The organism is Sphingopyxis terrae subsp. terrae NBRC 15098 (assembly GCF_001598815.1).
In the GTDB taxonomy this organism is placed as follows: domain Bacteria; phylum Pseudomonadota; class Alphaproteobacteria; order Sphingomonadales; family Sphingomonadaceae; genus Sphingopyxis; species Sphingopyxis terrae.
Genome location: NZ_BCZQ01000034.1, coordinates 1 through 54,770, shown reverse-complemented (window position 1 = coordinate 54,770; position 54,770 = coordinate 1). Strand labels below are relative to the sequence as shown.

48 protein-coding genes and 1 tRNA gene are annotated in these 54,770 nt (G+C 64.5%); 35 read left to right on the top strand and 14 right to left on the bottom strand.

From position 1 onward, the window contains the following. Positions 1 to 6: 6 nt before the first annotated feature. The 5 genes from STE01S_RS17345 (at position 7) to STE01S_RS17325 (ending at position 4,257) form a co-directional block, all read left to right on the top strand. Positions 7 to 438, top strand: coding sequence for a Ros/MucR family transcriptional regulator (locus tag STE01S_RS17345; RefSeq protein WP_003039884.1), 432 nt, complete (start codon positions 7 to 9; stop codon positions 436 to 438). A gap of 124 nt (positions 439 to 562) precedes the next feature. Continuing rightward, a complete protein-coding gene (locus STE01S_RS17340) occupies positions 563 to 988 on the top strand; it encodes a Fur family transcriptional regulator (protein WP_003039883.1) in 426 nt (141 codons plus the stop codon). Further along, positions 960 to 1,754 (top strand): lysophospholipid acyltransferase family protein, encoded by a 795-nt coding sequence (locus STE01S_RS17335; protein WP_003039881.1) that lies wholly within the window; start codon positions 960 to 962, stop codon positions 1,752 to 1,754. Before STE01S_RS17340 ends, STE01S_RS17335 begins: the two co-directional genes overlap by 29 nt. 7 nt (positions 1,755 to 1,761) lie before the next feature. Next, positions 1,762 to 3,114, top strand: coding sequence for a tRNA (N6-isopentenyl adenosine(37)-C2)-methylthiotransferase MiaB (miaB, locus tag STE01S_RS17330; protein WP_062770030.1), 1,353 nt, complete (start codon positions 1,762 to 1,764; stop codon positions 3,112 to 3,114). Between the two features lie 135 nt (positions 3,115 to 3,249). After that, positions 3,250 to 4,257, top strand: a complete 1,008-nt coding sequence (locus tag STE01S_RS17325; RefSeq protein WP_003039878.1) for a PhoH family protein — start codon at positions 3,250 to 3,252, stop codon at positions 4,255 to 4,257. Between the two features lie 29 nt (positions 4,258 to 4,286). On the opposite strand, the gene STE01S_RS17320 is transcribed toward STE01S_RS17325, so the two are convergent. Further along, on the bottom strand, positions 4,287 to 4,670 hold the full coding sequence (locus tag STE01S_RS17320) for a DoxX family protein (RefSeq protein ID WP_058813372.1): 384 nt from the start codon (positions 4,668 to 4,670) through the stop codon (positions 4,287 to 4,289). Between the two features lie 138 nt (positions 4,671 to 4,808). Here STE01S_RS17320 and STE01S_RS17315 point away from each other — a divergent pair, with 138 nt between their 5' ends. The 9 genes from STE01S_RS17315 to STE01S_RS17275 all read left to right on the top strand — a co-directional run bounded on the left by STE01S_RS17315 (position 4,809) and on the right by STE01S_RS17275 (position 14,130). Further along, a complete protein-coding gene (locus STE01S_RS17315; RefSeq protein ID WP_003039873.1) occupies positions 4,809 to 5,261 on the top strand; it encodes a carboxymuconolactone decarboxylase family protein in 453 nt (150 codons plus the stop codon). Next, positions 5,258 to 6,130, top strand: coding sequence for a sigma-70 family RNA polymerase sigma factor (locus STE01S_RS17310; protein ID WP_062770027.1), 873 nt, complete (start codon positions 5,258 to 5,260; stop codon positions 6,128 to 6,130). Before STE01S_RS17315 ends, STE01S_RS17310 begins: the two co-directional genes overlap by 4 nt. Positions 6,131 to 6,203: 73 nt before the next feature. Beyond that, the gene (locus STE01S_RS17305) at positions 6,204 to 8,288 is read left to right on the top strand and encodes a transglycosylase domain-containing protein (protein ID WP_062770024.1); all 2,085 of its coding nucleotides are present in this window, start codon (positions 6,204 to 6,206) and stop codon (positions 8,286 to 8,288) included. A gap of 118 nt (positions 8,289 to 8,406) precedes the next feature. Next, positions 8,407 to 8,913 carry an rRNA maturation RNase YbeY gene (gene ybeY, locus STE01S_RS17300; RefSeq protein WP_062770021.1) on the top strand — a complete coding sequence of 169 codons (507 nt, stop codon included), beginning with the start codon at positions 8,407 to 8,409 and terminating at the stop codon, positions 8,911 to 8,913. A gap of 17 nt (positions 8,914 to 8,930) precedes the next feature. Then, a complete protein-coding gene (locus STE01S_RS17295; protein WP_040589145.1) occupies positions 8,931 to 9,872 on the top strand; it encodes a hemolysin family protein in 942 nt (313 codons plus the stop codon). A gap of 40 nt (positions 9,873 to 9,912) precedes the next feature. Then, on the top strand, positions 9,913 to 11,070 hold the full coding sequence (locus STE01S_RS17290; protein WP_062770018.1) for a glycosyltransferase family 4 protein: 1,158 nt from the start codon (positions 9,913 to 9,915) through the stop codon (positions 11,068 to 11,070). A 6-nt stretch (positions 11,071 to 11,076) separates the two neighbouring features. Next, positions 11,077 to 12,402, top strand: coding sequence for a replication-associated recombination protein A (locus STE01S_RS17285; RefSeq protein ID WP_062770016.1), 1,326 nt, complete (start codon positions 11,077 to 11,079; stop codon positions 12,400 to 12,402). Continuing rightward, positions 12,399 to 12,755 (top strand): MmcQ/YjbR family DNA-binding protein, encoded by a 357-nt coding sequence (locus STE01S_RS17280; RefSeq protein ID WP_255266008.1) that lies wholly within the window; start codon positions 12,399 to 12,401, stop codon positions 12,753 to 12,755. The genes STE01S_RS17285 and STE01S_RS17280 overlap by 4 nt, the downstream gene beginning before the upstream one ends. Positions 12,756 to 12,786: 31 nt before the next feature. Further along, a complete protein-coding gene (locus STE01S_RS17275) occupies positions 12,787 to 14,130 on the top strand; it encodes a serine hydrolase domain-containing protein (protein WP_062770013.1) in 1,344 nt (447 codons plus the stop codon). Positions 14,131 to 14,134: 4 nt separating this feature from the next. Here STE01S_RS17275 and STE01S_RS17270 read toward each other — a convergent pair whose 3' ends face one another. The 4 genes from STE01S_RS17270 to STE01S_RS17255 all read right to left on the bottom strand — a co-directional run bounded on the left by STE01S_RS17270 (position 14,135) and on the right by STE01S_RS17255 (position 18,762). Then, positions 14,135 to 14,551, bottom strand: coding sequence for a GFA family protein (locus STE01S_RS17270; protein WP_062770010.1), 417 nt, complete (start codon positions 14,549 to 14,551; stop codon positions 14,135 to 14,137). 79 nt (positions 14,552 to 14,630) lie between these two features. After that, on the bottom strand, positions 14,631 to 16,928 hold the full coding sequence (gene ptsP, locus STE01S_RS17265) for a phosphoenolpyruvate--protein phosphotransferase (protein WP_062770007.1): 2,298 nt from the start codon (positions 16,926 to 16,928) through the stop codon (positions 14,631 to 14,633). A 76-nt stretch (positions 16,929 to 17,004) separates the two neighbouring features. After that, positions 17,005 to 17,724 carry a hypothetical protein gene (locus STE01S_RS17260; RefSeq protein WP_234178592.1) on the bottom strand — a complete coding sequence of 240 codons (720 nt, stop codon included), beginning with the start codon at positions 17,722 to 17,724 and terminating at the stop codon, positions 17,005 to 17,007. Between the two features lie 33 nt (positions 17,725 to 17,757). Continuing rightward, the gene (locus tag STE01S_RS17255; RefSeq protein ID WP_058811911.1) at positions 17,758 to 18,762 is read right to left on the bottom strand and encodes an NAD(P)H-dependent flavin oxidoreductase; all 1,005 of its coding nucleotides are present in this window, start codon (positions 18,760 to 18,762) and stop codon (positions 17,758 to 17,760) included. A 193-nt stretch (positions 18,763 to 18,955) separates the two neighbouring features. On the opposite strand from STE01S_RS17255, the gene STE01S_RS19820 reads away from it, so the two are divergent. From STE01S_RS19820 to katG, 4 genes are all read left to right on the top strand, one after another. Then, on the top strand, positions 18,956 to 19,126 hold the full coding sequence (locus STE01S_RS19820; RefSeq protein ID WP_082813399.1) for a YezD family protein: 171 nt from the start codon (positions 18,956 to 18,958) through the stop codon (positions 19,124 to 19,126). An 87-nt stretch (positions 19,127 to 19,213) separates the two neighbouring features. Further along, positions 19,214 to 21,640 (top strand): TonB-dependent receptor, encoded by a 2,427-nt coding sequence (locus tag STE01S_RS17250; RefSeq protein WP_062770002.1) that lies wholly within the window; start codon positions 19,214 to 19,216, stop codon positions 21,638 to 21,640. A 41-nt stretch (positions 21,641 to 21,681) separates the two neighbouring features. Beyond that, positions 21,682 to 21,990, top strand: coding sequence for a hypothetical protein (locus STE01S_RS17245; RefSeq protein ID WP_062769999.1), 309 nt, complete (start codon positions 21,682 to 21,684; stop codon positions 21,988 to 21,990). Positions 21,991 to 22,207: 217 nt separating this feature from the next. Next, a complete protein-coding gene (gene katG, locus STE01S_RS17240; RefSeq protein WP_058811914.1) occupies positions 22,208 to 24,406 on the top strand; it encodes a catalase/peroxidase HPI in 2,199 nt (732 codons plus the stop codon). A gap of 169 nt (positions 24,407 to 24,575) precedes the next feature. Here katG and STE01S_RS17235 read toward each other — a convergent pair whose 3' ends face one another. The 7 genes from STE01S_RS17235 to STE01S_RS17205 form a co-directional block, all read right to left on the bottom strand. Next, a complete protein-coding gene (locus tag STE01S_RS17235; protein WP_058812136.1) occupies positions 24,576 to 25,247 on the bottom strand; it encodes a glutathione S-transferase family protein in 672 nt (223 codons plus the stop codon). A 92-nt stretch (positions 25,248 to 25,339) separates the two neighbouring features. Continuing rightward, complete coding sequence (locus STE01S_RS17230) at positions 25,340 to 25,762, bottom strand: hypothetical protein (protein WP_062769996.1); 423 nt, start codon at positions 25,760 to 25,762, stop codon at positions 25,340 to 25,342. Positions 25,763 to 25,902: 140 nt separating this feature from the next. Further along, positions 25,903 to 30,429, bottom strand: a complete 4,527-nt coding sequence (gene gltB, locus STE01S_RS17225; RefSeq protein ID WP_062769993.1) for a glutamate synthase large subunit — start codon at positions 30,427 to 30,429, stop codon at positions 25,903 to 25,905. Between the two features lie 29 nt (positions 30,430 to 30,458). Beyond that, positions 30,459 to 31,616 carry a DUF2059 domain-containing protein gene (locus STE01S_RS17220; RefSeq protein WP_062769990.1) on the bottom strand — a complete coding sequence of 386 codons (1,158 nt, stop codon included), beginning with the start codon at positions 31,614 to 31,616 and terminating at the stop codon, positions 30,459 to 30,461. A gap of 22 nt (positions 31,617 to 31,638) precedes the next feature. Continuing rightward, the gene (locus STE01S_RS17215; RefSeq protein WP_062769987.1) at positions 31,639 to 33,081 is read right to left on the bottom strand and encodes an NAD(P)-dependent oxidoreductase; all 1,443 of its coding nucleotides are present in this window, start codon (positions 33,079 to 33,081) and stop codon (positions 31,639 to 31,641) included. 158 nt (positions 33,082 to 33,239) lie between these two features. Further along, the gene (locus tag STE01S_RS17210; RefSeq protein WP_003039817.1) at positions 33,240 to 34,040 is read right to left on the bottom strand and encodes an undecaprenyl-diphosphate phosphatase; all 801 of its coding nucleotides are present in this window, start codon (positions 34,038 to 34,040) and stop codon (positions 33,240 to 33,242) included. 193 nt (positions 34,041 to 34,233) lie between these two features. Further along, positions 34,234 to 35,160 (bottom strand): complex I NDUFA9 subunit family protein, encoded by a 927-nt coding sequence (locus tag STE01S_RS17205; protein ID WP_062769985.1) that lies wholly within the window; start codon positions 35,158 to 35,160, stop codon positions 34,234 to 34,236. A 213-nt stretch (positions 35,161 to 35,373) separates the two neighbouring features. Between STE01S_RS17205 and STE01S_RS17200 the strand changes: the two genes are divergently transcribed. Both STE01S_RS17200 and STE01S_RS17195 read left to right on the top strand, forming a co-directional pair. After that, positions 35,374 to 35,460, top strand: a tRNA-Leu gene (locus STE01S_RS17200). A gap of 173 nt (positions 35,461 to 35,633) precedes the next feature. Next, positions 35,634 to 36,869, top strand: coding sequence for a tyrosine-type recombinase/integrase (locus STE01S_RS17195; protein ID WP_054588751.1), 1,236 nt, complete (start codon positions 35,634 to 35,636; stop codon positions 36,867 to 36,869). Here STE01S_RS17195 and STE01S_RS17190 read toward each other — a convergent pair. Beyond that, the gene (locus STE01S_RS17190; RefSeq protein ID WP_054588750.1) at positions 36,866 to 37,066 is read right to left on the bottom strand and encodes a MerR family transcriptional regulator; all 201 of its coding nucleotides are present in this window, start codon (positions 37,064 to 37,066) and stop codon (positions 36,866 to 36,868) included. The genes STE01S_RS17195 and STE01S_RS17190 overlap by 4 nt on opposite strands. Before the next feature lie 427 nt (positions 37,067 to 37,493). On the opposite strand from STE01S_RS17190, the gene STE01S_RS17185 reads away from it, so the two are divergent. From STE01S_RS17185 to STE01S_RS20895, 11 genes are all read left to right on the top strand, one after another. After that, on the top strand, positions 37,494 to 38,207 hold the full coding sequence (locus STE01S_RS17185; RefSeq protein ID WP_235588038.1) for a DUF7146 domain-containing protein: 714 nt from the start codon (positions 37,494 to 37,496) through the stop codon (positions 38,205 to 38,207). A gap of 31 nt (positions 38,208 to 38,238) precedes the next feature. Next, positions 38,239 to 40,260 carry a ParB/RepB/Spo0J family partition protein gene (locus STE01S_RS17180; RefSeq protein ID WP_054588748.1) on the top strand — a complete coding sequence of 674 codons (2,022 nt, stop codon included), beginning with the start codon at positions 38,239 to 38,241 and terminating at the stop codon, positions 40,258 to 40,260. 139 nt (positions 40,261 to 40,399) lie between these two features. Continuing rightward, positions 40,400 to 44,695, top strand: coding sequence for a strawberry notch-like NTP hydrolase domain-containing protein (locus tag STE01S_RS17175; protein WP_062769982.1), 4,296 nt, complete (start codon positions 40,400 to 40,402; stop codon positions 44,693 to 44,695). Positions 44,696 to 45,008: 313 nt separating this feature from the next. Continuing rightward, positions 45,009 to 45,491, top strand: a complete 483-nt coding sequence (locus STE01S_RS17170) for a hypothetical protein (protein WP_062769979.1) — start codon at positions 45,009 to 45,011, stop codon at positions 45,489 to 45,491. After that, positions 45,484 to 46,527, top strand: a complete 1,044-nt coding sequence (locus tag STE01S_RS17165) for a hypothetical protein (protein WP_054588745.1) — start codon at positions 45,484 to 45,486, stop codon at positions 46,525 to 46,527. Before STE01S_RS17170 ends, STE01S_RS17165 begins: the two co-directional genes overlap by 8 nt. A 50-nt stretch (positions 46,528 to 46,577) precedes the next feature. Next, entirely contained in the window at positions 46,578 to 46,802 is a 225-nt protein-coding gene (locus STE01S_RS21085; protein ID WP_420496811.1) for a zinc finger domain-containing protein, read from the top strand. 33 nt (positions 46,803 to 46,835) lie between these two features. After that, positions 46,836 to 47,471, top strand: a complete 636-nt coding sequence (locus STE01S_RS17160) for a hypothetical protein (RefSeq protein ID WP_054588744.1) — start codon at positions 46,836 to 46,838, stop codon at positions 47,469 to 47,471. Between the two features lie 216 nt (positions 47,472 to 47,687). Beyond that, positions 47,688 to 48,881 carry a hypothetical protein gene (locus STE01S_RS17155; protein ID WP_062769977.1) on the top strand — a complete coding sequence of 398 codons (1,194 nt, stop codon included), beginning with the start codon at positions 47,688 to 47,690 and terminating at the stop codon, positions 48,879 to 48,881. 56 nt (positions 48,882 to 48,937) lie between these two features. After that, on the top strand, positions 48,938 to 49,327 hold the full coding sequence (locus tag STE01S_RS20900) for a hypothetical protein (RefSeq protein ID WP_234715582.1): 390 nt from the start codon (positions 48,938 to 48,940) through the stop codon (positions 49,325 to 49,327). Positions 49,328 to 49,514: 187 nt separating this feature from the next. After that, the gene (locus STE01S_RS17145) at positions 49,515 to 49,778 is read left to right on the top strand and encodes a hypothetical protein (RefSeq protein WP_058804208.1); all 264 of its coding nucleotides are present in this window, start codon (positions 49,515 to 49,517) and stop codon (positions 49,776 to 49,778) included. A 75-nt stretch (positions 49,779 to 49,853) separates the two neighbouring features. Then, positions 49,854 to 50,555 (top strand): DUF5983 family protein, encoded by a 702-nt coding sequence (locus STE01S_RS20895; protein ID WP_234715581.1) that lies wholly within the window; start codon positions 49,854 to 49,856, stop codon positions 50,553 to 50,555. Between the two features lie 33 nt (positions 50,556 to 50,588). Here STE01S_RS20895 and STE01S_RS17135 read toward each other — a convergent pair whose 3' ends face one another. Next, positions 50,589 to 50,780, bottom strand: coding sequence for a hypothetical protein (locus tag STE01S_RS17135; RefSeq protein ID WP_054588741.1), 192 nt, complete (start codon positions 50,778 to 50,780; stop codon positions 50,589 to 50,591). 292 nt (positions 50,781 to 51,072) lie between these two features. On the opposite strand from STE01S_RS17135, the gene STE01S_RS17130 reads away from it, so the two are divergent. The 4 genes from STE01S_RS17130 (at position 51,073) to STE01S_RS17115 (ending at position 54,537) form a co-directional block, all read left to right on the top strand. Next, complete coding sequence (locus tag STE01S_RS17130; RefSeq protein WP_054588740.1) at positions 51,073 to 51,717, top strand: hypothetical protein; 645 nt, start codon at positions 51,073 to 51,075, stop codon at positions 51,715 to 51,717. 11 nt (positions 51,718 to 51,728) lie between these two features. Continuing rightward, positions 51,729 to 52,190, top strand: a complete 462-nt coding sequence (locus STE01S_RS17125) for a hypothetical protein (RefSeq protein WP_054588739.1) — start codon at positions 51,729 to 51,731, stop codon at positions 52,188 to 52,190. 74 nt (positions 52,191 to 52,264) lie between these two features. Continuing rightward, positions 52,265 to 52,741, top strand: coding sequence for a hypothetical protein (locus tag STE01S_RS17120; protein WP_054588738.1), 477 nt, complete (start codon positions 52,265 to 52,267; stop codon positions 52,739 to 52,741). Positions 52,742 to 52,851: 110 nt separating this feature from the next. Then, positions 52,852 to 54,537, top strand: a complete 1,686-nt coding sequence (locus tag STE01S_RS17115; RefSeq protein WP_062769975.1) for an ATP-binding protein — start codon at positions 52,852 to 52,854, stop codon at positions 54,535 to 54,537. Positions 54,538 to 54,770: the final 233 nt, after the last annotated feature.

Here is a 54,770-nt window from a genome sequence, read left to right as displayed (position 1 = left end):
AGTTTCATGTCGGAGTCTGCCGATACAAATGAAATGCTCGTCACACTGACTGCCGACATCGTCGCGGCGCACGTCAGCAATAACAGCGTCGCGATTTCCGATCTCGCGATCCTGATCAATAACGTCCACACAGCCTTGTCGAACCTTGGCGAAAAGCCGGTCGAGGAAGAAAAGCCGGTGCCCGCGGTGTCGATCCGCGCGTCGGTGAAGCCCGATCACATCGTGTGTCTGGAAGACGGCAAAAAGCTGAAAATGCTTCGCCGCCACCTGATGACCCACTATGGCATGACCCCCGACGATTATCGCGCAAAGTGGGGCCTGCCGGCCGATTATCCGATGGTTGCGCCCAATTATGCCGAACGCCGGCGCGCGCTCGCCAAGGAGATCGGCCTGGGCACCAAGGGACGCGGCGGTGGCCGCAAGCGCAAGAAAGTCTGAGCTTTTCACGGCGCAGAATGCAGGGGCGGTGCCGGGGGGCGCCGCCCTTGTTCTATGCGCGGGGCGACCCTATACAGATTGAAGAAACAGGACGCGACCTGCGCGCTTTGCACGAAAGGCCATCATGCCCGGTTCCATCGATCTTGAAGCCCTTTGCCACGAAAAGGGCCTGCGGATTACCGAACAGCGCCGCATCATCGCGCGCGTGATTTCGGATTCCGAAGATCATCCCGACGTCGAAACGCTGTACGAGCGCGCGTCGAAGATCGACAGCGGCATTTCGATCGCGACCGTTTATCGCACCGTGCGCCTGTTCGAAGAAGCGGGCATCCTCGACCGCCATGATTTCGGCGACGGCCGTTCGCGCTACGAAGCCGCGCCTGAGGCGCATCACGATCATCTGATCGACGTCGAAACGGGCAAGGTGATCGAATTCGTCGATCCCGAACTCGAAGCGTTGCAGAAGGTGATCGCCGAACGGCTGGGCTTCCGCCTCGTCGATCACCGCATGGAGCTTTACGGTGTCGCCATCGATCGCAAGCGCGACTGATCGCGCCCGGATCACCTGGCGCTCGGTCTTTCGCCTTGCGCTGATGGTGCTGACGCTCCTTTTCCTGATCGTCCCGCACCTTTTCTACCGCGCCATCGGGCGGCCATCGCCGATGGTCATGGCCTTTCTGAATGCGGTCGGCTGGATCGCGGGGTTGCGGATCACGACGACCGGCACGCGGCTGCGCCGCGATGTCCTGTTCGTGTCGAACCATGTCAGCTGGCTCGATATATTGGCGCTCGGCGGTGCGGCGCGATCGGCCTTCGTGTCCAAGGCCGAGGTGGGCACGACGCCGCTCGTCGGCTGGCTCGCCGACCAGAATCACACCATCTATGTCCAGCGCGAGGCGAAGCGCGAGATTCACAATCAGACGAACGATCTGCGCAACGCGCTCGCGCGCGGGCGCCCGGTGACGCTGTTTCCCGAGGGGACGACGGGGCCGGGCGACGGCTTGCTGCCATTCCGGCCGTCGCTGTTGCAGGCGGTGATCCCGACGCCGCCGCGGCTTCAGGTGCAGCCGGTGTTCCTCGACTATGGGGTTGATGCGCCCGATATCGCGTGGCTCGATCCCGAATCGGGCCTCGACAATTTCAAGCGACTGCTGGCGCGCAAGCGGCCGATCACATTGACCATCCATTATCTCGATCCGCTACCCAACGATGCCGAGGCGGACCGCAAGCTGTTGGCCGAGGCGGCGCGGGCTGCGATCGCCGGCGCCATGGCGGAGACGCCAAACCCTTCCGCGATCAGCCGCCATCGCCTATAGGGCGCCGATGACATCCGACTCCCCCGCCAAAAATCCCGCCAAGACCTTCCACGTCAAATCCTTCGGCTGCCAGATGAACGTCTATGACGGCGAACGCATGGCGGAGATGCTGGGGACGCAGGGTTATGTTCCCGCCGCCGACGGCGCTGATGCCGATCTGGTCGTGCTCAACACCTGTCACATCCGCGAGAAGGCGGCCGAGAAAGTCTATTCGGACATCGGCCGACTGAAGCGCGAGGACGGCAGCACGCCGACGATCGCGGTCGCAGGCTGCGTGGCGCAGGCCGAGGGCGCCGAAATCGCGCGCCGCGCGCCGAGCGTCGATGTCGTCGTCGGCCCGCAGGCCTATCACCGGTTGCCCGACCTGATCGCGCGCGCCGAACGCGGCGAAAAGGCGATCGACCTCGACATGCCGCTCGAAAGCAAGTTCGGCGCGCTGCCGAAGCGCGCCGGCGGGCAGCGCCCGACGGCCTTTCTGACCGTGCAGGAAGGGTGCGACAAATTCTGTACCTATTGCGTCGTGCCCTATACGCGCGGTGCCGAGATCAGCCGACCCTTCGCCGACCTGATCACCGAGGCGCGCGCGCTCATCGCGGGCGGGGTGCGCGAAATCACCCTGCTCGGGCAGAATGTGAACGCGTGGGACGGCGAGGATGGCAAGGGCCGGGCGATCGGCCTCGACGGCCTGATCCGCGAGCTTGCGCGGGAGGACGGACTGGAGCGCATCCGCTATACCACCAGCCACCCCAACGACATGACTGACGGGCTGATCGCGGCGCATGGCGAGATCGACAAGCTGATGCCCTTCCTTCACCTGCCGGTGCAGGCGGGCAGCGATCGCATTCTGGCGGCGATGAACCGCAGCCATAGCGTCGACAGCTATTTGCGCGTCATCGAGCGCGTTCGCGCGGCGCGTCCCGATATTGCGATCTCGGGTGACTTCATCGTCGGCTTTCCGGGTGAGAGCGAGGCCGATTTCGAGGCGACGCTCGATATCGTGCGCGCGACCAATTACGCGATGGCGTACAGCTTCAAATATTCGCGCCGCCCCGGCACGCCCGCAGCGACGATGGACGAACAGATCGACGAAGCGGTGATGAACGACCGCCTCCAGCGGCTGCAGGCGCTGCTCAATCAGCAGCAACAGGCGTTCAATGAAGCGACGGTCGGGCGCGCGACGCGCCTGCTGCTCGAACGCAAGGGCAAGCATGACGGCCAGTTGATCGGCAAGTCACCCTGGCTGCAATCGGTGCATGTGACGGCGCCGGGGCTGGCGATCGGCGACATGGTCGATGTGCGGATTACATCGGCCGGGCCCAACAGCCTTGGCGCCGAGCCGTTGATGGAAGCGGTTGCCTAGTGCCGGCTTTGAGTTTGGGTGTCCCCGCGAAGGCGGGGACCCATCTCCTTTCGCCGCATTCCGGTGCCACGGGAGATGGACTCCCGCCTTCGCGGGAGTACACAGGTTGTTACTGAAAGAAGGAGCCCTGCCCACGTGTCGAAACGCCCGCTGACCGCCGCATCGCCCGCCGAACCTGGCGACCGCGTCCGATTGTCGGTGGAGTTTGAGCGAACGCAGCTTCTGGGCATATTGTTCGGCGAGTTTGACCGTAATCTGGTGGCGATCGAGAACAGGCTCGGCGTTTATATTTCGGCGCGCGGCAACCGCGTGCAGATCGAAGGGGAGGCCGAAGCCGCGGCGCGCGCGCGCGATGTGCTGACCGAAATTTATACGCGGATCGAACGCGGGGAAGAGATCGACAGCGGGCTGGTCGACGCGGTGATCGCGATGACGGCGCAGCCGACGCTCGACGGCATCATCCGCCACGAAACCAGCGACGCGCCGCCGGTGATGATCCGCACGCGCAAAAAGACGATCGTCCCGCGTGCGCCCTCGCAAATTCCCTATATGCAGGCGCTGGCACGCGACGACGTGATTTTCGCGCTCGGTCCCGCGGGCACGGGCAAGACCTATCTTGCGGTTGCGCAGGCCGTCGCCCAGCTCATCACCGGCAGCGTCCAGCGCCTGATCCTGTCGCGCCCCGCGGTCGAAGCGGGCGAGAAGCTCGGCTTCCTGCCTGGCGACATGAAGGAAAAGGTCGATCCCTATCTGCGTCCGCTCTACGACGCGCTGCACGATTGCCTGCCCGCCGAGCAGGTCGAACGTCGCATCGCGAGCGGCGAGATCGAGATTGCCCCGCTCGCCTTCATGCGCGGGCGCACGCTTGCCGATGCCTTCATCATCCTCGACGAAGCGCAGAATACGACGATCCCGCAGATGAAGATGTTCCTCACCCGCTTCGGCATGAACAGCCGCATGGTGATCTGCGGCGACCCGAAGCAGGTCGACCTGCCGCTGCCCGCGACATCGGGCCTCGCCGATGCGGTCGCGCGGCTCGAAGGGCTCGAAGGCATCAACGTTAGCCGCTTCACGAGCGCCGACGTCGTGCGTCACCCGATCGTCGGGCGGATCGTCGAAGCCTATGAGGGGCCGGGAAGCTGAGAGCGACGGCGCCCTAACGCGAAAGCCGTTCAGTCTTTGGAGCGGCTGGCGTCGATGCTCCATATCCCGGCGCCGCGCGTCGCGATGAACAGGAAGATGAAGGTATAGAGGATGATCGTCTCGCCGCCGTTGACGATCGGATAGAGCCCGTTCGGCGCGTGAACGACCCAATAGCCGACCGCCGACATGCCGCTGGCGATGAAGGCCGCGGGCCGCGTGAACAGGCCGATGATGATCAGCGCGCCCGCGACGAGTTCGATCGTTCCGGCGGCATAGAGCATCGGGTTGAGCGGCATCGGAAAATCGGTCGGGAAATTGAAGAATTTCTGCACCCCGTGCGCGAGGAACAGCAGGCCGGCGACGATGCGCAGCAGCGCATAGGCCTGTTCACGATATCCATCGAGAAACTTCATCACACGCCCCCTTCGGTCGTTGTCGATGCGCGACGCTATCGCAAAAGAGCGTCGTCGCGAAATTTTTTCGTGCGCCATGTCACAATCGACCGGCGCTGCCTCGTCATGTCGGCGCAACCCGAACAAAGGAGTGATGACATGACCAAGGTAACCGAACCCTTCGCCGCAGCGCCGCAGTTGATGAAGCAGTGGATGGCGGTTTCGCTCGCGGTGCAGGACAGCCTCGAGAAAAGCCTGACCGAACTCGTCAAGATCCGCGCCTCGATCGTCAACGGCTGCGCCAATTGCATCAACATGCACACCGCCGAAGCCCGCGCCGGCGGCGAGAGCGAGCAGCGCATCTATCTGCTGTCGGCCTGGCGCGAGGCGCCTTGCTATACGCCCCGCGAACGCGCGGCGCTCGCCTGGACCGACGCCTTGACGCGTCTGTCGCAGGGGCACACACAGGGCGAAGCCAAGGCGGCGCTCGAGGCCGAATTCACGCCGGAGGAACAGGTGAAGCTGACGCTGATGATCAACATCATCAACGGATGGAACCGCATCGCGGTCGGTTTCGACCTTTGGCTCGAACAGCCGGCGCGCGCCGCGTGACAGCGACGGCACCTTCGCATGCGGAAGCGGCGGATGCGGCGGCGAGTTTCGATCCGCTGCGTCCGCTGCTGACGCGCGTCGCCTATCGCATGCTCGGCTCGGTTGCCGATGCCGAGGATGTGGTCCAGGATGCCTTCATCCGCTGGCTCGGCGCCGATCGTGCGTCGGTGCATGAACCTGCTGCCTTTCTGCGGCGCACCGTGACGCGGCTTTGTCTCGACCAGCTCAAATCGGCGCGGGTGCGGCGCGAAACCTATGTCGGACCGTGGCTTCCCGATCCGATTGTCGGCGAGGAGCCCGACGACGATGTCACGCTGCCGCTGATGCTTGCGCTCGAACGGCTATCACCGCTCGAACGCGCGGCCTTTCTGCTCCATGACGTCTTCGGCGTCGGGTTCGACGAAGTCGCGGCGACGATTGGCCGCGATGCGGCGGCGACGCGCCAGCTCGCGACCCGTGCCCGCGCCCACGTCCGCGACGCGCGCCCGCGCTATCGGCTCGAGCGCGAGCGCGGACTCGAAATCGCCAGCGCCTTCTTCGCGGCGTCGCGGAGCGGCGACATGAGCGCGCTCGGCAATTTGCTCGCGGCCGATGTCGGCATGTGGTCCGATGGCGGCGGCAAGCGGCCCGCGGCGATGCAGCCGGTACTCGGCTTCAACCTCGTCATGCGGGTGCATCGCAGCCTGGCGGTCCTGCTCGGAAAATATGCCTCGACGCTGGTCGAGGTCGGGACGATCAACGGATTGCCCGGCTTCGTGACGCGCGAGGCCGACGGCGAATATCAGACGACCGCGCTGGAAATCGAGGATGGGCTGGTCGTCGGCATCTATGTCATGCGCAACCCCGACAAGCTGCGCCACATGCACTGAAGCCCCGCCCGATCGCGCTTCGCCGCAGGAGCGATTGCGCGCTCTGTATTGGGCGTGTAATACGGCGCGAAGAATGGCCGCTTTTCCTTTTTCCGATGATCCGCCGCCCCCGGCGATTGAAGAACCGCTGTTTCCGCCTGCCGAAGCGCCTGCGACGCCGGCGGGCGCGAAGAAGCCGCGGCCACGATGGCTGCGCTGGCTATCGCGCGGCTTTGCGGCCTTTGCGATCCTCTTCATCCTGCTCGTCGGCTGGCTGGCGATTACGGCGCCGCTGTCGAAATCGCTCGAACCGATCGCGCCGCCGCAGATTACCCTGCTCGCATCGAACGGCACCCCGATCGCGCGCATCGGCGCGGTAGTCGACAAGCCGGTGAAGGTCGCCGACCTGCCCGATCATGTCACGCAGGCCTTCATCGCGATCGAGGACCGCCGTTTCTACAATCATTGGGGCGTCGATCCGCGCAGCGTCGCGCGGGCCGTATGGAGCAATGTCACCGGCGGCCGCACGCAGGGCGGCAGCACGATCACGCAGCAGCTCGCCAAATTCACCTTCCTGACGCCCAAGCGCACGCTGGGCCGCAAGGCGCGCGAGGCGCTGATCGCCTTCTGGCTCGAGGCATGGCTGACCAAGGACGAGATCCTCGAGCGCTATCTGTCGAACGCCTATTTCGGCGACAACACCTATGGTTTGCGCGCCGCGTCGCTCCATTATTTCTATCGCCAGCCCGAAAAGCTGACCCCGGCGCAGGCGGCGATGCTGGCAGGGCTAGTGCAGGCGCCGTCGCGGCTTGCCCCGACCAAGAACCCCGATCTTGCCGAAAAGCGGATGCGGCTGGTCGTGCAGGCGATGGCGCGCGAGGGCTATCTGACCGCGGCTGAGGCGAAAGCGATGCGGCCGCCGCGTATCGACGTGCGCGAGCGCGACGACCTGCCCACCGGCACCTATTTCGCCGACTGGGCGCTGCCGCAGGCCCGCAAGCTCAGCGACATCGGCTATTCGCGCCAGACGATCACAACGACGCTCGACGCCCGTTTGCAGGCGGCGGCGCGGCGTGCGGTCAATCGCGCCGCGCTCGGCAAATCGCAGGTGGCGCTGGTCGCGATGCGCCCCGATGGTGAGGTCGTGGCGATGATCGGCGGGCGCGACTATGCCGCATCGCCGTTCAACCGTGCTACGCAGGCACGGCGCCAGCCGGGATCGACCTTCAAGCTGTTCGTCTATCTCGCGGCGCTACGCAAAGGCTGGCGCCCGGACGACAGCATCGCCAACGGGCCGATCGAAACCGGTACCTATCGGCCGAAAAATGCCAGCGGCACCTATTCGCCGAGCATCACGCTGGAAGACGCCTTCGCGACGTCGAGCAACGTCGCGGCGGTGCGACTGCTGCAGGAAGTGGGCGATGACCGCGTCATCGCGATGGCGCGCGATCTGGGCGTGACTGCACCGCTGGCCAAGGGCGACCCGAGCCTGGCGCTCGGCACCTCGACGATGACATTGATGGAACTGACCGCCGCCTATGCCGCGGTGGCGGCGAACGCCTATCCGGTCGTTCCGCACGCCTTCAAGAGCGAGGACAAGGGCTGGTTCGAAAATATGGTCTGGGGCCCGAGCCATTTTTCGGCGCGCGAGCATGACGGGATCGAGGACATGCTGGGCGCCGTGGTCAATCGCGGCACCGGACGCGCGGCGCGGCTGCCGATCGCCGGCTTTGGCAAGACGGGGACGAGTCAGGACAATCGCGACGCTTATTTCATCGGCTATACCGATGGGCTGGTCGTCGGCGTGTGGGTCGGCAACGACGATAATTCGCCGCTGCACGGCGTGACCGGCGGCGGCGTGCCGGCGCGGATCTGGCGCGATTTCATGGTACAGGCCAGCGGCCGCGGCGCCGAACCGAAGAAGGCGCCGCCGGCTGTCGATCCCGCGGGGCCGGTCCAGCCGCTTGACGCACCCGACGTCGGCACGATCCCGGTCGGTGACAAGACGAGTATCGGCGTCGAGGACGGCAATGCCGTCATCAGCACCGAAATCGGCGGCACGCGCGTCGATCTGCGCCTCCCCATCGGCGACCGTCAGCCACCGTCGGGGCAGGGGCCGCCCCCGACACCGGCAACCCCGCCGTCGCAGCCCCAGCCGGCACCGGCCCCGCCGCCGTAACGGGGGTGGGCAAGCGATTTCGCATGGCGCGCGGCGCGGCGCGGCAGTAGCGAGGGGCAATGACCACGCCGATTCTCTCCGTCGATAGGCGCAGCCGGCCAGCGGCCGCGATCCAGCCATGCTGAGCGTCGAAACGCACGAGGCCACCCCATGGCCCGACGATCTCGATTGGCAGGCGCGCGCTGGCGAGGCGGCTGCGGCCGCGCTCGCGCTGACCCCTTACGCCGCGCTTGCCGATGCCGCGCCGCTTGTCGAAGTGGCGATCCGCCTGACCGACGATGATGAGGTGCAGGCGCTCAACCGCGATTTCCGGGGCAAGGACAAGCCGACCAACGTCCTGTCCTTTCCGCAGGTTCAGCCCGACCTTCTCGAAACGATGAGCAACAGCGACGACGGCGAGATATTGCTCGGCGACATCGTGCTGGCGCGCGAAACCTGCCTGCGCGAAGCGGCGGAGAAGGGGTTTTCAGTCGCCGATCATGCGACCCATCTGATCGTCCACGGGACGCTGCATCTGGTCGGATACGACCATGTCGACGACCATGGCGCCGAGGCGATGGAGGCTTTGGAAGTGAAAGCCCTTGCATCGCTGGGCATCGCCAATCCATATGCGGTGCAGGATTAACGGCAAAAGCGAGAGACATGCCCGACGAGCAGGGGTCTTCGACCCGATCGGAAGAGGACAGTAGATCCGGCCTGTGGGCCGGAATACGGACGTTGCTGTTCGGCGGTAACAGCGAACCGTCGCTGCGCGAGCAGATCGAAGAGGTCATCGACGAGGCCGAGGAAGAGGGCGCGGAGCGCCGCGGCAGCAGCATCGTCGGCGATCTGTCGCCCATCGAACGCAAGATGCTGCGCAACCTGCTGCACTTCGGCGAACAGACGGTCGACGATGTGGCGGTGCCGCGCGGCGAGATCATCGCGATTTCGGAAAGCGCCAGTTTCGAGGAAATCGTCGCCATCTTTGCCGACGCGGGGCACAGCCGCTTGCCGGTCTACCGCGAAACGCTCGACGAGGTGGTCGGGATGATCCACGTCAAGGACGTGTTTGCCGTGCTCGCCGAAGGGCGCACGCCGCCGCCGCTGCTCGACCTGTTGCGCCAGCCGCTCTATGTGCCGCAATCGATGGGCGTGCTCGACCTGCTCGCCGAAATGCGCGCGAAGCGCACGCACCTTGCGATCGTCATAGACGAATATTCGGGCACCGACGGGCTGGTTACGATCGAGGATCTGGTCGAGGAAATCGTCGGCGAGATCGAGGATGAGCATGACGACGAGCCGACCGCGCTGTTCGTGCCCGACGCCGACGGCTGCTGGGACGCCGATGCGCGCGCCGAATTAGACGATATCGGCGAAGTGATCGACCCGCGCCTTGCCGAAGTCGATGAGGATGTCGACACGCTCGGCGGCCTCGCTGCGGTGCTCGCGGGGCATGTCCCGGCGGTCGGCGAGGTGCTGCACCACCCGAGCGGGTGGCGCATCGAAATCACCGAAGCCGACGAAAAGCGTGTTCATCGTCTGCGCCTGCATCCGCCGGTGGTCGTCGATCTGGAAGCCTCGGCCGATCGCGGCGCCGACTTCTGACGAATTGCCTTTGACGGGGCAAAAGACTAGCGGAAACCGGATGGACGTTTCGGACCTTCGCATCGCGCTGTTCAGCGGCAATTACAATATGACGGTCGATGGCGCGAACAAGGCGCTCAACCGCCTCGTCGGCTATCTGCTGCGCCAGGGAGCATCGGTGCGCGTCTATTCGCCGACGGTTGCCGAACCCGATTTCGAGCCGACCGGCGACCTTGTCAGCGTGCCGTCGATGGCGATCCCGAACCGCCCCGAATATCGCATCCCGCTTCACTTCTCGGCCCGCGTGCGCGAGGATATCGCGAAATTCGCGCCCAATATCCTGCATATCTCCAGCCCCGACCGTGTTTCGCGGCAGGTGGCGGCGTGGGCACGGCGGCGCAATATCCCCGTCGCCTGTTCGGTGCACACGCGCTTCGAAACCTATTTCCGCTATTACAACCTGTCCTTCCTCGAACCGATTATGGTCGCATGGCTCCGCCGGCTCTACCGGCGCTGCGACGCGCTGATCGCGCCGTCGGAAAGCTTCGCGCAGGTGCTGCGCGAACAGCGGATGAACTATGACATCGGCATCTGGACGCGCGGCGTGGAGCGCGACATTTTCCGGCCCGACCGGCGCGAGGCGAGCTGGCGGCAATCGTGGGGCATCGCCGACGACATGCCCGTCATCGCCTTCCTCGGACGGCTGGTCATGGAAAAGGGGCTCGACGTTTTCGCCGACACGATCGACGTGCTGGACCGCCGCAAGGTTCGCCATCAGGTCGTCGTGATCGGCGAAGGCCCCGCGGGCGATTGGTTCGAATCGCGGCTGCCGCAGGCAAAATTCGTCGGCTTTCAGGGCGGTCCCAATCTCGCCCGGGTGATCGCGTCGTGCGATATGCTGTTCAACCCGTCGGTCACCGAAACCTTCGGCAATGTCACGCTGGAGGCGATGGCATGCGGCCTGCCGGTGGTTGCGGCACGCGCGACGGGCAGCGCCAGCATCGTCAAGCATGGCCAGACGGGCTATCTCGTCGATCCCGGGTCGATCACCGGCTTTGCAGACGACCTTGAGCGCTATTGCACCGATGCCGGGCTGCGCGCGGCGCATGGTGCGGCGGCGCTGGCCGAAAGCATGGCCTATGAATGGGACGCGATCAATCAGTCGGTCGCCGACACCTATTTGCGGCTGATCCGCCAGAAGCAGCGGCAGCGGAGGTAGCGCGGCATGGCCGGGGATTTGTTCGGCGACGATGCGCCGGCCGGTGCGGGCGATGCCGCCGGGCCGGTTCCGCTCGCCGAACGGTTGCGCCCGCGCAGCCTCGCCGATGTCGTCGGACAGGAGCATCTGACCGGCGCCGAGGGCGCGATCGGGCGCATGGTTGCGGCGGGACAATTGTCCTCGATCATCCTGTGGGGGCCGCCGGGCACGGGCAAGACGACGATCGCGCGCTTGCTCGCCGAAGCGGTGGGGATGCGCTTCGCGCCGCTGTCGGCGGTATTTTCGGGCGTCGCCGACCTTAAAAAGGCGTTCGCCGATGCCGAAAAGATGGCGGCGGCTGGCAAGCGCACGCTGCTTTTCGTCGACGAGATTCACCGCTTCAACCGCGCGCAGCAGGACGGCTTCCTGCCCTTTGTCGAGCGCGGGACGGTCGTGCTCGTCGGAGCGACGACCGAGAACCCCAGTTTTGCGCTGAACGCCGCGTTGCTCAGCCGCGCGCAGGTGCTGGTGCTGCAACGGCTTGATGAAATGGCGCTCGCGCAGCTTGTCGACCGGGCCGAAGCGGATGTCGGGCGGAGCCTGCCGGTGACGGCGGACGCGCGGGCGGCGCTGATCGCCAGCGCCGATGGCGACGGGCGCTTCCTGCTCAATCAGGTCGAAACCCTGTTCGCGGCGGCGATCGCCGATCCCCTCGACGCGGCCCAGCTTGCGCAATTTCTCCACCGTCGCATGCCGGTCTACGACAAGGACCGCGACGGTCATTACAATCTGATCTCGGCGCTGCACAAATCGCTGCGCGGATCGGACCCGCAGGCGGCGCTCTATTGGCTCGCGCGCATGCTCGTCGCGGGCGAGGAGCCGCTCTATGTCCTGCGCCGCCTCGTCCGGTTTGCGAGCGAGGATATCGGGCTCGCCGACCCGCAGGCGCTGACCCAGTGCCTCGCCGCCAAGGACGCCTATCAGTTTCTCGGCTCGCCCGAGGGCGAACTCGCGATCGTGCAGGCGTGCCTCTATCTCGCGACCGCGCCCAAATCGAATGCTGCCTATGCCGCGCAAAAGGCGGCGTGGACCGCGGCGCGCGAAACCGGCTCGCTTGCGCCCCCCGCGAACATTCTCAATGCGCCGACCAAGCTGATGAAGAATCTGGGCTATGGCGCAGGCTATGCCTATGACCATGACGCCCCCGACGGCTTTTCGGGCGACAATTACTGGCCCGATGCCATGGCGCCCGCGACCTTCTATCGCCCCGTCGACCGCGGTTTCGAAAAGCGCATTGCCGAGCGTATCGCCTGGTGGGACGAGCGCCGCCGTGCGGCGCGGGAGGAGGGGTGAACGCTTCCCGTTTCGATGACTGGGGCGATGTCGTCGCCTTTGCCTGCGCATTGCCCGATGTCGAAATGGCGCCCTTCTATGGCACCCCCTGCCCGAAGGTGAACGGCAAGGCCTTCGTGTCGCCGGGCCGCGAGGCCGGCAGTTTTCACGTCATGTGCCCGATCGAGGAAAAGGAGCTTTTGCTTGAAACCGACCCCGGCATCTTCTGGCAAACCCCGCATTATGAAGGCTGGCCCGGCCTGCTCGTCCGCTTCGCGCCCGCCGATCCCGGCCGCGTCGCCGACGTCATCCGCCGCGCCTGGTGGGATCGCGCCAAAAAGGCGCAGCGCGCGGCGTTCGGGCCGCGGCCCTGACGTGCGCTGGCGGGCGTTTCTTGTCGCAGCCATGGCGCTCACGGCGATGCCGGCGCAGGCCGCGGACGCCGGGGCCGATCTCAATCGGGCTTGGGCGGCGGGCTATCGCGCCGCCTTTACCTGCTCGTCGCTATGGGACGGCGCGGGCAAGGCGATGGCCGATATCGAACGCGACGAACTGATGGGCATCTATCCCGAAATCGAGGCCGATGTCCGCGCGTTGACTGCCGATGTCGATCAGACGGCGCGCCGCGTCCTTGTCCGTTATCGCGACGACATGCCGCCGCGCGTTGCGCAATGGACCGGGCGGGACGGCTGCGTGACGCTGCCGGTCGGTGCCGATACTGCGTCGGGTCCCGGCGTTTCGCCGCAGAAGCGCGCCGACTTTGACGCCCGGTCATGGCCGCTCGGTGACCAGGGTGCGCGCGCGCCGATCCCGCGCGGTCTGACGCCCTATGAAGCGGCGGTGATGAACATTGCCGGTTTCGGAGGGCGGACAAGCGCGCTGCTGATCGTCAAAGACGGCCGAATCGTCGTCGAGCACTATCAGGCCGGGCACGACGTCCATACGGCGCAGCGGACCTTTTCGGTCGCAAAGTCGCTGGCGGCAACACTGATCGGCAACGCGGTGCTGCGCGGCAAGCTCGACGTGGCCGCGCCCGCAGCGATCGCCGAATGGCAATCGGCAGGCGATCCGCGCGCCGTCATCACCACAGAACAGCTCATGCGCATGGCAAGCGGGCTGACGAGCGACAGCGCCGGCAATCGCACCGATGCCATCTATATGGGCGGCGCATCGGTGCGGGCGTGGACGACGCAATGGCCGCTGCTCAACCCGCCGGGCAGCCGCTATCGCTATGCCAACAATGACACGCTGCTCGCAACGCTGTCGCTGAAGGCGGCGCTGGCGAAGGAGGGCGAGGCGCTCGATCCCGCGGCCTTTTTCGACCGGCTGGGCATGACGCGCACCTTCGTCGAACATGACAAGGATGGCGATTTCATCCTGTCGAGCCAGGTGTGGACGACCGCGCGCGATCTTGCCCGGCTCGGCCTGCTCTATCTGAACGACGGCATGGCGGACGGCGAGCGCATTCTGCCTGCCGACTGGCGGCGCTTCGTTTCGACGCCGAGCGGCCCGCAGCCGGACGGGCCATTCGGCTATGGTGCCGGTTTCTGGCTGCTCGACAAATCGGCGGGCGTGCCGTCCGATGCCTTCGGCGCTTTCGGTAATCGCGGCCAATATGTAGTCATCATTCCGTCGCGGCGACTGGTCATCGTCCGGCAGGGCTATGACGACGCGGCGCAGCGGCTCGATATTGCCAAACTCACCGCTGCGGTCGTCGCGGGCGACGACAAGGCCGGCGCCCGAAAATAAGGCCTCACTCCATGCCGGGGTAGCGCGCGAAGCTGGGCATCTCGTCCAGCTTTTCCATCCAGCCGATCCGTTCGGCGACCTGGATTTGCGCGCCCGCGGGTATCAGGTCGGGATCGTCGAGCGTCCCCGACTGTACGTCGATCTTGCCGGGGAAAATCTGGTTGTTGGTATAGAAGAGGCCGGTGCCGCAATCGCCGCAGAAATGGCGCCGTCCATGCTCTGACGAAGCGTAGATTTTCGGCGTGCCGCTGAGCTCCAGATCGGCCTCGGCAACCAGCGCCCACCCGACCATCGGCGCGCCGGCGTGGCGGCGGCAATCGCTGCAATGACACAGGGCGTGATGTTCGACCGCCGTTGGCATTGAATATCGGATCGCACCGCAATGGCACTGGCCGGAGGCGCGGGCAGGGGAATCGGTCATGTCTCTCTCCTTGGCTGGAAGGAGAACATACCATAAACATTTTTCCAAAAGCAATTACGTCGGCGGTCAGGCCGCGCGGTTACTCGCCCAGATCGACCTGGTGCTTCTGGGCCCAGTCGAGATATTGCCCGCGCGGGTTGGTGGCCGGGTGGGCGAGGATCGCCGGGACATCGCGGCGCAGCGCGCCAAGGTCGAGCGAGCGGATCATCGCCTTTACCGGACCGACCCCCGCCGGCGTAATCGACAGGCGTTCGATCCCGATGCCGAGCAGCGCCATCGCTTCGAGCGGGCGGCCGCCCATTTCGCCGCAGACGCCAAGCGTGACCTTCGATCCCGACACCATTTTCACGACCCGCGCCAGATAGCGCATCACCGTCGGCGATAGCCAGTCGTAGCGCTCTGCGAGGCGCGGGTGCGCGCGGTCGGCGGCGAAGAGGAACTGGGTCAGGTCATTGGTGCCGATCGACAGGAAGTCGAGGTGCGGCAGCATCAGATCGAGCGTCTCGATCAGACCCGGCACCTCGAGCATCGCGCCATAGCGGATCGCCGAGGGCAGCTTCTTGTTATGCTGTTTCAGCCAGGCGCGCTGGTTGATGAACAACTGGCGCGCCGCCTCATATTCCCAGGGTTCGGACACCATCGGGAACATCACGTTCAGCGTGCGTCCCGCGGCCGCTTCCATCAGCGCACGCGCCTGGACTTTCAGCAGGCCTTCGCGTTCGAGCGCGAGGCGCAGCGCGCGCCAGCCCATCGCCGGATTTTCCTCCAGCGCATTTTCGTCGACATTCATATAGGGCAACGCCTTGTCGCCGCCGATATCGACGGTGCGGAAGATGACAGGACGGTCGCCCGCGGCGTCGAGCACGTCGCGGTAGAGCCGCTGTTGCCGTTCGCGCTGCGGCAGCGTCGCCGACACGAGGAACTGGAATTCGGTGCGGAAGAGCCCGATACCGCGTGCGCCGGTGAGGTCGAGTGCGGCGACATCCTCACGCAGTCCGGCGTTGATCATCAGCTCGATCGGTACCCCGTCCTTGGTGACGGCGGGCAGATCGCGCAGCGACGCCAGGCTCGCGCGGCGCTTTTGCGAGATGACGAGCTTGGCATCGAAGGCGTCCTGTACCGCCTGCGTCGGGCGCACGTGCAGCGTGCCCGCGGCGGCATCGAGGAGCAGCATGTCGCCCTCGCGGATCGAGGTTCGGACGTCGCGGACCCGGCCCAGCACGGGGACGCCCATCGCGCGCGCGACGATGATGACGTGCGCGGTCAGCGATCCTTCTTCCAGGATCACGCCCTTGAGCCGGCGGCGATCATATTCGAGCAGCTCGGCGGGGCCGAGGTTGCGGGCGACGAGAATCGAATCCTGCCGCAGCCCGACTTGCGCCGCCGTCCCCATCTGCCCCGAAACGATCCGGATCAGCCGGTTCGACAGATCTTCCAGGTCGTGCATGCGGTCGCGCAGCAGCGCATCGTCGATCTGGCGCATCCGCATCCGGGTGCGTTGCTGGACGCGTTCGATGGCCGCTTCGGCGGTCAGCCCGCTGTCGATCGCTTCGTTGATCCGCCGCGACCAGCCCTCGTCATAAGCGAACATCTTGTAGGTTTCGAGCACCTCCTCATGCTCGCCGCCGACGCCGAATTCGGCTTGGCTCGCCATGCGGTCGATCTGTTCGCGCATCTTGTCGAATGCGGCGTAGACGCGGTGGCGCTCGGCCTCGATATCGTCGGCGACCGTATGTTCGATATGGACGCGCGGTTGATGGAAAACCGCGATCCCGGCGCCCATGCCGTCGACCAGTTTCTGGCCTGACAGGCGCTGCATCGACTGGTCGGTTTCGCCCGCATCGATCCGCGCCGCGGTATCGACCAGATCGGCGTTGGCGATCAGTTCGGACAGCACCATCGCGACCGTCTGCAGCGTCTCGATCTCGATCTCTTCATATCGGCGCGGTTCGGCATGCTGGACGCACAGGACGCCGACCGCGCGCTCGCGCCGGATGATCGGCACGCCGGCAAAGCTGTGGAACAGCTCCTCGCCGGTTTCAGGACGATAGGAAAAGTCGGGATGCGCCGCCGCTTCGTCGAGGTTCAGCGTTTCGATTTGTTCGGCAATCGTGCCGACCAGACCTTCGCCGAGGCCCAGTCGCGTGACGTGCACCGCCTCCTGCTTCAACCCGCGCGTGGCATAAAGTTCGAGCGCGCCTTCGCGCAGCAGATAGATGGAACAGACCTCGCTATCGAGGCATTCGCCGATGATGCCGACGACCTGGTTGAGCTTCGACTGCGCGTTGGTGCGCGCCGCCATCACCTCGTGCAGCCGCGTCAGGATCGTGCGGGCCGATTGGGCGGCGGATGTCGGCGGGGGCGGGGCATTGGTCATCGTGCAATCCTGCTAACAGATGCACGGCGCCAACGCCATTGCCCGGCGCGACTTTTATCCCGCTATTCTGGCGGTTTCAGTTGCCGCCGACGGGCGCCCCGGACGGTCCCGACACCGCCGTCGTGGCGGGCGCGGTCATCACCGGCGGGGGCGGGGCATATTTTGCGTCCCACGCGGCGACATCGGCCTGATATTTGGCATAGGCTTCATAGAAATCGACGAAGGGCTGGTCGAGCTGCGCAAGCTGGGCCGGAGCCTGCGGAATGACCTGTGCCGACGGGGTCGATGAGACGAGCTGGGCGACTTCGTTGGCGCGGGCGCAGAAGGCACGCTGCGCCGGCGGCTGCGCGAAATAGTTGAAAAGCTGCGTCGACAGCTTGTCGCGCGCGGCGATGCCGTTGGTGCGCGTTTCCTTGCCCAGATCGGCGATGACCGTCTTTTCGGTAGACCGGATCTGCTTGGCATGCGCCTTGATGATATTGTTGTACGCCGACACCAGCGTCGCTTCTTCGGCGCCGCGGCAGCCGATCGCCGCGACGTTGAGCGCAATCTTGAGCTGCCAGAAGGCGCGGTCGCCGCTGATGCCGCTGTTCGCGGTCATGAACCGGCCGTCAAGGCCGCGCGCGGGGAGGATTTGCGTAAGAGAGGCATTGCCGGGGGGCAGGGGGCGCGGCGGGATGACCACGGCCACCGGCGGCGGGGGCGGCGGCGGCGGGGGCGGGGGCGGGGGTTTCGGCGCACAGGCGGCGACGCTTGCCAGCAGGCCGGCAACGATGATTTTACGCGACAAATTCATGACCTTCTCCCCAGCCGCATGCTTCATGCGGCGTCAACCCCGTGCGTGCAAGGCCGTTTCGGCCTGTTGCACCAAAGATGCGATGATCTCTGCAACGCTCTCTTCCTGCGTTACCATACCGACAGATTGCCCTGCCATTAACGAGCCGTTTTCGACGTCGCCGTCGATCACCGCGCGGCGCAGCGCGCCGGCCCAATAATGTTCGATTTCCAGCTGCGCCGCCGCCATGTCGACGGTGCCCCCGTCGAGCAGATTGGCAACCTCGCGCTGCTTGGCGGTAAAGGCTTCGGTGCCTGCATTCTTCAGCGCACGGACCGGGATGACGGGCAGGCGCGGATCGATCTGGACGCTGGCGATCGCGTCGCGCGCGGAGGCGCGGATGAACGCCTTTTTGAAATTGGGATGCGCGATGCTTTCGGTGGCGCAGACGAAGCGCGTGCCGAGTTGGACCCCCGCCGCCCCCATTTCCAGATAGCCGGCGATCGCCTCACCGCGGCCGATGCCGCCGGCGACGAAGATCGGCACCTCGGCGGCGAGCGCGGGCAGGATTTCCTGCGCGAGTACGCTCGTCGAAACGGGGCCGATATGACCTCCCGCTTCCATCCCTTCGATCACCAGCGCATCGACGCCGGAGCGGACCAGTTTCTTTGCGAGCGCCAGCGTCGGCGCGAAACAGATCACCTTGGCGCCCGACGCCTTGATCGCCTCGAGGCTGCCCTTTGGCGGCAATCCGCCCGCCAGCACGACATGGCCGACGCCATGTTTGGAGCACACCTCGATCAGCTCGAAAAGCTGCGGGTGCATGGTGATCAGGTTGACGCCGAAATTGCGGGTTGCCAGCGCTTTCGTCGCCGCGATCTCGGCATCCAGCAGCTCGGGCGTCATCGCACCGCAGGCGATCACGCCAAAGCCGCCGGCATTGCTGATGGCGCTGACCAGGTGGCGCTCGGACACCCAGCTCATCGCGCCGCAGAGAATGGCGTAGTCGCTGCCCAGCAGAGCCGTACCGCGCGCCATGAGTTCGTTCAATTTGCTCATTGCTGCGCCTTTGCCAGCAGCCGCGCGCGCGCGCAATCCATTGCCGCGCACAGCCCCGAAGGCGGCACGGATTTCGCTGTTCGGCTGGGCGCGGGAAACTCTCCTTTCGGCGCCCAAAGCAAAACAATCATTGTCAACTAAAACAATTGGGATAGTCTCGGCGCCGAATCCACCAAAGGGGAAAGGAAATGTCATGACGTCGTCCCAAGACCCATCGCCCGGCGAGCGCGAGCCGCCCTCGCGCGCGGTTCAAGCCGTGCTCGATGCGCTTGAAAAGCTCCGTTTCGGCGCCATCCAACTGACCGTCCACGAAGGGCGGCTGGTGCAGGTCGATGTGACCGAACGGCACCGCTACCCCAACTGATTCTCAAGCTCCCAACGGGGATATTCCCCGCCACCTGCCGCAGACCGGACCACCGGATGTGGCAATTTCTTGCAACAGGAAATTGTCATGATCCCAAAGTCATCGTCTCGCCGCCGGGTCGCTCCGGCCGCCATCCCGCTTACCCTTCTGCTGCTTCTTGGCGACGGTCCCGCCTTTGCAGCCGAAAATGCCGCTGACAAAACCGCTGCAGCAGCAGACACAGTCGCGGGCGAAGGCCCGCAGGCCGCCTATGGCAATGAAATCGTCGTCACCGCCCGACGCCGCAGCGAAACCGCACAGGACGTCCCGATCGCCATTTCGGTGGTCGGCGGTGACCAGATCGACAGCACCGGCAGTTTCAACATCGGCCGCCTCCAGCAACTCGCGCCGACGCTGCAATTCTACACGAGCAATCCGCGCAACTCGGCGGTCAATATCCGCGGGATCGGTGCGCCGTTCGGCCTGACCAACGACGGTATCGAACAGGGCGTCGGCATCTATGTCGACGACGTCTATTATTCGCGCGTCGCCTCCGCGACCTTCGACTTCCTCGATGTCGCGCAGATCGAAGTGCTGCGCGGTCCCCAGGGCACGCTCTATGGCAAGAACACGACCGCCGGGGCGATCAACATCACGACGAACCAGCCGACCTTCGATTTCGAGGGCAAGGCCGAACTCAGCATCGGCGACCTCAATTTCAAGCAGGCGAAGGCGGCGATTTCGGGGCCGCTGTCCGACCGGCTGGCGGCGCGCATCGCGGTGTCGGCGACGAGCCGCCGCGGCACCATCTACAATGTCACGACCGACCGCTGGATACAGAGCCAGGACAATATCGGCCTGCGCGGGCAATTGCTGTGGAAACCCACCGACACGCTCAGCGTCACGCTCGTCGGCGACTGGAACAAGCAGGACGCTGTATGCTGCGGTTCGGTGTTCGTGCGCACCGGCGCGACGCAGCGGCCGCTCGCCCGCCAATATGCCGCGCTCGCGGCGGCGCAGGGCTATACGGTGCCGAGCACCAATCCCTTTGACCGGCTGACCGACCTCGATGCCAATCTCAATGCCGGGAACGAGATCGGCGGCGTGGCGCTGCGCGTCAAATGGGATGTCGGCCCCGGCACGCTCACCTCGATCACCGCGTGGCGCTATTGGGACTGGCAGCCCGAGAACGACCGCGATTTCACCGGCCTGCCGATCGTCACCAAGTCGCAAAACCCGTCGCAGCAGAATCAATATACGCAGGAATTGCGCTACAATGTTTCGGGCGACCGCGTCGATTTCGTGCTCGGCGGTTTTGCCTTCTACCAGCGCATCGACACGCAAGGGACGGAGGCGCATGGCGCGGCGTCGAGCCGCTGGACGCTCAATCCGACGAGCGCGCTCGCCAATGATCCGACCGTGCTCGACGGGCTGACGGCGCGCAACACGCAATATCTCAAGAATACCAGCCTCGCGCTGTTCGGGCAGCTAAGCTGGAAGATTACCGACCGCCTGACGGTCCAGCCGGGCGCGCGGATCAACTATGACAAGAAGGACGGCTATTATCAGCGGCTGGTGTTCGCGGGCGACGGATCGCCCGTGACGCGGGCGCTGACCGACCCGGTGTCGGTCGCGCGACTGGGCGTGTTCGCGCCGCAGGAATATGCGCCGAGCTTCAGCGACTGGAACTTCAGCTACGACCTGACCGCGACCTATAAGCCGGCGCGCGGCGTGCTGGTCTATGCAACCTATGCCAAGACGTTCAAGTCGGGCGGTATCAATCAGAATGGCGTGCCGACCGATGGCGCCGGCAACCCGTTGCTCGGCGCCGCGACGATCAGGCCGGAAGCGGTCGATCATTACGAAGCGGGGCTGAAGACCGAATATTGGAACGGGAAGGGGACGTTCAACGTGGCGATCTTCCGCACCGATATCGGCGATTATCAGGCCAATGTGAATAACGGACAGTTCGGGGTGCTGCGCGGCTATCTCGCCAATGCCGACAAGGTCCGCACACAGGGGATAGAGGCCGATGTGGCGATCCGTCCGAGCGAACGCTTCAATGCCTATGTCAACGGCGCCTACACGGACGCCAGATACCGGCGCTTCGTCGATGCGCCATGTCCACCCGAATTGTCGGGCGGTACGAACAGTCCCGCGAACTGCGATATATCGGGCGCGCGGCTGCCGGGCGTGTCGAAATGGGCGCTGTCCTTCGGCGCGGAAGCCAATGTCCCGGCATCGCTGTTCGGACAGGAGGGGCAGGTATACCTGGGCTATGACGGCAGCTATCGTTCGAACTTCTCGTCGAACGCGAGCCCGTCGATCTACACCTGGGTCGACGGCTATTCGCTGTCGAATATCCGCGTCGGCTTCCGGGCGGAGCGCCGCCTTGATGTCTTTGCCTGGGTCCGCAACGCCTTCGATCGCGATTATATCGATCAGCTTTTTGTCGGACCGGGCAATACCGGGCTGATCACCGGGCTGCCGGGCGACCCGCGGACGTGGGGCGGGACGATCAAATTCGGATTCTGACCGGCATCGGAACGCAAAGCCAACGGAAAAGGGGCCGCCCGATGGGCGGCCCCTTTCACATGCCGGCGGCGTTAGCGCTGCTGGCCGGGATTGCGCTCTTCTTCTCGGCGCTGCTCGCCCGGCTGGCGGTTCTGGCCGCCCTGCTGTTGCTGCTGACGGCGCTGTTCTTCTTCGCGATCCGCCTGCGGCTTCTGCTGGTTCTGGTTGGGGGTATTAGCCACTTTCCTTCTCCTTGCAGTCCGGCTGCAAATATCGCGGCCGGACCCATGAAAAACCCGCGGCGAACGCGCGATGTTCCTCGGTTCGTCGCATCCGCGCCCGGTTGTGGCGGCGGGGCGACGAGCGGCTGATCCCGATCGTCTTCTGGGCGTTAATGATCGGAAGGGTCGATCACTGAATACAGCTTATTCGGTTATGTCGATGGGAGCGCGCAGCCTATCCTCGACCCGTCAGAAGGAGAGGATAGCGTCATCGACTCGGCGCAATGCCGTTCGGCCCGACTTTGCCCGTCACGCGTCCGTCATCCTGCCGCGTCACGATCCGATAATCCAAAAGAGGAGAGATTGCATGAACGACCAGACCCCCATCGACGCCGCAGGCGGCTGTCCCGTCCACAAGGGCGGTATGCGCGCGCTGCTCGGCCGCACGAACAAGGATTGGTGGCCGGACATGCTGGCGACCGACATCCTCACCCCCAACGGATCATCCAACCCGATGGGCGAAGATTTCGATTATGCGGAAGCATTCAAATCGCTCGACTATCAGGCGCTGAAGGCTGACCTGACCGCGCTGATGACCGACAGCCAGCCCTGGTGGCCCGCCGACTATGGTCATTATGGTCCCTTCTTCATCCGTATGGCGTGGCACGCCGCGGGCACCTATCGCACCGCCGACGGCCGCGGCGGCGCCAACAGCGGGCAACAGCGTTTCGCACCGCTGGACAGCTGGCCCGACAATGGCAATCTCGACAAGGCGCGGCGCCTGCTTTGGCCGATCAAGCAGAAATATGGCAACAAGATCAGCTGGGCCGATCTGTTCATCCTCACTGGCAATGTCGCGATCGAAAGCATGGGCGGTCCGGTCTTCGGTTTCGGTGGCGGCCGCGTCGATGTCTATGAACCCGAACGCGACATCTATTGGGGTAGCGAAGATAAATGGGTGAACGAAGGCGTGCAGACGCGCATCGACCCCAAGCACGGCTTCGAAGTGATCGAAGGGCCGCTCGCGGCGATCCAGATGGGGCTGATCTACGTCAACCCTGAAGGGCCGCAAGGCAATCCGCACGATGACGAAGGCATGGCGCGCGACATGAAGGAAACCTTCGCGCGCATGGCGATGAACGACGAGGAAACCGTCGCGCTGACCGCCGGCGGCCATACGTTCGGCAAGGCGCATGGCAATGGCGACGCCTCGACGCTGGGGGCCGCGCCCGCGGGCGGCGATCTCGCTGCGCAGGGCTTCGGCTGGGTCAGCGGCGAGGAACATGGCGGCATCGGCGAACATGCGGTGACGAGCGGCATCGAGGGCGCCTGGACGAACACCCCCGACAAGTGGACCGAAAATTATTTCCGGCTGCTGTTCGACTATGATTACGAGCTGGTGAAATCGCCCGCGGGCGCGAACCAGTGGCAGCCGATCGGCCAGAAGGAAGAGGATATGGCGCCGGCGGCGTGGGATCCGAATATCAAGGTGCCCACGATGATGACGACCGCCGACATGGCGCTGAAGCGCGACCCGGCATACCGCAAGATCAGCGAGAAGTTTCGCAGCGACCATGAGGCATTCAAGGACGCCTTCGCGCGCGCGTGGTTCAAGCTGACGCATCGCGACATGGGTCCGAAAACCCGCTACCTCGGCCCCGAAGTGCCCGCCGAAGACCTGATCTGGCAGGACCCGATCCCCGCGGGCACCATGCCTTCGGATGCCGAGGTCCAGGCAGTGAAGGACAAGATCGCCGCGAGCGGCCTGACCGTCAGCCAGCTCATCAAGACGGCATGGGCCTCCGCGAGCACCTTCCGCAAGTCGGACTTCCGCGGCGGCGCCAACGGTGCGCGGGTTCGCCTCGCGCCGCAAAAGGACTGGGAGGTCAACGAACCGGCGATGCTGGCGAAGGTGCTCGATACGCTCGACGGTCTGCGCGGATCGATGTCGATGGCCGATGCAATCGTGCTGGGCGGCGTCGTCGGGCTTGAAAAGGCGATCAAGGACGCGGGCTTCAACGTCGCGGTGCCTTTCACGGGCGGCCGCGGCGACGCGACGGCGGAGCAGACCGATGCCGACAGCTTCGCGGTGATGGAACCCGAAGCCGATGCCTTCCGCAACTATCTCGGCAAGAAGAAGCTGGCGGTGAAGACCGAGGAAATGATGCTCGACCGCGCGTCGCTGCTTGGTCTGTCGGTGCCCGAAATGACCGTGCTGATCGGCGGCCTGCGGGTGCTCGGCGCCAATCATGGCGATCGCGGCCACGGCCATTTCACCAAGCGTTCGGGTCAGTTGACGAACGACTATTTCGTCAACTTGCTCGACATGACCAATGTGTGGAAGGCCGTCGATGGATCGGATGACCAGGAATATGTGGCCACCGATCGCAAGAGCGGCGGCGAAACCTGGCGCGCAACCCGCGCCGACCTCGTCTTCGGTTCCAATTCGGAACTGCGTGCGGTCGCCGAAGTCTATGCCGAGACGGGTCACGAGGAAAAGTTCGTGAAGGACTTCGTCAAAGCCTGGACGAAGATCATGAACGCCGACCGCTTCGACCTCGCGTAACCGGGCGGGCACCGGTCCCGAACATGCTTCGGGACCGGCCGCCAACCCTCATGGCGACGGGTCGCGACCCGCCTTCCGGGGACATGGGCCTGGAAGGCGGGTCATATTTTGTGCGGGGTACAAGGTCGAAATCCTTGAACGGTCGGCCGTTCGCCCGGCGACGGAGGTGCTAGAAGTCGACGTCTTCGTAATATTTGGGCGGCGTCACGATTTCCATCCGCTCGGCGAGCAGCGGCCGGAAGCTCGGGCGCGACTTGAGGCCCGAATACCAGCCCTTCGTCTGCTCGTGCCCGGTCCAGTCGATGCCGCCCAGATAGTCGGCGACGGAGATATGCGCCGCGGCGGCGAGATCGGCGAGGCTCATCGTCGCACCGGCGAGCCAGGTGCGGTGGTCGATCAGATAGTCGATATAGTCGAGATGCTGGTTCGCCGCCTTCATCGCCTCGCGTAGCGCGCCGCCGTCGGGCGGCTGGCGGTGGACGATGCGCTTCTGCATCCGTTCGAAGAGCAGCGGGCCGGTGACTTCGAAATAGAATTCCTGGTCGAACCAGGCGACCAGGCGGCGGATTTCGGCGCGATTGGCGGCGGTGCCGTTGATCATTGCCTTGCCCTCGACCGTCTCCTCGAAATATTCGGCGATGGCGTTGCTGTCGATGAGCACCTGGCCGCGCGCTTCGTCGACCATCACCGGAGTGCGCCCGGCGGGGTTCAGGTCGACGAATTCGTCACGGCGCTCCCACGGCGATTCGCGCACCAATTCATAACCAACGCCCTTTTCGCCGAGCAGCAGCCGGATCTTGCGCGAGAAGGGACAGAGAGGGAATTGATAGAGTTGCCACATGACCATCCGCATAGCGGCAGCGAGGCGGCTCGTCCAATGGCTATGGCGGACTTATCAACCGGGTCGGTTCGGGGGTGTCCGAAGGCAGCGTGCTATCGCCGAGCGGCGGCGCGTTCGGCTTCCCATTGCGCCAGAAGATCGCGCGCCATATCCTTGATAACGGGCGCGTAGGCGGCGACCGCGGAAGCGGCGTGGCCAGCCATGCGCGCGCTCGCGCGAACGTCGCCGCCCATGCGCTCGGCATAGCCGGGGTCGCGCCCCGCGACGTCGCCGACGGTGGCGTCGGGCGGAATGCGGGCCGCATCGGATGACGGATCGATCCGCGCGACAGCTTCGGCGAGCGGGCCGACGGGCATCTGCATCATCGCGCCGACCAGTGCGGTAATCGTGTCGGCCATCCGCTCCTGCGTCGCCGCATCGTTCAGCACCGCAGCAGCGTCGCGCGCATCGGCCGCCGACGCGGGGACGGGCGCGAGAAGCGCGAGGAGGGGAAGGGCAGCGCAGACCGGCCGCATGGCATCATCCTTTCGGGACGCGAAACATCGGTGCCGCACCTAGCGGCCCGACGCTTTCGCGCGGCTGAATGACCTGTCGTCTTGCGGCAGACCGGGGCCGCGATGCGGCAAGCGTCCCCGGCGAAGACCGGGGACACCAACTATTCGGCGGCGACCGCCTCTGCAGCGCGGTCGCTGAGCGGATGCGCGAGACGGCCGATCATTTCCTTGGGGCATACCTGCCAGAAACGCGTGCGCCAGCGATCCCAGTCGGCAAGCACCTCGGCCGACCATTTGCTGCCGGTTGCCGCCGCATGCTCCTCGACGAGTGCGCGCAGCGCGCCCTCCCAATGTGCGCTGTCGAGCCGTTGCCAGACGATCGATTCGGGATTGGCGCGGCGTTCGAAGCTGTCATCGACGTCGAGGACGAAAGCCATGCCGCCGGTCATGCCGGCGCCGAAATTCGACCCGACCGCACCCAGGATCACCGCCGTGCCGCCGGTCATATATTCGCAGCCATTGGCGCCGCAGCCTTCGATCACGACCTTCGCGCCCGAGTTGCGGACGGCGAAGCGTTCGCCCGCCTGACCCGCGGCGAGCAAGGTGCCTGCGGTCGCGCCATAGAGGACAGTGTTTCCGACGATGCTGTTATGCTGGCTGACCAGCGGGCTCGACACGGTCGGCCGCACGATGATGCGCCCACCCGACAGGCCCTTGCCGACATAGTCGTTCGCATCGCCGAACACTTCGAGCGTGATGCCCTGGCAAAGAAATGCGCCGAGCGACTGCCCGGCGGTGCCGCGCAGACGCACCTGCACATGGTCGTCGGCAAGCCCGGTCATCCCGAAACGCGCCGTGACCTCGGCCGAGAGGCGCGTGCCGACGGCGCGGTGGGTGTTGCGGACGTTATAGGTCAGCTGCATCCGCTCGCCGCGATCGAACAAAGGTTTCGCATCGTTCAAGATCTGCGCGTCGAGGCTGTCGGGCACCGGGTTGCGGAAATTCGGTCCCTGCGATCGGCGCTGCTCGTCGGGAGCATCAACCTTGGCGAGGATCGGATTGAGGTCGAGGTCGTCGAGATGCTCGGCACCGCGGCTGACCTGGCGGAGCAGCTCGGTGCGGCCGATCACCTCGTCGAGGCTGCGGCAGCCGAGCTTGGCGAGGATTTCGCGCACTTCCTCGGCGATGAAGGTCATCAGGTTGATGACCTTTTCGGGGCTGCCCGTGAACTTCTGCCGCAGCTTCTCGTCCTGCGTGCAGACGCCCACGGGGCAGGTGTTCGAATGGCACTGGCGCACCATGATGCAGCCCATGGCGACAAGGCTCAGTGTCCCGATGCCATATTCCTCGGCGCCCAGGATGGCGGCGATGACGATGTCGCGCCCGGTCTTGAGCCCGCCGTCGGTCCGCAGGCGGATGCGATGGCGGAGGCCGTTGAGCGTCAGCACCTGATTGACTTCGCTGAGCCCCATTTCCCACGGTGTGCCGGCATATTTGATGCTCGTCTGGGGCGAAGCACCCGTGCCGCCGGTGTTGCCCGACACGAGGATGACGTCGGCGTGCGCCTTGGCAACGCCAGCGGCAACGGTGCCGATGCCCGCCGAGCTGACGAGCTTTACGCAGACGCGCGCCTTCGGATTGATCTGCTTCAAATCGTAGATGAGCTGCGCCAGATCCTCGATCGAATAGATGTCGTGGTGCGGCGGCGGCGAGATCAGCATCACGCCCGGCGTCGAATGGCGCAGCCGCGCGATGAACTCGGTGACCTTGAAGCCCGGAAGCTGGCCGCCTTCGCCGGGCTTGGCACCCTGTGCGACCTTGATCTCGATCTCGTCGCAGGCGCCAAGATATTCGGCGGTAACACCGAAACGGCCCGACGCGATCTGCTTGATGTTGCTGTTGGCATTGTCGCCATTGGCATAGGGGCGGTAGCGTTCGCTCGCTTCGCCGCCTTCGCCCGACACCGCCTTCGCGCCGATCCGGTTCATCGCAATCGCCAGCGTTTCGTGCGCTTCGGGCGATAGGGCGCCCAACGACATGCCCGGGGTGACGAAGCGCTTGCGGATTTCGGTGATCGCCTCGACGCTGTCGAGGGGTATGCCCTGCGCGGGGAAGTTGAATTCCATCAGGTCGCGCAGATAGATGGGCGGCAGGTCGGCGACCCCGCGCGCGAATTGCAGATAGGTCGAATAGCTGTCGGTCGCGACGGCGGTCTGCAGCAGGTGCATGAGCTGCGCCGAATAGGCGTGCGCTTCGCCGCCCGCGCGCTGGCGATAGAAGCCGCCGATGGGGAGCGTCGTGACGCGCGCGTCGAACGCTGCCTCATGCTTCTCGGTCGCGTTGATGAACAGCGACTGATAGCCCTCGCCCGAAATCTTGGCCGGCATGCCCGGGAAGAGGTCATTGACGAGCGCGCGGCTGAGGCCCACCGCCTCGAAATTATAGCCGCCGCGATAGGAGGAGATCACCGCGATCCCCATCTTCGCCATGATTTTGAGCAGGCCGTCGTCGATTGCCTTGCGGAAGCGCTTCAGAGCATCGGCCAGTGCGAGCTCGCCGAACAGGCCGCGCGACAGGCGGTCGGCGATCGCCGCTTCGGCCAGATAGGCATGGACCGTGGTCGCGCCGACGCCGATGAGCACCGCAAAGCCGTGCGTGTCGAGTATCTCGGCCGAGCGGACGTTGATCGAGGCGTAGCTGCGCAACCCCTTGCGCACGAGGTGCGTGTGGACCGCCGCAGCGGCGAGCACCATCGCGACCCCGACGCGATCTTCGCCGATCGTCTGGTCGGAAAGGAACAGCTCGCTTCGCCCAGCGCGCACGGCGTCCTCTGCCTCGCGCCGGATGCGCGCGATCGCGTCGCGCAGCGTCGAGGCGTTGCCGCCGGTGGGGAAGGTGCAGTCGATCTCGGCCACGGCATCGCCGAAATAGGCGCGCAACCGGTCCCAATCGTCGCCGACGAGCACCGGCGAGTCGATGACGAGCACGTGCGGGCTCTGGCCCTTTTCGTCGAGAATATTGGCGAGGTTCGAAAAACGCGTCTTCAGGCTCATCACATGCCGTTCGCGCAGGCTGTCGATCGGCGGATTGGTGACCTGGCTGAAGTTCTGGCGGAAGAATTGCGCGACATGGCGCGGCTTGTCGGAAATGACGGCGAGCGGCGTGTCGTCGCCCATCGAGCCGATCGCTTCCTTCGCATCCTCGACCATCGGCGAAAGGATGAGCTCCATATCCTCCATCGTGAACCCCGCGGCGACCTGGCGGCGCAGCAGTTCGGCGCGGTCGAAGGCCGGCAGGCTCGACTTGCCGCCCTTGGGCAGGTCGGCCATCGTGCGGAAGCCCTTCACGCGCGCCGCATAATCGTGCGTTCCGGCGATCTTGTCCTTGATCGCGCGGTCTTCGTAGAGAGTGCCTTCGTCGAGATCGACGGCGATCATCTGGCCGGGGCCGAGGCGGCCCTTCTTGCGGATGCTCGCCTCGGGCAGCAGCACCATGCCGCTTTCGGAGCCGACGACGAGCAGATTGTCGGCGGTCAGCGTATAGCGCAGCGGGCGGAGCGCGTTGCGGTCCATCCCCGCGACCGCCCAGCGGCCGTCGGTCATCGCGAGCGCGGCGGGGCCGTCCCACGGCTCCATGACGCTGGCGAGGAAGCTGTACATCGCCTTGTGCGCGGCGGGCATGTCCTCGTCGGTGGCCCAGGCTTCGGGGACCAGAATCAGCTTTGCGGTCGGCGCATCGCGGCCCGCGCGGCATAGCGTCTCGAACACCGCGTCGAGCGCCGCCGTGTCGCTGGCGCCGGCCGGGATCACCGGCTTGATGTCTTCCGAATGCTCGCCGAAGGCGAGGCTCGCCATCTTGATCTCGTGGCTCTTCATCCAGTTCTTGTTGCCGCGGATCGTGTTGATCTCGCCATTGTGGGCGAGGGTGCGGAACGGCTGGGCGAGCCACCATTGCGGAAAGGTGTTGGTCGAATAGCGCTGGTGGAAGATCGCGACCCGGCTTTCGAACAGCTTGTTCGCAAGGTCGGGATAGAAATCCGCCAGACTTTCGGCGAGGAACAGTCCCTTGTAGATGATCGACCGCGCCGACAGGCTGCAGATATAGAAATCGGCGATCTGTGCCGCGATCACCTTCTTTTCGATGCGGCGGCGGACGAGATAGAGCTGCTTTTCGAATTCGTCGATCGACTGGTCTTCTGGCAGGGGCCCCGCGATCATGATCTGTTCGATTTCGGGGCGCGTGCGCTGCGCCTTGTCGCCGATCACCGATACGTCGACCGGCACCTGGCGCCAGCCGTAGATGGTGTAGCCCGCGTCGATGATTTCGGATTCGACGATCGTGCGGCATGCTTCCTGCGCGCCCAAATCGGTGCGCGGCAGGAAGATCATGCCGACGGCCAGGCGGTTCGGCAGCACCTTGTGCCCCGATGCCGCGATCGCATCGTCGAAAAAGCGTTCCGGCAGGTCGACATGAATACCCGCACCATCGCCCGTCTTGCCGTCGGCATCGACGGCGCCGCGGTGCCAGACGGCGCGCAGCGCCTCGATCGCCGCCTCGACGACACGGCGCGAGGCCTTGCCGTCGGTCGCCGCGACCATGCCGACGCCGCAGGCATCGGATTCGAGGTCGGGGCGATACATGCCGTCTTCGGCAAGCCGCTGGTGATCGGGGGTCGGGTAATAGGTCATGTCGTGGTTCCTGCCGGAATGGGCGTGGGTCAGGTCGAAGGCTTGAGCCGCTTGCGCGCGTTGGCGACGGCTTCCTGTTCGGCGTCATAGGCGGCCGAGGATGCCTTATCGGCCTCGGCCTCCAGATCCTCGACCTTCTGCAGATCGGCGTCCGACCAGTTGGAGCGGTCATACGCCTCGTCACAGTCACCGGCCGCGTCGGCCGCCGCTGCGGCTGCATCCGCGGCGTCAGCGGCCGCGTCTGCGGCATCGCCCGCTGCATCGACGGCATCGACCGCGGTTGCGTCCGTAGTCATGTCGTCGTTCCACATATCGCGGTTCTTCTTGAGCGTCTTGACGTCGACTTTCATCAGCTTGGCAAGCTTCGCCAGCTCGGCGTCGGTCAGGTCGCTCATCGCCTTTTCCTTGGGCAGATCCTTGAGCTTGCCTTCAAGCTCGGGGCCGCGGTCGATGAACTTGTTGATCAGCGGCGGCACGGCCTTGACCATCGCGATCATGACTTCGGGATCGGCCTGCAGCGACATCCATTCGGCGCCATAGGCCTGGCCCGTCGGGGTTGCGAGAAAGGCGTTGAGGTCGCCGAGCTGCTGCGCGCTGAACTTGCGGGCGTAAGCGCGCGCGAGGCCGTCGCGCATCGGCGGCTCGAGATCGCCGAGCGCCTCGCTGATCAGCGGCTTGATCACTTTGTTGATCTGATCCTCGCGTTCCTTGCGGTGCGGGTCGAACATATCGGCGATCGCGGTCTTGCTCGTCGCATCGAGCGCGGCGATCTTTTCGCTATCGACGCCCGTCTTGATCGAGAGCATCAGGTCCGACATGCTGCTCGTCTGATCCATGAAGGCGCGGAACAGCTTGCCGTACATATTGTCGAGCATCTTCTCGATGCTTCCCGCCGGGATCAGCGCGTTCGTCGTCTGCTGCGCCAGCGCAAGCTGCGCCGGATCGACCGGCGGCAGCTTGTCGACCTCGAAGATTTTTTCGATCAGCGCGATCGCCTGATCGATTTCCTTCTGCATCTTCGCCTTGGCGTCGGCGAGCGCCTGTTCGCTGTCGGGCTCGGCTTCGCTTTCGGCGGGCATCGCGACGTCGACCGCCTCGGCGATCGGCGCTTCCTTGGGCGCCGCATAGGCGTGGGCAGGCGTCATTACCATGGCGCCAGTGAGCAGCAGATTTTTGAACATCGACATCTTGAATCCCTTCCCCTGTTGGTCAGGCTGCCTTCTTTTCGCTTTTCGCTTTCGCCTTCAACCATTTCGACATCTGTTCGCTGACATCGCGGCCGTCGCGGATGCCCCAGACGACCAGGCTGGCGCCGCGGACGATATCGCCGGCGGCAAAAACGCCGGGGAGGCTGGTCATCATCGTCTGATGATCGACGCGCAGCGTGCCCCAGCGCGTGACCGACAGATCGGGTGAACCGAACAGGTGCGGCAATTCCTCCGGATCGAAGCCGAGCGCCTTGATCACCATGTCGGCGGGCAAGTCGAAGGTGCGGCCCGGATCGGGTTCGGGGCTGCGCCGGCCGCTTGCGTCGGGGGCGCCAAGGCGCATCCCGGCAACCGCGACCTCCTTTACATGCTTGTCGGCGGCGAAGCTTGCGGGGGCGGACAGCCAGACGAACTCGACGCCTTCCTCTTCGGCGTTGGCGACTTCGCGCTGCGATCCCGGCATATTCTCGCGGTCGCGGCGATAGAGGCATTTCACCGATTTGGCGCCCTGACGCACCGCGGTGCGGACGCAGTCCATCGCGGTGTCGCCGCCGCCGATGACCACGACATGCTTGCCTTCGGCATTCAGGCTGCCGTCGTCGAAGGCGGGGACCGCGTCGCCAAAGCCCTTGCGGTTCGACGTGACCAGATAATCGAGCGCCGCGATCACCCCCTCGGCGCCGTTGCCGGGGACGTTGATCTCGCGCGCCTTGTAGACGCCGGTGGCGATCAGCACCGCATCGTGCCGTCGGCGCAGCTCGTCCAGCGTTGCGTCACGCCCGACCTCGAAGCCTTGGTGGAAATGGATGCCGCTTTCGGCGAGCCGGTCGACGCGGCGCATCACCACATCCTTTTCCAGCTTGAAGCCGGGGATGCCATAGGTCAGCAGGCCGCCGGCGCGGTCGTGCCGGTCGTAGACATGCACCTCATGCCCCTCGGCGCGCAGATATTCGGCGGCGGTCAGGCCTGCCGGACCCGCGCCGACGATGGCGACCGACTGGCCCGTCGCGGGGCCGACATGGACGGGTTCGACCCAGCCCTCGGCCCAAGCGGTGTCGGTGATATATTTTTCGACGCTGCCGATCGTCACCGCGCCGTGACCCGAAAATTCGATCACGCAATTGCCTTCGCAAAGGCGGTCCTGCGGGCAGATGCGGCCGCAGATTTCGGGCATGGTCGACGTTGCGTTCGACAGTTCATAGGCTTCGCGCAGCCGCCCCTCGGCGGTCAGGCGCAACCAGTCGGGGATATGGTTGTGAAGCGGGCAGTGAACCGAGCAATAGGGTACGCCGCACTGCGAACAGCGCGATGCCTGATCGTCGGCCTCCGGCTGCGCGTAGCGCGCTGCAATCTCGTTAAAATCGCGCGCGCGTTCGTCGGCCGAGCGCTTATCCGGATAATGTTGTTCGCGCCCCACAAATTGGAGCATGCGTTCGGAAGCCATGCAAAATCCCCTTCGTTGAAGCGCGGATGCATGGCGGGAGCGCCGCTGTCACGGACATATTGGGCATTAGGGCAGCTAAGCTGACCTAAAAATATGCCACTTCAGTCGACCGAGACGAAGGTGCGCAATTAAGTTTCGCAATTAGTAAATTATCGGCCCTATCTCATGGTGAGCCAGATAAGCGCCGCGCCGCCGACGATGATTCGATACCAGGCGAACGGCGCGAAGCCATAGCGGGTGACCACGGCCAGAAACGCCTTGATGACCGCCCAGGCGACGACGAACGACACCGCGGCGCCGAGCGCGATCAGGCCCATATCGTTCGAGGTGATGGCATCGCGATGCTTGGCGAGCTGCAGCACCGTCGCGCCGGTCAGCGTCGGCAGCGCGAGGAAGAAGCTGAATTCGGCGGCGGTCTTGCGGTCTACGCCCATCGCCATCGCCCCCATGATCGTCGCGCCCGAGCGGCTGACGCCGGGGATCATCGCGAGGCACTGGACCAGGCCCACCATGATCGACTGGCGCAGCGTCAGCTTGGCGACGCCGCCGCTCTCCTTCGGCTTGGCCAGCTTTTCGACCAGCAGGATCGCGAAGCCGCCTATCACCAGCGCCCAGGCGACGACGACGGCATTCTCCAGCAACGTCTCGATATAGTCGCCGAACGCGAGCCCCAGCACCACCGCCGGAATGAAGGCGACGAGCAGGTTGCGTACAAAGGCGATCGCCACCGGATCGCGCCGGAAAAAGCCGGTGAACATGTCCCAGAATAGTTTGCGATAAAGCACGACGATCGCAAGGATCGCGCCGGGCTGGATCGCGATGTTGAAAATTGCCCATTTCGACGCGTCATAGCCGAGCAATTCGGTAGCGAGGATCAGATGCCCGGTCGAGGAGACGGGCAGGAATTCGGTCAGCCCCTCCACAATGCCGAGGATGATCGCGGTCAACCACAGGCTCATCGTCCGGCCTCCGCGCGCAGGGGGAGGGCGGGGCGGGGCGATGCGGCAAACTGGATCATGGATTTCCCGAAGCTGAAGACGACATGCGAAGGGGCGCCCGCGCGGTGCCGGACGCCCCTGTCCTGATGTCAGACCTACGCAGCGCGGACGGAATTATCCAGCCGCTAATTGCGCCGTTCGTCGCGCGCGCGGCTCAGCGGGCCACCGCAGCGAAGCGGCCATGGCGGCGATACTGGACGAGCCAGCCGTCGGCGACGTCGGCCAGCGCGGTGGGGGCGATGCCCAGTGCGGCAAGGCCGTTGGTGCCGTTGACGACATTGTCGTGCTGCAGCATCAGCCATTGATCCTTGGTGATCGGGGCGCCCGGCGCCCAGCCGAAACCGCTCGCCAGAAAGCCCGACACGGCATCGGGAACCTCAATGAACAGGCGGTTCCGTCCGGTCGCCTTCGCAATCCACTGCTGTAGCTCCAGCATGGTGAACTGCTGCGGCCCGCCGAGCTCGAGCGTCTGGCCCGGGGCATCGAGCGCCGCGACCACCGCATCGGCGACGTCGCCGACATAGACCGGCTGGAACTTCGCCTTCGGCGCGATAACCGGCACCGCAGGCAGCGCGCGGATCAGGCCCGCGAAGCGGTTGATGAACTTGTCCTCGCGGCCGAAGACGATCGACGGGCGCAGGATCGCCGCGTCAACGAAAGCGGCCCGCACGGCGGCTTCGCCATCGCCCTTGCTGCGGCCATAGGCCGAGGCGCTGGCCGGATCGGCGCCGATCGCCGAGACATGGACGAGCGCTTTCGCGCCCGCCGCCTTTGCCGCGGCCGCGACATGGCCGGCGCCGGCGGCCTGGACCGCCGCCATATCGGCAAAGCTGCCGACGAGGTTGATCACCGCGTCGCTGCCGGTCGCGGCGCGTGCGACGCTGCGGGCATCGCGCACATCGGCGGCGACGAACTGCGTCTGGCCCAGCCCGCCGAGCGGCTTCAGAAACACCGCCTGGCGTGGGTCGCGCTGCGCGATCCGCACGCGCGCGCCGCGCGCCAGCAGCCGCTGGACGACATAGCGGCCCAGAAAGCCGCCGCCGCCGAACACCGTGATCAATTGCCCGCTCAGATTCTGCATCACCCTTGCCTGTCTTGCCGATTCTCGAAGCCGGACGCCGCAGCGTCCCTCGCGTCCCCATGCCGCGAAGCGCCCGAAGGGGCAAGCGCGAAGGGAGGGGCAGGGCGCGCAAGGGCAACAAATCCGCGACTTTGGAATAAAATTTGCCGCGGGGCGGGCCGACGCGGTTGACAAGCCCGCCGCCCCGCCGCTAAGCGCCCGCTCCTACCCCGTGCCCAGATGGCGGAATTGGTAGACGCACCAGCTTCAGGTGCTGGCGATCGCAAGGTCGTGGAGGTTCGAGTCCTCTTCTGGGCACCATCTGTTCTCCTCGGAATGTCCGAGGACGTCCAGTAAGCGGCTGGTTTCTCACCGCTTTTTCGATGAGACTCGCTGAGTGGAATCCAGGCTGATCCAGCCGGAACCATCAGCGTACCATCAGCTTTGATGGTGTTTTTGATGGTTTCGGTCAGCCTATCGAAGGTGAAACCATCATGTCGCTTACCCACATCCAGATTTCGAACGCTAAGCCCAAGGAAAAAGCCTATAAAATGGCTGACGCCGACGCCCTGTACCTCGTGGTCAGGCCGAGCGGCGCAAAAGTCTGGCGAATGAACTATCGCTATCTCGAACGGCAAAAGACGCTGTATTTCGGGTCGTGGCCCGATGTCGGCATCGCGTCCGCTCGGGAACTTCGCGACGAGGCGCGCAAGAAGCTTGTCGCCGGGCTTGATCCCGCAGCGGAGAAGAAGGTCGCGCGGATCACCCAGAAGATCGCGCAGGACAATACGTTCAAGGCGATCGCCGAGGAATGGCTGGTGAAAATCGAACGAGAAGAGCGCGCGCCAGTCACGCTTCGGAAGGTGCGATGGCTCCTCGACATCGCCGAACCGATGATCGGCAGTCGCCCGATATCGAAACTCACCGCGCAGGAAATCCTGGCCGTTCTCCGTAAAGTCGAGGCGAACGGCCGATATGAAAGCGCGCGGCGCATGCGGAGCGTGATTAGCCGAGTGTTCCGCTACGCCATTGCGACCGCAAGGGCCGACCGCGATCTGGCGGCCGATCTCCGTGGTGCGCTGATCACTCCGAAGGTGAAGCACCACGCCGCCATCACGGCCCCGAAGGAAGTCGGCGCGCTGCTCCGCGCGATCGATGGCTACGCTGGTCACGAGCTCACCGCGGTCGCGCTTCGATTGACGCCGCATCTTTTCGTCAGACCGGGCGAACTGCGCCAGGCAGAATGGGCGGAGATTGATTCCCATGATGCCGTCTGGTCGATCCCGGCAGAGAAGATGAAAATGCGCCGCTCGCTTTGCGTCCCCCTGTCACGGCAAGTTCTTGCGATGCTCGAAGAGCTCCACGCCCTTACCGGCCATGGGAGATACCTCTTTCCGTCCTTTCGGACGCCCCGCCGTTGCATGTCGGAGAATACTGTCAGCGCCGCGCTTCGGCGGCTGGGCTACAGCCGTGAGGAGATGACGGCTCATGGATTCCGCGCGACGGCCGCCACTCTCCTCAATCAGATGGGAATGTGGCACCCGGATGCGATCGAAAGGCAACTGGCACATCTCGATGCCAATGCGACGCGCCGGGTCTACACCCGCGGCGAATATTGGGACGAACGTGTTCGCATGATGCAGCATTGGTCCGATTATCTCGACGAGCTGCGCGATGGGGCGCAAATTCTGCGCCCCGCCTTCGGCAAGAGTGCGACCTCGACCGCCTAGCGGCCGATCAGGGCCTTGAGGCTCGTATAGAGGACCAGCGTGGACCGGCCGACTTTGACGACCTCAAGGTCGCCGGACACGATCAACTCGTAGATTCTTGACCGACTGAGCCCTGTCAGTTCGACTGCGGTCGGAATCCGCACGGTCAATGGCTCCATGAAGACGATTTCGGACCGTGACAAATCGAGATCCTGCATTTTCCTTGTCCTCGGGATGGATCAATGTCGCGAGCGCGGTTCCAACGCAGCATTCGCCATCGCAAGCGTGCCGGTTGCTACGCCACCTCACAATAATCAGGGCAGGATCGTGCCGTTGAGCGGTGTCGCCGCGCCGCGTGACTTCGTCACCAGGTGGCCGCGAAAAGCACGGCAGGAGAGAGGGGGAGCTTGAGCGAAGTCTGATCTGATTGCGAGAATTCCAATGTCTGTTGCCCTTTCGACTCTCCATGATTCCGAATTGGAGGCTGCCGGGGCCGCACTGGTCAGGGGCCTTGGCGGTTTCTGGCAGGGGTCGACTGGAATGTGTCGCTGCCCAGCCCACGATGACCGAACGCCGAGCCTATCGGTTCGCGTTGGCGACACCCGACTCTTGTTCAAATGCTTTGCCGGCTGCGACACGCGCGACGTGCTGCGCGCCATTCGGCGGCTCGATCCGAATGCCTTGGGCGCAAAGGGCAATGGAATCGCCAAGCAGTTCAAGCTCGACCGATGGCTGCAAAAGCGCGCCTTCGATCTTTGGAGGGTCGGACGGCCGATAAATTGGACTATCGCCGAGACCTACCTACGCAATCGGTCGATTCACATCGCGCTCGACTCTTTGCGCTTCTGCGACCGAACTCCGCTCGGCAAGGGCAAGGCGGCACGGTTTCGCCCGGCGATGCTCGCCGCCGTTACCGACGATTCCGGTCTGCTCGCCGTCCAGAGGACCTTTCTCGATGCCCGCGGGCGGCGTGCACGCGACCTTCGCCATCCTCGACGCCTGCTAGGCAACCCCTGCGCCGGTGCTGTTCGGCTCGCTTCCGCCACCGAGACGCTTGGGATTGCCGAAGGTGTCGAGACAGCGGTTTCGGCGATGATTCTGCTCGGCATCCCGGTCTGGGCGACGCTCGGCAATGAACGCCTCCCCCATGTTGCCATCCCGAAATCCGTGAACCGCCTCATCCTGCTCCCCGACAATGACAATGCGGGACGCTTGGCCGTGCCGCTTGCAACCGAGGCCTATACGGCACCCGGGCGGCAGATCGGCACGATCTGGCCGTGGCACGGGCGGAACGACTGGAACGATGTCCTACGGGAAGGAGGGAAGGGGGTGGGGGACTGGCGGCGCCGAGTGGCCTGATGGTCGGGCCTCCGCCGCCAGGAGACGGACTATGACATATCCGATCGTATACGCGCTTGCGCGTAACTGCGTCGCTTCCCCGCTGAATGTCCGAACGGAAAGCGACTCCGACGCCGACGCCGAACTGGAAGCGATGATCGGCCAAGCCGGCTTCGTGCTCCAGAACCTGATTGGCACCGCAATAAAACGCAAGAAGGACAGCTACAGCATTTTCGGCGGCGGCCGGCGTCTCGCGCGGGTTCATGCCCTGATCGAAAAGGGCCAGCTTCCCGAAGACTTCTGCGTGCCGGTTATGGTGATGCCGGACGCGAAAAACGCCATCGAGCTCAGCCTCGCTGAAAACCAGAAGCTGCCGATGACCGCCGCCGATGAATGCACGGCCTTCAAGAATATGATCGAGAAGGAAGGCAAAACCCCCGCGCAGGTTGCCGCGCGGTTCGGCAAGACCGAGCGTTTCGTGCTCGGGCGCGTTCGTCTCGCCGATCTTCACGAGACGATCTTCGAGGCGCTCCGCAAGGGCGACATCACGCTCGAGGTCGCCAAGGCCTATGGCAGCACGTCCGACACCGTTCGTCAGGCCCGTGTGTTCGAGCAGTATCAGGACAGCTATTACGGGGACGACGTCTACACCATCCGGCGCGAGCTCGCCTCCGGCAGCTATCGCGGCGGTGACCCCAAGGCGCTGCTTGTCGGCCGCGAAGCTTATCTCGAAGCGGGCGGACGGATCGACTCCGACCTCTTCTCCGACAGCGCGTCCGAAAACTGGATCGACGGTGACATACTCGACCGGCTGACGGATGAAAAACTCGCGGTCGAAGCCGAGGCTATCCGCGAACGTGAGGGTTTTGGCGAAATCCGTGCGCTGCCGACGACGCGCGTCTCCTACATCGAGCTTGACGGTCTGAGCCCGGTTCGCGGAGAGATTCCGCCACCCACGGCAGAGGATGAAGCGCGCTGCGCCGAGATCGAGGCCGAAATGACCATCATCGGCGAAGCCGCGAACGAAAGCGACGACGGCATCACCGATGATGACGAACAGCGTTATCGCGATCTGGAATCCGAACTCCGTGAAATCCAGAATCGTCCGCCGGTGTTGTCCGATGACCAGAAGGCCTCGGCGCTCGCCTTCGTCGTCCTCGGTGAGGATGGCCAGCCCCGGGTTCATCATCAGGTCTACCGAACCCCCGAAGCGATGAGCGAAACCGATGACTCGGACGATGACCGCGACGATGCGGCTCCTGGCGGAGCATCAGGCAAACCCGCGATCAGCCAGCGGCTTGCTGACGAACTCGCAACGATGAAGGCGGAACTGCTCCGCGTCCATGTCGCCAGCGACCCGCGGTTCGCGCTCGATCTCGGGACGTTCGTGATGGTCGATGCCGCGCAGCGGCGTTACGGGGCGAGCGATCTCGCGAGCGAACTGAGGGCCGATGCGGCGCCGTCGCGCGTCATCGGGTTCGAGAGCGGCACGACGGCGGCCGAGGAATGGGCTAAGCTCGAAGCCGGACTCGATCGGAGCTGGATCGACCCCGATGCCGGTGTCACTGGCCGCTACGATGCCTTCTGTGCGCTTGGTGAGGAAGCACGCGCGGCATGGCTGGGTTGGGCGATCGCCCGTACGATCCACGCCGTGCCCGCCAAGACGACCGGCAGCGATTTCGTCGACCATCTCGGCTGCAAGCTCGGGATCGATGTCGCCGCCTGGTGGCGACCGACCGCGAAGAATTACTTCAAGCGGCTCACCAAGACGACGATCCTCGACCTGTTCGCGGAAATTGGCGGCAGCGAACTCGGCCAACGCTATGGCGCGTCAAAGAAGGATCTCCTTGCATCCTCGGCCGAACAGCTCTTCGCGGGCAACATCATCGTGGAAGCCGACGTCAAGGAAAAGGCGCTCGCCTGGCTTCCCGACGCGATGCGCTTCGAGCATCCCGTCGCTGCGCTGGCGAACGACGATGCCGACCTGGAGCCTGCTGATGCCGCCGAAATAACGTTCGACGACGAAGCGGTCGGTGATGGCGACGAGGACGAACCGATCGCCGACGCGGCCTGACCCGGCAAAGCCGACCTCGATTGGGGCCGTGACCACGCGTCGCGGCCCCTTTTTCATGCCGCCTTCCACCCTGGAGGAGAGGGGGGAGGGCTGTGTGCGGCGGGGGCAGGTGCCCCGGAGCCCGTTCAGGAGATCTTCCATGACCCTTCCGCTTCTCAATCTCGCCGAGACCCCTGATTCCAGCGCCCGGGAAAAGGCCGAGCGTCTTCACGGCGTAGCGCGGGCTCTGCAATCCCGGCTCGCCGACCCGCATTCGGTCACCCGTTCGCTGCTCAAAGGGCTCATGTCGGAGGCGTTCGGCGGATCCGATGCCGACGGACACTGGTCGATGCGCGACGCCTATGATGCGCTCGAAGCGGCGCAGGCTTCGAACATGTTGTCGCTCGGTGAAGACCAGAACCCGGACTGCCCGCCCGAAGATGCCTTCGCAGCCATTCTTGCATTCGAGAAGGCGCTACCAACGCAGACCTATCGCAGCGAGCATCAAGTCGAGATGCAACAGTTCAGCACGCCAGACGCGCTGGGCTGGCTAGCGACACGTGCAGCGGCGATTACGGCCGACGACCATGTGCTCGAACCGTCGGCGGGCACCGGCATGCTCGCCGCCCGCGCGATCGCCACGGGCGCCTCCGTAACGCTCAACGAACGCGATGCCTGCCGCGCCGCACTGCTCGCTCTCGTGACGAACAGCGACGTCACCACACACGATGCCGAATTCATTCACGACCGGCTGCCGCCGGATGTCCGTCCGACCGTCGTCCTGATCAATCCGCCCTTCAGCCGTAGCGAAGGCCGCGGCGAGGATCGCCATGCCGGCGCTCGCCACCTTCGCTCCGCGCTCCTCCGTCTTGCCGACGGCGGACGCTGCGTTGCGATTATGTCGCCGGGATTCGCGCACGACGGCAGCGGTGCCCGCGGCTATGTCTCGGTCGCCGAGATCGGACGTCCGCGCGTTGAGATCACCATTCTCGGCCGCCCGTACGTCAAGCATGGCACCGGCATCGCCGTTCGGCTGATCGTCTTCGACAAGGGCTGGATCGGCGAGACCGAACGCCACACCGTCGACTCGATCGAGGCGGCGCTGCCCATCGTGCTCGCGCTCCCGCCGCGATTGGGATCGTCCGATGAGCCGCCCCCGGCCACCCCGGCGGTGATCCCGTTCCGTCCGGCGCTCAAATCCGGATCGGCATCGCTCTTTTCCGGGCTCGCGAGCCCCAAGGTCATCGCGCCGTCGCGGATCGCCGCGAAGGACGATCGCGCCGAGCCGCTTGCTTACTCGGTTCGCGACGCGCCGCTTCCGGTCGGCGATCCGGTCGGCATCTACGCTCCCTGGCGGCTTGCGCGCATCGATATACCGGGCGCGACGCCGCATCCGGACAATCTCGTGGAATCGCTTGCCATGGCGTCGGTGCTGCCGCCGATCCCGCGATATCGGCCGCTCTTCCAGAAGCGGGCAAGCAGCGCGCTGTCCGACGCCCAACTCGAAGCGATCATCTATGCTGGCGATGCCTTCTCGCGCGACCTGCCGGGCCGATTCGTGCCCAACGAGGCGGGCGACCAACTCCGCGAGGATGCCGACGGGCACGCCTATCGCATGGGTTTCTTCATCGGCGACGGCACCGGCGTCGGCAAGGGCCGCGAGGGCGCCGCTATCATCCGCGACCAGTGGAACTGCGGCAACCGCCGCGCCGTCTGGATATCGAAGGGCGCGACGCTCCTTGAAGACGCGCGCCGCGACTGGACCGCGCTCGGCGGCCTTCCGATCGACATCCAGCCGCTCGATGCCTTTCCGCTTGGGCAGTCGATCGGCATGGCGAGCGGCATCCTCTTCCTCACCTATGCGACGCTCCGCTCGCAGCGTCACGATCAATGCTCACGTCTCCAGCAGATCCTCCAATGGGCGGAAGGCACTTTCGAGGGCGTGATCCTGTTCGACGAATCCCATTCGATGGGCAATGCGGCGGGCACCAAAGACGAATATCGCCAGGCCAAGGGGTCTGAACAGGGATTGGCCGGAGTGCGCCTGCAGAACGCACTGCCGCGCGCCCGGGTGGTCTATGAATCGGCCACCGGCGCCACCAAGCCCGAGAATCTGAGTTATGCCTCGCGGCTCGGGCTTTGGGGGCCCGACACGGCCTTCGTGAACCGCGACGCTTTTCTCGCTGCGATGACCGACGGCGGTATCGCGGCGATGGAAATCGTCGCCCGCGACCTCAAGTCCATGGGTCTCTACACGGCGCGTGCGCTCAGTTTCGCCGGCGTAGAATATGACCCGCTCGAGCATCGGCTGACGCCCGACCAGATAGAGATCTACGATGCCTATGCCGACGCCTGGGCGATCGTTCACCAGAACCTCGACGAGGTGCTGAAGGCGTCGAACATTGTCGACCGCATGTCGGGCGAGACGATGAATGCCATGGCCAAGGGATCGGCGCTCAGCCGGTTCGAGAGCGCCAAGCAGCGCTTCTTCTCCCAAGTGCTGATCGCGATGAAAATGCCGACCGTCGTTCGTTCGATCGAGGAGGAGCTGGCAGCAGGCCATGTCGCCGTCGTGCAATTGACCAGCACGGCCGAGGCGATCCTCGAGCGCCGCCTTGCGGGCCTTTCGCCGGACGAACGCGCCAACCTCGCGATCGACGTCTCGCCGCTCGATACGCTGATCGATTATCTGAAGACAGCCTTCCCGACGCGTCAGATGCGCGCCTTTCGCTCATCCGACGGAGCATTGCGCTCCGAGCCGATGCACGATGGCGACGGCAATGCTGTCCTCTGCCAGGAAGCGGTCGAGGCGCGCGATAATCTGGTCGAAAGCCTCTGTTCGATGCCGCCGGTCCCGGCCGCGCTCGACTTCCTTATCGCGCATTTCGGAACCGACGCGGTCGCAGAAGTCACTGGCCGCAGCCGTCGCGTTGTCATTGACGGGCAAGGCCGACAGAAGCTCGAGCGCCGCAGCGCCAGTTCCAATATCGCCGAGACCGACGCCTTCATGTCAGGACGCAAGCCGATCCTCGTCTTCTCGGAAGCGGGCGGCACCGGGCGCTCCTATCACGCCGACCTGGATTGTCCGACCGCGAACAAGCGGCGCATCCATTTCCTGCTCGAACCGGGCTGGCGCGCCGACATCGCGATCCAGGGTCTCGGCCGCACGCATCGGACGTACCAGTGGAAGCCGCCGGTGTTCCGGCCGGTCACGACTACCTGCAAGGGCGAACGCCGCTTCATCAGCACCATCGCGCGCCGTCTCGATACCCTCGGCGCGCTCACGCGCGGCCAGCGTCAGACCGGCGGCCAGAATCTATTCGACCCCGCGGATAATCTCGAAAGCAGCTATGCTCGCGAAGCGCTGACCCAATGGTATCATCTGCTCCATGCCGGCAAGCTCGCGAGCATCGGTCTCGAGAAGTTCCAGATTATCACGGGCCTGAAGCTCGTCGACGAGAATGGAACCCTGCTCGACAAGCTGCCGCCGATCCAGCGCTGGCTGAACCGCATCCTCGCGCTACGCATCGCGACCCAGGATGCCATTTTCGAGGAATATATGGGGCTCATCCAGGCCCGCGTCGACGCCGCTCGCGAGGCCGGCACGCTTGATCTTGGCGTCGAGGCGATCCGCGCCGAGCGTATCGTCGAGCTCTCGCAGCAGGTGCTGAGGGAGGATCCGGTATCCGGCGCCGAGACCCGGCTGCTCCGCCTCGAGCTTCACCTCAAACCGCGCGTCACGGGGTGGGCGCGCCTTGACAAGATCTGGGGCGGTTCCGCGGATGGCCGGTCTCTGCGGAACAGCCGTTCCGGGCGCGTCGCCCTTTGCGTTCCGTCCTGGTCGATCACCGACGACGACGGGAGGCCCGTCAAGATGATGGAGCTTGTCCGCCCGACAGGTTCGAACCGCATCCAGCTTGCCGGGCTCGCGCACACGCACTGGGAGGAGATCGACCGCAAGAGCTTCCAGAGCTTCTGGGAAGCCGAAGTGACCGAGGCGCTCGACAAGGTCGATATCGAGACGATCAGTGTCGCAACGGGTCTCCTGCTCCCCGTCTGGAACAAACTGCCGCAGGACGACGTTCGTGTCTGGCGGATCGACGACGCGGCGGGGACGTCGATCCTCGGCCGCATCGTCATGCCCGGGGCGATCGAGAAGCTGCAATCGGCTTTCGGCCTCACTTCCTCGATCATGCTCACGCCTGGCGAACTGATCGAGGCTGCCCGGCATGGCGACGGCGCCTTGATCCCTGGGCTGCACGGCGCACGTCTCGTGTCGGCGATGGTGAACGACAGCCGCCGGATCGAGATCCGGGACTTCCGGCCTCAGGACCGCGAATGGCTGAAAGCGCGCGGCGCGTTCAGCGAGGTGATTGCATACAAGACCCGGCTCTTCCTCCCGGCGGGAAAGGCCGATGAAATCCTGAGCACCATCATCGCCGAGCCGCCACAGTGAAATCGAACCTCTCATAGGGAGAGGGTCATGTCGCGGGCCTATGGGCAGGTCGACCGGCAGTTCGTCGACGGTTTCGACACCGCGATGCCCGTGCTGGAAGCCGGGCGAGCATGCCGCCCGCGACCTTGCCGACCGATTGCACCATATTCGAGCTTCTCGACGAGGGGGGACTTGCTGAACTTGGCTCGTCAAACGCGGAACCTACGCGCCTCCATGCTCGCCCCGCGAAAGCAATTCTCCGAAGGAGGGAAGGGGGTGGAGCGGGGAGTGGCGGCGGAATTGTCTGCCGACCACCAAGAAGATGGAGGTTCCCATGGCAGACCGGGCATCCGCCATGATCCGGATCGGCGGCACGATTTCTCGCAATCTGATACCCGCGCTTCTCGAAGCTATCGAATGCGATGGCGGGAAAGCCGATTGGGAAGGGAATTCGATCGAGTTTTCCCATATTGCCGACGGGCATATCCTGGAGGTTTGTGCCTATGAACTGATCGGCGGTCAGTTCGAATGTGTCGAAGCCTTCTGCTGCAATCACGGCATCGCCTTCGTTCGGCGCTCGGACGCGTGTTCCGGCGCATTCGGACCCGAGCGCGCGGTTCATACGGGCGATCGGGCGCCCCGACACTACGAGGTAAATGACGCTGACCAGATCGTCCTCAATCAACGAGAGCTGAACGACCTTGGTTCGATCGCTGCGGCGAGCGCCTGGTTTCAAGCGGGCGATTTCGCTCTGCCGCCCTTGTCCATCGGAACCCGCGAAAGCCCGTCCTTGTGCCGGGAGAATGGCGATGGCTGAACATTATCTCGAGGCAAGCTTCAGCTTCGCCTGCACAGATGCCGAGCTGGCGCTGCTCAAGGAGATATTCGGGGCGGCCAGCGACATGATGAGCGGTATCGTCGCACCGGCGCCAAGCCCGAAAATCCTCGAACTCTTTCCTCCTGAAGACGAAGATGATCTGTGGAGCGGCCTTGGCACGATATTCTGCGATGCGTATTTTCCCGATTTCGGTGCCCGTTTCGAGGCGGGAACTGCGTCGATCGACGGGGTCGGTCAGATCGCGCATATCTATGGCACGCCAACCTTCCAGCCCGACCCGGTCGCAACGGTCATCCATCGGTGCTGCGCCGAATCCCTTCTTCGCGCCGCTATCGGTTTCGAATGGTCGGAAAGCTGCTCCAAACCTCGCGAGGGCGAGTTTGGCGGCGGCTGGTGCGCCATCTTCGCGGATCGCATCGAGATGCATTCGACAAGCGAGGCCTTGTCGGCGGCGCTCGGGCAGTCCGCGCCGAGCGACCCGCCTCACCTGGAACGTGATGCCTGGACCGAGTATCCAGCCCACCCGCTCGCGGATTGGAAATACCAGATCGCGAACGACGACACACGCCTTGGCTATCGGGACTGGATTGCGGCGCGCGTGCTTGGCGAGCCGCACGATACTGCCGGGGACACCGACGCGACCTCGCCTGTCCCGGAGGCGCCCGGACTCTACCTGCATCTCTATCACGGCCGCAAGGATCCCGACGAAAATCTTGAAGACTGGGGGAGCGAAGGACCGGTGATCGGCCCGCTCGCCTATGTGCACACGACCTATATGTGCGACGTCAAGTTCGCGGCGGCTCCCGATGTCATGGACCGATTCTTCCCGGCGGTCATGGCCGAATGGTGCGCACGCGGATTGTCCAACGTCGCGGGTCCGCTCTGTGATTGGCGCCTGACCATCTTCGACGACTATGTCGAATATGACGGCATCTACTATGGCGACTGGACCGTGTTCGCCGCCACGCCCAGTGAGGTCGATGAGCGGTTCGCCAAGGTGGCGAAGGCGGCGTGATGGCGCACATCGTCAAAGGCTAGGCCCTCTGCCAGAAACCGGGCTGCACAATGTCCCGGCACCGCGATCCCATTCTCGAGGTTGTCTGCCCCAACTGCCACGCCGCGGTAGGTGTCGGCTGCCGCCGGCCGAGTGGGCATAGCGGGCCATTCGTCGAATTTCACACCTCGCGCGACATCCTCGCTGACCGCGAGGGCAAGTATGGACCGTGCCCGCTCGGGCTCTGCGGTCTCGGCTGCGTTTCGCCTCAACTGGGCCTGCCGCTGTTCGATTGAACCGCGGCGCCGCCAATCGGAGAGGTTTCCGCAATGCCCGAAATCATCCCCATCACCGTCTATCAGTTCGACGAACTGGACGAGCGCGCTAAGGACAAGGCGCGCGACTGGTATCGTCAGGGCGCCTTCGACCATGACTGGTACGACTTCGTCTTCAGCGACTTCGAGGCGATCTGCGACATCCTCGGTATCACGCTTCGCACCAACCCGGTTTCCCATGTCGGAGGCACAAAGCGCGAAGAGCCGCAGATATTCTTCACGGGCTTTGCCAGCCAGGGAGACGGCGCCAGCTTTGCCGGCAGCTACGCCTATCGGCCCAGATCATCGAAAGCCATCCGGGTCTACGCGCCGCAGGATGCCAGGCTTCACCAGATCGCCGATGCGCTTCGCTACATCCAGCGCCAGCATTTCTACCGGCTCAGCGCCGATATTCGCCACCGCGGTCGCTATTACCATGAATATTGCATGGACATCGCGGTCGAGCGCGAAGGGATCGCCTTCGGTTCCCCCGCGGAAGAAACCATCATCGAAGCACTGCGCGACCTTGCCCGCTGGCTCTATCGGCGCCTCGAAAGCGAATTCGAGTATCTGACGTCCGAGCAGGCCGTAGATGAGGCGATAACCGCCAACGGATACACCTTCGTGGAGAATGGCAAGCCGTTCGGCTGACCACGTCTTTCCTTGCCTCGCTGATGGGCGTCGATGGCAAGACGGTCACGTTCTGCACCGCCTGAGGGCTGCTCAAGGCGAACCGGCGCGGTACCGACCAAACGAGCGCGCACCACGCCATCTGACTGCCGGTCGGGAGGGAAGGGGGTGGGAACGGGGCGAGCCGGTCAGTGATTTCGGTCCGGCTCGACGTTCCACTCTTGCCGGAGATTTCCCATGACCAATCTTGTCCCCGCTGCCGACCGTCCGGTCGGCGGCGCCTATCGCGTCGATATCTCCCGCGGCCGCAACATCGGCCGCGTTTCGTCCGAATGGTTCTCGCGTCCCGACGACGAGCGCTTCCTCTCGCTGACCGATCTCTATGATGTCGTTCGCACCCGCGCCGACCGGGCAACCACGCGCGTCGTCGACAGCAAGGCGATCCGTGTCGAGGCGCGGAGCGATAGCCCCGAGCGACTCTCGCTGATGGTCCCCGACGAAGAGCGGCCCGTTGCGCCGACGAACTGGGCATTCGGACAGCTTTGCAGCCTCGTCGGCGCGCCCGCGTCCTATCTTCGCGAGCTTCCGGCTGCGCTTGCCGGCATCAATCTTCAGCACGGCCTCGTCGCGCACCGCGGCGAGCAGGTGAAACTGCTGCAGACCGACGACGGGCGGACCGAACTTCGCGCCGCGACCGGGCCCGAATATGGCCGTATCTGGGATTATGAGCTCGTGGAAGCGGTGATGAAGATCGCCGGCGACGGCATCGGGCAAACGCGGTGGAAGGTCCCCGGCGTGCTCGACTGGTCGAGCATGCACTATAATCCTTATGTCGACGTCACACGCGACACGACGACGCTTTATGCCTCCGACCGCGACGTCTTCATCTTCCTGGTCGATGACACGCACCCGATCGAGGCGGGCAAGCTACCCAATGGCGATCCCGATCTCTATTTCCGCGGCTTCTACTGCTGGAACTCCGAGGTCGGCGCGAAGACGCTCGGCATGGCGACCTTCTATCTGCGCGCCGTGTGCATGAACCGCAACCTCTGGGGCGTCGAGAATTTCGAGGAGGTGAAGATCCGCCACTCGAAATTCGCAGCCAACCGCTTCGCCCATGAAGCAGCGCCCGCGCTCGAGCATTTCGCGGACTCTTCGCCGATGCCATTCCTGAGCGGCATCAAGACCGCGCGCGAGCGCATCGTCGCCCGCAAGGATGAGGACCGCGAGACGTTCCTGCGCAAACGCGGCTTCTCGAAGGCCGAAACCGCAAAGATCGTCGCGACGGTGCTCAATGAAGAGGGCCGCCCGCCTGAGACGATCTATGATTTCGTGCAGGGCATCACGGCCTTTGCGCGCACCAGGACCAACCAGGACAGCCGGCTCGAAGTCGAGGGCAAGGCCCGCAAGCTTCTCGAAACCGCCCACTGACGTCCGAAGCCGCCGGTTCGTTCGATCCGGCGGCTTCCTTCCCATGGAGACCCGCCATGACCGATGCGCGCTACCGCTTGCTCGATACGATGCAGGACCTCATGTCCAACTATCTCCTCGACGAATGCCCCAACGATGTGACGTGGGAAGATTTTGACCCTGACATCGATGGGCTGCGTTCGAGCGTCGCGGACCTCATCGACAGGCATTGCCGAGGCGCGGTCTCAACCGCCGTCGTCGCTACCTACCTTGTCGATGTCGCATTTTTCAGCGGCGACGATTGCTTTGCGAGCGCAGTCTATACGATCGATGCTTCGACACCCGAGGGGGCGGAGCACCACGCGCTGTCGATGTCGCTCGACTGCATTTACAACGACCCGCGCATTCCGGACCTCTCGCGCGCCGCGACCGCGAGGCCGATGGACGATCCCGACGCGCCGATATGATTGTCGATCGGTCCCCACGATGGCGCGAACGGCGCTGTCGCTGGCTACCGAATGCGACGAATATCGGCCCAGGCTCCCTTTCCGTGGACGTCATCGACACGCGCCGACAGGCCTCATCCTTCGTGAAGGTCATCACTTCGCGAGATCAATGCCGGACGCCCGGCATGTCCCTTCTTGCTTTGGGAGCATGACCATTGCCGAAACGGTTCCGACGATGTTGAATCCATTCCAGCGAATTTGCGCCGTCGCATACGGTGAAGGCGACTTTGCCCACATCGAAAGCATCGAGGAGACCCACGATTTGGGCGATCCGCTCTTTGCCTTTCTCATGGCTGAGCTAGCATCGAGCGAGGGCTGTGATTGCCGGAAAGAAGCGCTGCGCCGCCTAGAAATGGCTGCAGCTGATATTCGCTGCGTTATCGACGCGATCGATCAAACGATTGTCATTTGATCGATCCAGCATGCCCAAGCGCCGTAGTTCGCCGAGTGCCGGCGCAGGCTCACATCAGCCGAACAGGATTATATCATGTCTGACATTGGCATCCGCGCCTTGGCGCAACTGCTCGCTCGTGCCCGTGCCGCCATCGAAACGCCGGCCGACCTCGATGACGCTGCCCGCGCCGCGGTGATCGAGGATATCGCTGCGTTCGAGGATTGCCTTGCGCGGGGATTGATTCCGTGGGGCTTCGACATCCACATCGGTTCAATCGATCATAAGCATGGCACCAACCATTATGCCGCGCTGACTCAGAAAGCCTTGATGGCGGAAGTCGCCGAATATTGCCGCGAGTGGTGGTCCGATATCGAAGATGGGCGCGATCCGGCGACGCTCGACGATCAAACGATCGCGGACATCTATTTCGATGATCATCCGAGCGAGAATCTCAAGACTGACCGCGTCCATATCGATCCGCTACTCGCCGACATGCAGACACTGGGCCCCGAAACCGGGCACTATTGCGTCATTGCCACGGCGCATCTGTCGACTGCGACGGCAGCCATGCTTGATGAATGGTGCGCGGCGGCAACCTCCGACCGGCCGATCAATGTTGCGAGTACCATATACGGATGGTTCGTTCCGGCGCGCGAGGTGGATGAGCCGGCGCAGGCCAAGCTACCGGCCGATCTTCTTGCCGCGATGAGATTTGCTCGTGCACATGGCTTCGACCATATCCTGTTCGACTGCGACGCTGGCAGCGTCGAGGCATTGCCGAAGCATGACTGGTGAAGCCGGTCCTTGGTATGTTTGGCGTAATTCCCATTAAGCCTGCGACCGCGCATCGAGCATTTCCAGCCGATCGGCGGCAAGCTCCGCGACATTGGCCTGGATCACATGGCCGCGATTGCGCAGGATTTCGCCGAGATCCCTGACCATCGTGATCAGATCGCCGGTCGCAAGCGGGCCATCGAGCGCGCGCAATAGATGGCGTTCTTCCTCGTCCAGTTCGCGCATCGTCATTCTCCGCGGGACGCAATTTTGGGCAGGCACGTAATCTAGCACATTCGGACGATCGTCGGCTGCGCAAATTCTCCTCTCGGCGATGAATTGCAGCGCCACGACGTGCACTGCACGAACCCGAGCCCGAGGGGCGCCCGCTCGCTTGCCTCCCGCTCGCCATCGATCGACAGATGTGGAACATCGCGGCTGCGGGCACTTGGGGTGCCTTCAATATCCCTGCGAAATGGGAGGAGAGAGGGAAGGACAGGGGCGGGCGCAATAGGCGTCCGGAGAAGGAACCTGTCCCATGTCATACGATATCGCGTTCCGCTTCCAGCAGGCGCTCGATCCTTCGGCACTCTCGACGCTGCCGGCCTGTCTCCACGCGCTGATCGCGGCGATCAAGGATTGCCGAAATGCCGGCAATCCCGACGAAACCGATCCCGCAGTACTGTTGCTCGCGCGGCATCTCGGTGCCGTTGCGGGCGCCACGGGCGGCGGCGACACCGCGCTTCGGCGCGCCTGCTTGGACCGCATCGCCGACATGCGCGGCAAATCCGCACTCGTGGTGCTGGCGCATAGGGGTGTCAGCTACGACGAGCAGGCAAAGAAGCTCTTCCATAGCGACGGCCGAAAGGCCCTGAAGCGGCTTGCCGAGGCCCTTTGCATGGAGGACGGCACCTATGATCTTCGATCGATCAAGGGCGGTATTGCCGTCAGCGGCGAGATCATCCTTCATACCGAGGAAATCTATGTCCAGCTCCGGCTTGGCATCGGATCCGGCCGTGAAGTGATGTTCCGCCGCGTCGCCGGGCGGAAGGATTATTGCGGCGACCGCAACCACTGGGCCGCGGTCGGCGAACTGCTCGAGCCTGACCGCCTCGCCGCGCGCATCCGGCGCGAACTGCACCTCGCCGAACCCGGAACGCCGCCGATGCGGCTGGTCGCTTGAGGAGAACGTCGATGAAAGTCATTGTCTCGCGTTCCCGCATCGCGGGGGCGCTGCCCCATTATGTCTATCGCGCGCTGGTTCCGGCCGAGGGTGTTGCGGTGGAGCGTATCGCGAGCGCCGGCACCGTTCACGCGCCCGGGGTCGCCGGTCGTATTGCTTGCATTCGGATCGCTCCGCTCATTGCGCCCGAGCGCTACCTCGCGATGCGCCCTGTCGAGCGGACGGCGCTTGCCTCGCGCGTCGGGGCAGTCGGACGCCGGATCGAGTGGCTGATCATTCGCACCTTCTTCCGGGAGATGACCGCGGACTCGTTACCGATCGTCTTCCAGCTCGATCCTGATCCGGGCGACGCCTGCGTCTGGGCCGACCTCGACGACCTAACCGGCATCTTTGATGCCGTCGAACCTGGGTTCGCAAGCCTCTCAGCTATCGACCTCGGTCTGCGTCAGCGCGACAGCCTCCGGGCTGCCTGATTGCCGTCATCGACGAGCCGCCCAAGGCGCCTGCCCTGGGCATAGTTACTTCACCCCAGCAGAAAGGGCCTGCGATGACGGTCATCGGACATAATGACATCCGGAAAGTCGAGAACTTCGACAGATATGAGATTCTCGCGCACCCGCTTCCCCATCGTGATAACCGCATTTTCTATCCGGCGGAACCCGATGGTTTTGGCGCCGTCACCTATGCCTCGCACGATGTGATGATTGCGAGGCCGACCGGGATCGGTAGCAAGGGCCGGCTCGCCATACTGATGCACCATGGCGGCGGTCGCCACGCTCTCGAATTCTACGAAAGCACCTTGCCCATCGCCTCGGCGCTGCTCGCGCTTCCGGAACGCGAGCAATATGCGCTCGCCTATACGATCTTCGAGCAAGCGGACGAATGCTCCGCCGGAGCGCGTGCCGCCGAGGCGCAACGATGGGCTGAGGCCTATGCTGAGGGCCGCATCCGGAAACGGCGTCGCGGGCGCGCGCGGCAAATCTATGTCGAAACCGCGGCCGAGAAGGCACTTCGCTCCGCCTGAAGCCTGAGCCGCCCGCACTCAATCGCTCGCGACCGATCGTCATCGGCCGGGAGGAAAGGAGGCGGGGACGTGCGGCGGCAATGAGGCTGCCGCGCAACCGGAGTATTCCCATGACGCTTCCCGCTCAAATCCGCCCTTCCGTCGGCGAGCAGCTTATCACTAAGGTGTCGCGCCTCTTCAACGGGACGATCACCGACGTTCTCAACGAGCTGTTCCAGAATGCCCGCCGTGCCGGTGCGCAGCGAATCGCCGTCGATCTCGGCGAGCATGAAGGCAATCCAGCCCTCTTTATTGCAGACGACGGCACCGGCATCGATGATCCCGCCGCCTTCGTGACGCTGGGCCGCTCTGACTGGAGCGACCAGATCGCACGGCGGGAAGACCCTGCCGGAATGGGTGTGTTCAGCCTCGCCGGCAAGCGCGTTACTGTGCGATCCTTCTCGAGAGCCGCCAATGCCGGATGGACGGTCACGATTCCCAAGGACGGTTGGCAGGGCGAAAATCCCCTAACGGTCGAAGCCTACGAGGTCCGCAAAGGCACACAGCTCGTCATTGCCATGCCCGCCGAATGGTTGCCCAATCTCCAATCGCGGGTCGAAGCAGCGGCGAAGCATTTCCCGTTGCCCGTCGAATTTCAGGGCGCAGTCTTGCCGCGCGAGGATTTCCTCAAGGGCGCCTGCCGGATCGAAGAGTGGCATGGCTGCCGGATCGGAATCTTCAGCGATTCCTATGACATCGCGAGCGATCCGCGCATCAATTTTCATGGCATCAAGGTTCCCTGCCGCATGCCCGCCATCGGGGAAATCGACGCACGGCGGAAATGGACGGTCCGGATCGACATCGTCGACGCGCCCTCGCTCCAGCTCGTTTTGCCCGCGCGCAAGGAGATGGTCGAGAATGCCGCACTCGCCGATCTGCGGGTTGAAGTGCAGGCGGCCATTTTCCGGACCATCGCGCTCAAAGGCCAACATCGCCTGTCGTTCAAGGACTGGAAGCGCGCTACCGAGCTCGGCGTTGGCCTTCCCGAAGCCAGCCCGTGGCTCTGTGCATGGCGCCCGCGAACCGCGGACGGCAATGCCTACGTCGAGGACGAGCGCGTCGAAGCTGTCCCAATGATCCTGATCCCCAGGCACGAGGCCGATATCGAACAATGCGCGGCGAAGGTGTTGACCGAGGAGAAGCTCGGCTTCCGACCTGTCTTCGCTGAAGACAAATTTGCCGGCTATCGATGGTATGATGTGCTTCCGCGCGTCCCCCGCCTGTCCTTTGCGGTCGAACGGGAGGGCGAACTGTTCCACTATGCCGACGACGACCAGATGCTCGATCATGTTGAATCGGGCTGGGTGACTGCGATCACCCTTAATGTTCCGATAGTTCGCTGCGCCGGGCTCGATGAACCCGCCGCCACGCTTCGCCTTCCCGTCGATATGCTCGTCTGCGCGAACGCGAGCAGCCATATCGGCGAAGCACATGTTTTTGTCCGGGAGGGCGCAATCGTCACGCCGCAGGCGCTCGCGCAGCTGATCGAGGATGCGGTCTTCACTTATGACGAGGATTGCGATAGCGACAGCTGGGGCAGGCAGCATGACGATTTCATCCGCGATGCGCGTAACCTGGCGAACAAGCTCCTCCTCGGAAAGGACGAGGCGCTTCTGGAACAGATCCGATCGGCCTTCCGCGACGATGTCCAATGGCTGATCCCCGAGGGTCGAACACTCACCCTCAAGGCCGATGTCGCCAAGGTTCTAATCGATCTGGCAGTCGCTGATCCTGAAACCGAGCCCACCGCTGCATAGCATTCGGACCATGACAGGCTGGCGACCTTGCGTCCGCTTCTACCCTTACCCCCACAGCCGGAGTGATCCATGACCGCCCTGTCACCCCTTCGGACGCGGCTCGCCTCGTTCGACCACGCCTATGCCGTTGCGATTCAGCTCCGCGGCGCGACCGGTCGTGGTCAATTCATCGTGTGCACCGGCAAGCCGATTCAGCCATTTCGTGTCTCTCCGACATTGCCGCCGCTAGGTGA

What these genes read in the sequence shown, in the direction of transcription:
- STE01S_RS17345 (WP_003039884.1), top strand. Translation starts at nt 7, where the DNA reads ATGTCGGAGTCTGCCGATACAAATGAAATGCTCGTCACACTGACTGCC.
- STE01S_RS17340 (WP_003039883.1), top strand. Translation starts at nt 563, where the DNA reads ATGCCCGGTTCCATCGATCTTGAAGCCCTTTGCCACGAAAAGGGCCTG.
- miaB (WP_062770030.1), top strand. Translation starts at nt 1,762, where the DNA reads ATGACATCCGACTCCCCCGCCAAAAATCCCGCCAAGACCTTCCACGTC.
- STE01S_RS17320 (WP_058813372.1), bottom strand. Translation starts at nt 4,670, where the DNA reads ATGAAGTTTCTCGATGGATATCGTGAACAGGCCTATGCGCTGCTGCGC.
- STE01S_RS17315 (WP_003039873.1), top strand. Translation starts at nt 4,809, where the DNA reads ATGACCAAGGTAACCGAACCCTTCGCCGCAGCGCCGCAGTTGATGAAG.
- STE01S_RS17305 (WP_062770024.1), top strand. Translation starts at nt 6,204, where the DNA reads ATGGCCGCTTTTCCTTTTTCCGATGATCCGCCGCCCCCGGCGATTGAA.
- ybeY (WP_062770021.1), top strand. Translation starts at nt 8,407, where the DNA reads ATGCTGAGCGTCGAAACGCACGAGGCCACCCCATGGCCCGACGATCTC.
- STE01S_RS17295 (WP_040589145.1), top strand. Translation starts at nt 8,931, where the DNA reads ATGCCCGACGAGCAGGGGTCTTCGACCCGATCGGAAGAGGACAGTAGA.
- STE01S_RS17290 (WP_062770018.1), top strand. Translation starts at nt 9,913, where the DNA reads ATGGACGTTTCGGACCTTCGCATCGCGCTGTTCAGCGGCAATTACAAT.
- STE01S_RS17285 (WP_062770016.1), top strand. Translation starts at nt 11,077, where the DNA reads ATGGCCGGGGATTTGTTCGGCGACGATGCGCCGGCCGGTGCGGGCGAT.
- STE01S_RS17275 (WP_062770013.1), top strand. Translation starts at nt 12,787, where the DNA reads ATGGCGCTCACGGCGATGCCGGCGCAGGCCGCGGACGCCGGGGCCGAT.
- STE01S_RS17270 (WP_062770010.1), bottom strand. Translation starts at nt 14,551, where the DNA reads ATGACCGATTCCCCTGCCCGCGCCTCCGGCCAGTGCCATTGCGGTGCG.
- ptsP (WP_062770007.1), bottom strand. Translation starts at nt 16,928, where the DNA reads ATGACCAATGCCCCGCCCCCGCCGACATCCGCCGCCCAATCGGCCCGC.
- STE01S_RS17260 (WP_234178592.1), bottom strand. Translation starts at nt 17,724, where the DNA reads ATGAATTTGTCGCGTAAAATCATCGTTGCCGGCCTGCTGGCAAGCGTC.
- STE01S_RS17255 (WP_058811911.1), bottom strand. Translation starts at nt 18,762, where the DNA reads ATGAGCAAATTGAACGAACTCATGGCGCGCGGTACGGCTCTGCTGGGC.
- STE01S_RS19820 (WP_082813399.1), top strand. Translation starts at nt 18,956, where the DNA reads ATGACGTCGTCCCAAGACCCATCGCCCGGCGAGCGCGAGCCGCCCTCG.
- STE01S_RS17250 (WP_062770002.1), top strand. Translation starts at nt 19,214, where the DNA reads ATGATCCCAAAGTCATCGTCTCGCCGCCGGGTCGCTCCGGCCGCCATC.
- STE01S_RS17245 (WP_062769999.1), top strand. Translation starts at nt 21,682, where the DNA reads ATGGGCGGCCCCTTTCACATGCCGGCGGCGTTAGCGCTGCTGGCCGGG.
- katG (WP_058811914.1), top strand. Translation starts at nt 22,208, where the DNA reads ATGAACGACCAGACCCCCATCGACGCCGCAGGCGGCTGTCCCGTCCAC.
- STE01S_RS17235 (WP_058812136.1), bottom strand. Translation starts at nt 25,247, where the DNA reads ATGTGGCAACTCTATCAATTCCCTCTCTGTCCCTTCTCGCGCAAGATC.
- STE01S_RS17230 (WP_062769996.1), bottom strand. Translation starts at nt 25,762, where the DNA reads ATGCGGCCGGTCTGCGCTGCCCTTCCCCTCCTCGCGCTTCTCGCGCCC.
- gltB (WP_062769993.1), bottom strand. Translation starts at nt 30,429, where the DNA reads ATGACCTATTACCCGACCCCCGATCACCAGCGGCTTGCCGAAGACGGC.
- STE01S_RS17220 (WP_062769990.1), bottom strand. Translation starts at nt 31,616, where the DNA reads ATGTCGATGTTCAAAAATCTGCTGCTCACTGGCGCCATGGTAATGACG.
- STE01S_RS17215 (WP_062769987.1), bottom strand. Translation starts at nt 33,081, where the DNA reads ATGGCTTCCGAACGCATGCTCCAATTTGTGGGGCGCGAACAACATTAT.
- STE01S_RS17210 (WP_003039817.1), bottom strand. Translation starts at nt 34,040, where the DNA reads ATGAGCCTGTGGTTGACCGCGATCATCCTCGGCATTGTGGAGGGGCTG.
- STE01S_RS17205 (WP_062769985.1), bottom strand. Translation starts at nt 35,160, where the DNA reads ATGCAGAATCTGAGCGGGCAATTGATCACGGTGTTCGGCGGCGGCGGC.
- STE01S_RS17195 (WP_054588751.1), top strand. Translation starts at nt 35,634, where the DNA reads ATGTCGCTTACCCACATCCAGATTTCGAACGCTAAGCCCAAGGAAAAA.
- STE01S_RS17190 (WP_054588750.1), bottom strand. Translation starts at nt 37,066, where the DNA reads ATGCAGGATCTCGATTTGTCACGGTCCGAAATCGTCTTCATGGAGCCA.
- STE01S_RS17180 (WP_054588748.1), top strand. Translation starts at nt 38,239, where the DNA reads ATGACATATCCGATCGTATACGCGCTTGCGCGTAACTGCGTCGCTTCC.
- STE01S_RS17175 (WP_062769982.1), top strand. Translation starts at nt 40,400, where the DNA reads ATGACCCTTCCGCTTCTCAATCTCGCCGAGACCCCTGATTCCAGCGCC.
- STE01S_RS17170 (WP_062769979.1), top strand. Translation starts at nt 45,009, where the DNA reads ATGGCAGACCGGGCATCCGCCATGATCCGGATCGGCGGCACGATTTCT.
- STE01S_RS17165 (WP_054588745.1), top strand. Translation starts at nt 45,484, where the DNA reads ATGGCTGAACATTATCTCGAGGCAAGCTTCAGCTTCGCCTGCACAGAT.
- STE01S_RS21085 (WP_420496811.1), top strand. Translation starts at nt 46,578, where the DNA reads ATGTCCCGGCACCGCGATCCCATTCTCGAGGTTGTCTGCCCCAACTGC.
- STE01S_RS17160 (WP_054588744.1), top strand. Translation starts at nt 46,836, where the DNA reads ATGCCCGAAATCATCCCCATCACCGTCTATCAGTTCGACGAACTGGAC.
- STE01S_RS17155 (WP_062769977.1), top strand. Translation starts at nt 47,688, where the DNA reads ATGACCAATCTTGTCCCCGCTGCCGACCGTCCGGTCGGCGGCGCCTAT.
- STE01S_RS20900 (WP_234715582.1), top strand. Translation starts at nt 48,938, where the DNA reads ATGACCGATGCGCGCTACCGCTTGCTCGATACGATGCAGGACCTCATG.
- STE01S_RS17145 (WP_058804208.1), top strand. Translation starts at nt 49,515, where the DNA reads ATGACCATTGCCGAAACGGTTCCGACGATGTTGAATCCATTCCAGCGA.
- STE01S_RS20895 (WP_234715581.1), top strand. Translation starts at nt 49,854, where the DNA reads ATGTCTGACATTGGCATCCGCGCCTTGGCGCAACTGCTCGCTCGTGCC.
- STE01S_RS17135 (WP_054588741.1), bottom strand. Translation starts at nt 50,780, where the DNA reads ATGCGCGAACTGGACGAGGAAGAACGCCATCTATTGCGCGCGCTCGAT.
- STE01S_RS17130 (WP_054588740.1), top strand. Translation starts at nt 51,073, where the DNA reads ATGTCATACGATATCGCGTTCCGCTTCCAGCAGGCGCTCGATCCTTCG.
- STE01S_RS17125 (WP_054588739.1), top strand. Translation starts at nt 51,729, where the DNA reads ATGAAAGTCATTGTCTCGCGTTCCCGCATCGCGGGGGCGCTGCCCCAT.
- STE01S_RS17120 (WP_054588738.1), top strand. Translation starts at nt 52,265, where the DNA reads ATGACGGTCATCGGACATAATGACATCCGGAAAGTCGAGAACTTCGAC.
- STE01S_RS17115 (WP_062769975.1), top strand. Translation starts at nt 52,852, where the DNA reads ATGACGCTTCCCGCTCAAATCCGCCCTTCCGTCGGCGAGCAGCTTATC.